The following is a 57,671-nucleotide window of genomic DNA, read 5'->3' as shown; positions in this document are numbered from 1 at the left end:
CCCAGATCGCGGCCGCGGTGGTCGGGGTCGATGCCGAAGCGTTCGATCCAGCCGCTCGGCTCCTCGATGCCGAACTCGCCCGCCTTGACCTCGCCGAGCATGAAACCGACCACTTTTCCTTCCACTTCAGCCACCTGGGAGGCGTCCGGGTCGCGCCGCAGGTAGTACATCACCCGCCGCTCCCAGACGTCGGGGCGGTACGTGCCTGTGATGCGCTCGTCGATCCGGACGATGCTGCCGATGTCCAGCTCGTCGACCGGGCGAATCCGGATCTGGGCGGCGGTGTCGGGCAACCGATTCTCCCTGCGAATGGGGGCAGACGGCCTGAACCACGTGCAGGGTAGCAGCTTCGCGGGCCCTTCTGCACGCCGGCGGGCCGGCCGGAATCCCTCGAAAAGCGGCCGAAACCGGTCTCCCGGTGCAATTCTGTCCTTGCCGAAACCTGTACCGAGCCCCAGACTGGTTGCTGGAGTTGGCCGCGCCGCGCCTCAACCCTCTGCCCCCCTTGCCGTCCGCCGAGGTCGAGGTCAGGTCGTCCGAATCGTGCGATCCCCCGTGGGTGACGCGCGATTGCTTCGACATCCTGCTTTCCGCGCTACCTCGGAGGCCTCATGCACGCTCGCTATGCCGCCGTGTTGCTTGCCGCTTCGCTCGCGTTCGCCGCGGTTTCCGCGCAGGCCGCGATCTTCGACACTCCGACCTTCACGCTCACCGACGTGGGCTCTGCCAAGTGGACGCTCACCGTCACCGCCGGACCAAGCGGAGCGCCGTCCGGGTTCAGCGTCTACTGGATGACGCAAGCCGACTACGACGATTACGGCGACGTGTGGCCAAGCTCGCTCTCGTACCCGACGCTGCACTGGGCGCAGTTCACGGGCACGCCGACGCTCAACACGTTCGATGACACCGTGACCAGCTTCATCCTCGGCCCCAATCAATCGGTCCAGATCGAGATCGGCGACCTGTTCGACGAGACCGGCGTCTCCACCAATACCCCCGACGAAATGGACGCCAATCAGAACTACGTCGGTTGCGTCTATGCCAACAGCGGGACCGGCGGAACGCGCAGCGACTATTCGCTCAATGCGGTCGGCTCGACCATCGACAAAGAGAGCTGCGTCAAGACCCAGGGCTACTGGAAGACGCATTCCTCGGCCTGGCCGGTTTCGAGCCTCATGCTCGGCACCGTGACTTACACCAAGACTCAGCTGCTCTCGATTCTCGGCCAGCCGGCTGGCGGCAACGGGCTGATTTCGCTCGCGCACCAGCTGATCGCGACCAAGCTCAACATCGCGATGGGCGCCGATCCGACGCCGGTGTCTTCGACGGTGGCGGCGGCCGACGCGCAGATCGGAGCGCTGGTGGTGCCGCCGGTCGGCAGCGGCTATCTCTCGCCGAGCTCGACGTCGCACAAGACGCAGATTCTCGACGACTACAACAACGGCAAGTATCACGTGCGCTGTGGCACCACGCCGGCCAACGAGTCGACCTGGGGCCGCCTGAAGAGTCTTTACCGGTAGGCTCGCGCAACAAGCCCGAAACGAAACGAGGCGGGGGCCATGGGCTCCCGCCTCGTTGGCTTGCGGGGCGATCGGAGGAGTAAATGCGGCCGCGGACCCGGATTGCGTCGCGGCGCCCGCTCGCCGCTAACGGAGTGTCGCGCCGTTTCCGCCCGAAGCCGCCGCGGCGAACCGCTGGCCCGCGAGCCGGTGCACGACCTCGAGATGCTCGCGCCCCGCCGGGCGCAGCAGCCAGCGCCAGTGCGCGGGCAGGCTCTCGGTCTCGCGCGAGTGCCACTCGATGCGCTTCACGTCGCCGAGCAGCGCCTCGGCGAAATCGGGATCCACGGCTTCGCCCGCTCGCCAGCCGGCATCGGCCTCGTTGTCGATCGGTGGCTGACTCGGCTGCAGCGGGCCGTGATGCCGCTCGAGTTGCCGAGCGAGCCACGTGACCATGCGCGGCCGGAGGTCGGCCAGCACGTTGAAGCAATCGTGCGCGCCGCGCGGGTAGTAGACCAGCTCGCGCTCGCAGGTCGCGGCCTCGAAGATGCGCCACGCCTCGCTCCCCGGCGTGATCATGTCGTGCCCGCCGCCCGACACCATCAGCGGGCAGTTGAGATCCGGCAGCGTGTTCGCAAGCGTGATCTTGTCGATCGAAGCACCCATCTCCTGCTCGGTGATGCCGTAGAGATTGGCCAGCTCCCGGCGGAGGCTCGACAGCGTCACGTTCCAGTAGATGTCGGCGGCATACGGGGGGCTCACCGCCGCCACCGCGCGAATCCGGCGATCGTGGCTGGCCATCTGGATCGCAATATAGCCGCCGAGGCTCTGGCCGAAGAGCGCCACGGCCTCCGGATTCAATTCGGGGCGAGTCTCGATCGCATTGAGGATCGCGACGCCGACCGGCCGCGGCTCGGCCACCATCGACATGCGATGGAAGGTCTCGCCGAGTCCGGGCCCGTCAAACGTGATGGTGGCGATGCCGCGCTCGAGCAGCGCGTCCGACCACCAGTGCAGCTCTTCCTTCACCGCGTTGGTGCCGTGGAACAGCACCACCACGGGCGCGGGGCCCTTGATGCGCGGCAGACGCAGGTAGCCCTTCATCACGCGGCGGCGGTAGACCACCTCGAACGGCGTCGCGGGCGGATCGTAGAACGGCGCGCCGGCGGCGTACGATCGAACGCACGCCTCGTGCAGTGCGCGCTTGCGGTTGATATCGATGAAGAGGACGTACTGCGCGAAATTGTAGGCGGCCGACGCGGCGAGAAAGCGACGCCCGGCCTCTCGCGGCCGGCCGAGCTGGAGGGCGTCGCGCCCCGCCTGATCGTGGGCGCGCGCCAGCGATTCCCACTCGTCGGCCCAGGCGCCCAGGCTGGTGATGCGGCCGAGCACGCGTTCCAGATCCTCGGAGGAGACGCCGGCGTTGGTGAACTGGAGCTTGGCCCAGCCCGGCATCTGCTGCGCGAAGCCCAGTCGAAGGCTCATGCGCACGAATCCGGGGCGAAGGAACTGGCTGCGGAGGAGATGCGGCGCGAGGAAGTCGAGCCTTCCACCGCGGACGTTCACGGTCTTGGTCTTCTCCACGCGGCCCCTCCGGCCTCGTGCCAGGCGCGGAAGCGTGCGCGCCCGGCGAGTTCGGGGATCCGGCGCCGTCCGGAGCGTTCCGGCATTCGCGGGGATCCACGCGCTACCCTATTGGAGTGCACGCGATGTGCCACGGATTCGAGGCGATCTGCCTGTCCCGGGACCCGCTCCAGACGCCGGCCGACACTGGCGTTCCGGGCCCGCCAACCTCACAAGTTCACGACCGCCGCGGCGCGGCGGCGATTCATTGGAAGAGAGCCCCGCTGGGTGGGAGCCCCCGGCCGGTGGGGAATGGCGCTCAGCCTTCGCCCCGCGCCACCAGCGCGCGATAGGCCTCGCGCAGGCGCTCACCGAGCGCGCGACTCGGCAGCGCGCGCTCGCCGCAGCGCGCGACCGGCACCACCTCCTGCACCGAATTGGTGAGAAACAGCTCGTCGGCGCGCTCGAGATCCGCGCGCTCGATCACCGCTTCGCGTGCCGTCAGCCCGAGCGACCCGGCGAGCTCGAGCACGCGGCGCCGCGCGATGCCGGGCAAAATGCCCAGCGCGAGCGGCGGCGTGCGAATCTCTCCGGCGATCACCACGAACACGTTGCTCACTGCGCCCTCGTAGACCTGCGCGCCGCCGAGCAGCAGCGTTTCGTCGGCGTCCTGAGTGCGCGCCTCCTCGCGCGCCAGGTCGTAGGCCAGCCGGCTGCAGGTCTTGTAGGCGCCGAGTGCGCCCGGGTGGAACTCACGCTTCGAGATCACCACGCTCGCCGCGCCATTCCTCGTCCCGGCCCACAGCCGGCCGGCGAGCGGCGTCGCTTCGACCCACGCGCCGGTGCGCGTCGGGCGCCCGCCGGAGATCCCGCGCGTCACGGTGAGCCGCGCGACCGCGTCGGACAGGCCCTCGGTCGCCAGCACCTGCGCCAGCGCGTGGCGCAGACGCGACGGCGCCGACGGCACGGGAAATCCCAGCAGTGCGGCGCCGAGCACCAGGCGCTCCATGTGGCGATTCCAGTCGAACGGCTGCCCGCCGTAGACACGCACCGTCTCGAACAATCCGCCGCCATCGCGCGCGCCGCGATCGAACAGCGACAGCGCCGCGTCGGAGCCGCGCACCAGCTGGCCGTTCACCCAAACCGTACGGTCGGGCGCTCGCGCTCCCGCGGGAAGCCACGGAGTCGCCGACTTCATGCGTGCTTCCGCGCCGCTCGCGGGACCGATCGGCGGGCGGCTCACGCGCGCACCTCTTCGTGCGCCAGCGCGACCGGCCCCAGCAGCGCCGCGAGCGAGAGGCGCATTCCTTCGGCCTTGTGCAGGGTCTCGAGATATTCGGCGTCGGGATCCGAGTCGGCGGTGATGCCGCCGCCGGCCGCGAAATCGATGCGATCGCGACTCAGCAGCGCGGTGCGGATCGCGATGTTCCAGTCCGCGTCGCCGTTCCAGTCGAGCCAGCCGATCGCGCCGGTATAGAGGTGGCGCCGCACCGGCTCCAAGGCTTCGATGATTTCCATCGCGCGGATCTTGGGAGCGCCGGTGATCGAGCCGCCCGGAAAGCAGGCATGGAGCAGATCGATCGCGTCGCGCCCGGCGGCCAGCTGGCCGGAGATCGTCGAGGTCAGATGATGAACCTGGGGAAAGCTCTCGAGCGCGCACAGCTCGTCGACGACGACGCTGCCGGTCCGGCAGGCGCGACCCAGATCGTTGCGCAGCACGTCCACGATCATCACGTTCTCGGCGCGATCCTTGGCGCTCGCAAGTAGCGACGACGCCAGCGCGGCATCACTCGCGGCGTCGGCGCCACGCGGGCGCGTGCCCTTGATCGGGCGCGTTTCGACGCGCCCGCGGCTCACGCGCAGGAAGCGTTCCGGGCTCGCCGACACCGCCGCGAAGTCGCCGAGGTCGAGATAGGCGGCGTGCGGCGCGGGCGATTGCCGGCGAAGCTCTGCGAACAGCGACGACGCGTGACCGAGCAGACCTCGCGATACGATCGTCCAGCGCTGCGAGAGATTGGCCTGGAAGATGTCGCCGCGACCAATGTGCTCCCGCACCCGCTCGACCGCCGAGCGATAGCGGTCGGGGGTGAAGGTCGAGCGCGCTTCGAGGAGTGCCCCGGACGTCGGCTGGAGTTCGGGGGCACGCTCCGGCGCGGCTTCGAGTCGTCTCGCGAACTCGTCGAGCCGGCGCTCGGCCCGGCGCGCGCCCTCCGCGCCGGCGGCGGGAAGCCCGCTCGAGAAAAGTCGCGCGACGCCCGCTTCCGGCTCCCACGCCCCCACCACGTCGTAAGCGGCGAGCCAGACATCGGGCCAGCCGAGATCGTTGAGCGCGCGCTCCGGCAGGCGTTCGAGCCGCCGGCCGAAGTCGTAGGACCAGGCCCCGACCAGGCCACCGGTGAACGGCGCGCGTCCGGCCGGGCGGCCGCCCGGCTCCGGCGCGAGATTCCGCCGCCACAGCGTGATGGCCTCGTCGTACCGATCGGGGCCGAACGTGGCGAACGGATCCGCGCCGAAGTACCAGCGCTCGCTCGGGTTGTCGCGGGAGGTCGAGCGGAACAGAAACGCATGCGGCCATCCGGCGAGCGCGCGCAACGCGACCAGCGGATCGCGAAGCTCGACCGTCCGAACGAGGCGAGTGGGGGCGGAGCGCATGCCGAATCTTGACACGCTCCGGGACCGGTGCCAACGTCACACCGTCGGCAGCCGCGCGCGGCTCGCGCGCGACCGCCCGAGACAAAGATAGTGGTCACCGGCACGGACGCCGGGACGCTCGCGGGCAGGGAGGCTCTCGCCTGAGCAGCTTTCTCATTCATTCCGGACAACTGGTGTGCATGGACGCGGCGTCGACCGTGATGCGCGGCGACCTGCTGGTTCGTGACGGTGCGATTGCGGCGCTGGGCAACTGCTCTGCCGCGCTGGCGGAACTGCCGGGCGGACGCGCCGACGAGCGCTTCGACGCGCGCTCGGGCTTCGTGCTCCCGGGGCTGGTGCAGGGGCACCTTCATCTCTGTCAGACCCTGTTCCGCGGCCTTGCCGAGCAGAGCGATCTACTGCCGTGGCTGCGCGAATCGATCTGGCCGCTCGAGCATGCGCACAACGAGTCGTCGATCGCGGCCTCGGCGCGCCTCGCGCTGGTCGAGCTGATCGCTGGCGGCGTCACCTGCGTGAACGACATGGGCACCGTGCGTCACACCGACGCGATCGGCGCGATCCTGGAAGAATGCGGGGTCCGCGCGTTGTTTGGAAAGGCGCTCATGGATCGCGGCGAGGGCGCGCCGCGCGGCATGCTCGAAGACCGGCGCGCGGCCCTGGAGGACGCGCTGGCGCTGATGAAGCGTTTCCATGGTGCAGGCGGCGGGCGGCTCCAGGTCACGCTGGCGCCACGCTTCGTGCTCTCGTGCAGCGACGAGCTGTGGCGCGACGTGGTGGCGGCCTCGCGCGAGCGCGGGCTCACCATCCACACGCATCTCGCCGAGAGCCCGCGCGAAGGTCGCGAGGTGGCGGCGGCGGTCGGGACCAGCGCGGCGCGCTACTTCGCCGCGCGCGAGGTGCTGAGCACTCGCTTCGTGGGCGCGCACGGCGTGTGGCTCGAAGACGACGAGCTGTCGGCGCTGAAGGGCACCGATGCCGCGCTGGTCCACTGTCCGGGATCGAATCTCAAGCTCGGCTCGGGCTTCGCCAACGTGCGGCGCTGGCGGGCGGCCGGCGTGCGTTGCGGCATCGGCTCGGACGGCGCGGCCTGCGACAACCGGCTCGACACCTTCCACGAGCTGTCGCTGGCGGGCGGCATCTCGCGCGCGCTCGAGCCGCAGAAGCCGCTCGCGGCTCGCGAGGTGCTGGCGCTCGCCACCTGTGACGGCGCGCGGGCGCTCGGCCTCGCCGATCGCGTCGGCTCGCTCGAGGTGGGCAAGCAAGCCGACGTGATCGTGGTGGAGGGCGAGGGGCCGCATCTCGCGCCCAACGCGAGTCGCGATCCCTATTCGACGCTGGTGTACGCCGCCCGGCCGAGCGACGTGCGGCTCACCATGGTGGCGGGGCGGGTGCTGTATCGCGACGGCGCGTGGTCGACGCTCGATGCCGGCCGGGCCGCGGCCGACGCGCGCGCGGAAACGCAGGGTCTGTTGAGGCGCATGGAGGCGGCCTGATGATCATCGCTCCCTGTACGGTGGTGACGGGCGGACCGGAACCGCAGGTGCACGACGACGTCGGAGTGCGCATCGTGGGATCCCACATCGCGCAGATCGCGAGCAGCGGAAGCCTCGCCCGCGCCTATCGCAAGGAAACCCTGTGGCCGGCGCGCGGTCGCGTGCTGATGCCGGGCTTCGTCAACACCCACGCGCATCTCGCGCGCCATCTCGCGCGCGGGCTGGGGCTCCGCTCGCTCGGCGCCTGGGATCGTTACGAGCGCGCGTTGTCGCCGGAGGACATCCGCTGGGCGGTGTCCGCGGCGCTGGTGGAAGGCGTGCGTCACGGCGTGACCACGGTGTGCGATCTCCATCGTTCGAGTGGCTGCGTGGAGCTGTCACTGTCGGAGATCGTGGCGGCCGCGAGCCAGGTGGGGGTCCGCGTCGCCACCGGCTACACCGCGAGCGAGCACGACTCGCCGCGCGAGCGCAAGGCGGCGCTGGAAGAATGCCGCGCCTTCGCGGCCGAGCTGCGTCGCAAGCGCTCGGGGCGGCTCAAGGCCTCGGTCGGCGTGCAGGCCACCACCCTGGGCGGCGTCGAGACTCTGGTGGCCGAGGCGTTCGAGGCGGCCGGCGATCAGGTGCCGGTGCACGTGGACCTGGCCCTCGATCTCACCCCGGCCGAGCGCTGGAACGCGCGCGGTCCGTGGCGCGGCGAATCGCTGCCGGCGCTGTGGGCGCACGTCGAGTCGGCGCCGCGCGGGCTGCTGGGCGCTGCACGCGAGCGTGGCGACGCGTTGAGCGCCGTGGGCGCGGGATCGGTCGCCGCCCTGGTGCGCGAGGCCGAGGTGGCCTGGGGCAGCGATTCATCGGTGAACGCGCCACCGCTGCCGGACGGCGCGCACGCGCTCGGCATGGGCGTGCGCAGCCAGATGCACTATCGCCGCATGTTCGTGAACGGCGCGAGCTGGGCGGCCGCGCATTTCGGCGAGGACCTGGGCCAGATCACGCCCGGCGCTCCGGCCGATCTGGTGCTGGTCGACTACCGGCCGGCGACCGAGTTCTCCACGAAGACCCTGCTCGACCATCTCTGGACCGGACTCCTGCGCGCGCCGATCTCGGGCGTGATGGTGTCGGGCGAAGTGGTGATGGACAACGGCGTGGTGCTGTCCGTGGACGAGCGCGAGGTCGCCGAGAACGCCCGCGCCGCCGCCCGGCGCGTGTGGGAGAAGCTCGGCTAGCCCTTGCGGTCGAAGCCGTACTCGCGCTCGACCCTGGCCACGCGCACCTTCTGGCCGCGCGGCGGCACCCCGGCCAGCCGGCGAGCAGCCTGCTAGACTTTCCGCTCCATGCTGAGAATCCTCCCCGCGCGAATCCCCGATGACCTGCCGGAGGTGAAGGCCTTGTTCCTCGAGTACGTGCGGAGCCTGGACGTGGACCTCTCGGTCCAGGGATTCGATCGGGAGGTCGAGTGGCTTCCCGGTGACTACGCGCCGCCACGCGGCGCGCTCTTGCACATGCGGCTCGACACCCTGCCGACGATGACCGCGGCGTTCGCGCTCTATCGCCGGCTCGGCTTCCGGGAGATCCCGCCCTATCGTCACAATCCGATCGAAGGGACGCGCTTCCTGGAGTGCCGGTTCGCGAGCGCCGCCCGAGCGTTACCGGGCGATATCACGCCGATGGAGAAGCCATGAAGCTGCCGCTCTACCAGGTCGACGCCTTCAGCGATCAGGCGTTCCGCGGCAATCCGGCGGCGGTGGTGCCGCTCGAGCGCTGGCTCGACGATCGCACCATGCAGGCGATCGCCAACGAAAACAATCTCGCCGAGACCGCGTTCTTCGTGCGCGAGCCCGAGGGCTATCGCATCCGCTGGTTCACGCCGAAGGTCGAGGTGAATCTGTGCGGTCACGCGACGCTGGCCTCGGCCCACGTGCTGTTCGAGAAGCTCGAGCCCGGCCTCCGCGAAGTGGCCTTCGCTTCGCGCAGCGGCGCCCTGCGCGTGGTGCGCGACGGTCCGCGGCTGGCGCTCGACTTCCCCTCGCAGCCCGGGACGCGCTGCGAGCCGCCCGCCGGCCTCGCCCGCGCGCTCGGCGCCACGCCGCGCGAGACGCTGAAGGCGGTCGACCTGATGGCGGTGTTCGACACCGAAGACGACGTGCGGGCGCTGTGCCCCGACCTCGCCGCGCTGGGGGCGATCGATGCGCGGGGGGTGATCGTCACGGCGCCGGGCTCCGACGTGGACTTCGTCTCGCGCTTCTTCGCGCCGCGCGTGGGCGTGCCCGAGGACCCGGTCACGGGTTCCGCGCACTGCATGCTGATCCCGTTCTGGGCCGGACACCTGGAGCGGGCGCGCCTCCGGGCGCGGCAGATTTCCGCGCGCGGAGGCGAACTGTGGTGCGAGCTGCACGGCGATCGCGTCAAGATCGCCGGCCACGCCGCGCTCTACCTCGAAGGCACCATCACGATTCCCTGAGCGGCCGCTTCGTGGCTCGGGCGGCCGTCGCCGGCGCCGCCGCGTGCGGCGCGCTCACCTTCACTTCGGCCTTCTGTCGCTCCAGCATCATCACGCGCACGTCGGGATCCATCAGCACCCGATCGGGCGCGAAGTCGCATGACAGGGTCACCGGTTTCTCCTCGCCGGCCGCCAGCGTCAACGTGGTGCGGGCGTCGCGATAGGCCTCGTGCCTGCCGGCCCCGTGCGGGAAGCGGTCGCCGGCGGCGGCCGCCACCTCGATCGGCATGACCCCGGTGCCGACGTTCCTGACGCGCGCGGTCACCTTCCAGCGATCGCCATCGCGCGCGACGGCGGCGTCGCTGATCAGGTATTGCGGCACCACCACCGAGTAGAACCACTGCTTCACGTAGGCGTCGAACGCGGTGGTGTCGGGCGCGTGCCGGCGCATGACCGCGAGGTAGTCCTGCAGCACCGGATGATCGCGGCTGTTGCGATAGGTCTCGATGTAGTCCCGCTGTGCGCTCAGTCCGTTCTCGCGGCCCATGAGCTGGAACAGCATCCACAGCGCCCAACCGCCCTTGTCGTAGATGATGCGGCTGTCGCCGGGTAGCTCGCCGTTCACCTTGACCAGCGGCCGCTCGGAATTGCTGCGCCGGGTGCGGCCGTAGCGCGTCTCGATGTTCTTGCAGAAGGCGATGCGCTGCTCGAGTCCCTTCACCTGCTCGGTGAGCAGGATGGTGCAGAAGTGCGCCATGCCCTCCGACAGCACGTCCCCGCCCGGGCCCTCGCCGATCATCGCGATGTTCGGCCACCACTGGTGCGCCGATTCGTGCGCGGTGATCCAGAACGCGGCGTTGGCTTCGGGCTTGCTCTGCGTCAGGAAGCCGATGTTCTCGGAGAACGTGATGTTGCCGGGTGAGCCCTGGGCGTAGCTGGCGAGTCCCGCGAACTCGCTGAGTCGCAGCTCGCGCCACGGGAACGGCGCAAACCATTCGCCGTACCAGCGCCGCGCGCCCTGCAGCGCCTCGAGCATCTCGTCCACGTTATAGGTGTGTCGCGGGTCGTAATCGACCACCACGCCGTCGCCGCGCTTCTCCTTCCAGTGGCCCGCGACCAGGTTGAAGATGCGCACCGGGTGGTCGGTCCGCCACTCGGTGACGCGATGACCCGCGTGTGTCGAATCGCTCACGCACTCGCCGGTCGCGTTGACCTGCCAGCCGGCCGGCACCGTGACGCGCATGCGCGTGTTGTACCAGTCCTCGGCCATCGCCATGCCGGCGCGGGTGACGCCCACGTAGAAGTTGTCGGCGTATTCTTTGGGGTCGGCCTTGTTCTTGTCTTCCTCGACGCCGATCGACGGCTCGTAGCCGAGGTACGGCGCGAGATTGGCGCTGCTGAAGCCGGTGAGCACGACGCTCGACGGCATCACGAACTCCATCAGGCCCGCGCCGTTCTTGCTGATTCCATTCGGTTCTTCGGCCTCGAACGACCAGCCGATGCGAACGCTGTCGCCGGGCGCCAGCGGCTGCTCGGGCCAGAACACGCACAGTCCGGCACGATCCTCGGGCTTCGCCGGCTTGCCGTTCAGAGTCCATTCGGTCTTCTTCCAGTCGAGGCCGCGCGAGAGCGGAATCGCCTGGAGCGGTGCGCCGGTGCGATTGATCAGCTGGTAGCTTCCCCGGCTCTTCACCCAGCGCTTCTCGGGCTCGAGCGCCACGTCGAGATCGGCGAATCCGATCGAGGGCAGCGGCGCGTCGCGCCAGGTCAGCACGTTCTTCTTCCAGTAGTCGCGCGCCAGCTTCTTGGCCGCGGCGCCTTCCCAGCCGTTGGTGACCATCAACGCCAGCGCCACGCCGGCGGCGAGCGGGACCACCAGCCACGGTGACAGCGCCAGTGCCTCGCGCCCGAGGAGCGCGGGCTGCAGCCGCTGCACGTTGCGGGTCGCGTCCCGTTCGCGACGCGGGAAGAATTTCACGGTGAGCGCGATGAAGAACGCGGTGAGGCCGAGCACCAGGATGCGATTGAGCAGCAGCGCGGTGCCGTCGAGCTGCAGGAAGCTGATGTCGCTCCAGCGGGTCGCGCTCCACAGATCCCAGTTGGCGACCCAGTTCATCTTGCCGCGGAACTGGAACCAGCCGGTGAGCGCCATGGCGGCCAGCCCGATCGAATAGGTGGCGGTGCGGCTCGAGGTCGCCGAGTAGACGGTGCCCACGAACGCCGTCCAGAACGCGAAGGTCGGCAGCAGCAGCAGGCCCCAGACCAGCGCGAACGGGCGAATGTCGAAGGCGACCTTGCCCTCGATCGCCAGCACGATCGCACAGCCGATCAGCGCGGCGATCACGATCGCGGTGCCGAGCAGCGCGTTGGCGATCGATTTTCCGGTGAGCATCGCGCCGGTGCGGAGCGGCGTGGAATAGGCGATCGAGCCGAGACCCGTGCTGCTCTCCCGCTGCAGCGATTCGGTGGTGTAGAACAGGATCACCATGCTGATCAGCAGCGTCAGCGTGTTCATGTTGCCGACCGCCAGGTAGCCGGGCGTCTGGAGCAACGGTGTGTCGAAGGCGCCGACCGACACCAGGCCGCCGAAGATCTGGACGAGGATGAGCGGCACGAACAGGTAAAGGCCGGGATGGCGGCCGAGCAGCTTGAGCTCGGTGCGCGCGACCTCGAGCGTGCTGGCCACGAACGCCGGCGCGCCCGACTGCATGCGGAGCGCCGACAGGAACGCGGGCTCGGCGCTCGCCGTGGCCTCGACAGTGGCGACCGACACCGCCTTCGCGCGCCGGCTCAGTGCCGCGCCGCGCACCGCACCGGCGATCTTGCGCTGCACCAGGAACACGCTGCCAAGGCCGACCGCGAGCGCCACGAGTCGCTGGGCGACCATCATCAGGTCGAGGCGGACCGGCGCCCGGTTGTAGTAGGCCACGCCGCGGTCGACGTTGAGATAGGTCTCCTTGAGCCAGCGATAGCCGGTGAGATCCGCGAACTGGAGGATCTTGTTCACCGCCGGCGAAAGCCACGCCGGCGACCAGTCCCACAGGAAGCCGAGGCCCAGCACCAGCACCGCGATCGGGAGCGCGAAGACCAGCACCGGCTGCCGCGTGAGTCCGCCGACCGCAAAGCAGGTGCCGGTGAACAGGATCAGTGCCGGGAGGCCGAAGACGATCGCCGGCCGCAGGTAGGCGGCGAGATTCAAGGGCCCGATGTATTCCGCGTTCGCGCCGTGCGGCACCGCGTGATTGAAGAAGATCTGCAGCAGGATCTGAGCGGCCAGGATTCCGCCGAAGCTCACCACCACCGCCAGGTACTTGCCCCACGTGTACTCGGCGGGCGTGAGCTGCGTGGCGTGCAGGAGCTCTCCAACCTTCAGCTCGTCGTCGCGGATCAGGGTCATCCCGGCGCCCACCGAGATGAAGAACACGTAGATCGCGGCGTAGAACAGGATCACGAGTTGCGCGTTCGCGAACTCGGAATTGATCCAGGCCTTGGTGCCACCGACCCGCGCGTCGCCCGAGCCAATGCTGGCGTGTCCGCCGGCGAGGGACGAGAGGAAAAACGCCAGGATCACGATTTGCACCCAGAACAGGGGCCGCCGCAGGTTGTGACGCAGGTCCTGCGCGGCGACTTCCAGCCAGCGCGGAGCGCTCACGAGCGGACCTCGACGCGCGCCGTTTCGACGCGCGTCGGAGACGCTGCGCCCGAGCCATTGCGGCCGGCGAGCGGATTCAGACTCCCCTCGCCGCGCATCAGCACCAGGTAGGCGTCCTCGAGCGTCGGCGCCACGGCCTCGAAGCCGGCCGGCGCCTCGCCGTGCGGCGCGTGCACGCGCACCCGGTGACGGCCCTCGACCAGCACCGCCTGCGTCACGGCGTGTGTGCGGCGCAGCTCGGGCAGTTCGGCCGGCGGCACCGTGCCCTCGAAGATCGATCCCTGGATCGCCTCGCGCGCCGAGCGTGGCGTGGTCATCGCCACCAGGCGCCCGGCGCGGATCACCGCGAATTGCGGGCAGAGCACCGCGACGTCCTCGACGATGTGGGTGGAGAGCACCACAGTGCGGTCTTCGGCCAGCTCGGCGAGCAGGTGGTAGAAGCGCAGCCGCTCCTCGGGATCGAGCCCGGCGGTCGGTTCGTCCACGATCACCAGCCGCGGATTGCCGGCGATCGCCTGCGCGATGCCGAGGCGCTGGCGCATGCCGCCCGAGTACGAACGCACGGCGCGCCGGGCCGCGAACGAGAGATTGACCCGCTCGAGCAGCTCGCCCGCCAGCTTCTTCAATCCACCGGGCGAGCTCACGCCCTTGAGCTTCAAGAGGTGGAGCAACATTTGTTCGCCGGAGAGGTGCGGATAGAAGCCGAATTCCTGGGGCAGATAGCCGAGCCGGGCGCGCAGCCATTGCGGGTCGGCGATGACGTCGTGATCGTCGAGCCGGACCGAACCCGAGGTGGGTTCGAGCAGTCCGGCCAGGATGCGCATGAACGTGGTCTTGCCGGCGCCGTTGGGACCGAGCAGTCCAAACATGCCGAGAGGAATGTCGAGATCGACGCCCTGCAGAGCGGCGACCGGGCCGGGATAGACCTTCACGAGACCGCGAATCTCGAGCATCGGACACCTCGGAAATGAGAAAGGAGCGCCCCGGCGGGGCGCGCGACAGGTGGAGCTTACGCCCGGGCGCTTGGACGTGTTGCAGAATCCGTCAAGATCCTCCGCGATTTGCAGGGAAGGCCTTCAAACTGCCCCCGCGCGTGCAGCGGGCGCCACGAGCAGTGAACCGGTGCGGACACCCGGGCCACAAACGGCCGGGAAATTCCGCCCAGTGAGTTCCCTAAGTCGCTGCGGCGGCGAGATCGCGGGCGCCGATGGCGGCCCCCGGCACGCACACTGCTCCTGTCTCCCGGCGTAGCACGACAGCATGCGCGACGGCCGCGCTCCCAGCCGACGCCTCAAACGGGGCCAACGCCCCTGACGGAGGAGACCATGAAGCGCACCCTGATGATCGTCCTGTTCGCCGCGGCGATGGCGACCCTGGCGAGCCTCGCGCTCGCCGACTCGACGCCCGGCATCGACGCCCGCAAGGCCAATCAGCATGCTCGCATCCGCGAAGGCGTGCACAGCGGACAGCTCACCCGCGGCGAAGCGGCCAATCTGCGCGCCGGACAGCGCCACGTGAATCGCGTGGAACGCCGTGCGAAGGCGGACGGCGTGGTGACGCCGCGCGAACGCGCGCGCATCACCGCCGCTCAGAATCATCAGAGCAGCAAGATCTATCGGAAGAAGCACAACGCCCGTACGCGCGTGATGTAGATCCAGCCGGGCCGGCTCGCCGATCGGTTCGAGCCGGCCTCGAGTTTCAAACGTCCGACGCGCCGCCCCGCAAAGGTGCCAGGGCAAGGGGACGGGTCGGCTGCGGCGGCGATGCCCCCGGCGGAGCAATCCGTCGGGGGCGCTTTGTTGCAATTTTGTGGCATTCGCGCTTCCCGGCGAATCCCTTGCGGCAATTGATGTAGGTTGTTTGGTATGCGCCGCGATCAGGACGATCGCGCACGGGAAGGAAACCCCGCCTGACCCGAAGGTCGCGTGGAGATTCGATGGATCGAGGGCCGTGCTCCCCCGAGCGTTGCCGACCCCGGCGTCTCGAGTCTGCCGCTCTGCTGATCTGGCTGGCGTTCGCGCCCGCGAGCGCGCGGGCCGGAACGCTGCCCGATGATCCGACACCGCATCTGTCCATCCAGGGCGCGCGCGTGCTCGAGGGCGACTCGGGATACAGCTACCTCATCTTCCACGTCCAACTCGCGCCGTCCTCCGACTCCCTGGTCACCGCGGAGTTCGCGACCGAGGACGGCACCGCCACGGTGGCCGACAGCGACTACGTCCAATCGAGTGGTCTCCTGAGCCTCGCGCCCGGCGACACCGTGAGCGATCTGATCGTCGAGGTGAAGGGCGACACGATCTTCGAGGGCAACGAGTGGATGCGTGTCCGGCTGTCACACGCGATCGGGGCCGTGGTCGACGACAGCGTGGCGTACGGATTCATCGACAACGACGAGCGCACCACGTTCCAGCACATCGACGCCGGGTTCACGCGATATGCCGACGGCACGCTGCCCGACGCATGGGGCGACTTCAATGGCGACGGCTACCCCGACCTGCCCCTGTTTGAGAACGGCCCGGACGGAGTCTTTCACGAGATTCCCGGCTTCCGGGACCTGCTCGCCGCCGGCAACTATCACGGCGCCGCATGGTGCGATTTCGATCGTGACGGCGACCTCGATCTGGTGCTGGTGGGTTATTCCGGCGTCGACGGAGGCGAACCAACGCCGACGCGGCTGCTTCGCAACGACGGCCCGGCCGGCTTCGTCGACATCGCGCCGTCTCAAGGCATGAACATCGTCGCCTCGGGCGAGACGGCGGTGTGGGGCGACTTCGACGGCGACGGCTGGCCGGACCTGTTCATTCCCTACTACTCGTTCATCTACCCGTTCCAGAGCTTCCTCTATCACAACAACGGCGACGGCACGTTCACCGACGTCACCCTGGAGTCTGGCGTCGCGCTGGCCAACATTCCCGCCGAGCTGCGGCCCGAGGGCGCGGTGGCGGTGGACTGGAACAACGACGGCTACCTCGACCTCTACACGGCGAGTCACCTGTTCCAGAACGACGGCACCGGGCATTTCACCGACGTTCGCGAGGCCGTCGGCCTGCCGATTCTCTTCGACGAAGGTTGCAGCTTCCAGGACATCGATCAGGACGGCGATCTCGACCTGTTCGTCCGGGCCGAAGACGGGCCGCATCTGTTCCGGAACGACAACGGCCATTTCACGGAAGTCACCGCCAGCTCCGGGATTTCCGCCGACGCCCTGGCGTGGGGCGACAACTGGGCCGACGTGGACGGAGACGGTGATCTGGACCTCTACCTGATCCGCGACTGGAAGGACGCCTGCCTGATGCTCAATCAGGGCGACGGCACCTTCGTTCGCGATTCGTTGTTCGATCAGGTGCACGTGATTCCGGACATGGCGGCGTGGGCCGACTTCGATCGCGATGGCGACGTGGATCTGGTGGTGGGCGACGGCTGGAATCGCGAGCTGTATCGGAACCAATTGCAATCGAGGCCGGGCATCGACGGCGCGATCCTGCAGGTGAACGTGCTCGACGAAGGGGGAGCTCAGACGGAGTACGGCGCGACCGTGCGCCTGAAGCCGCTGGATGGACCGCCCGGATTCCAGCAGGTGAGGGTGGTGGACGGCGGCTCGGGCTATCTCTCGCAAGACGAGTATCCGGTCCGCTTCGGCGGCCTCTCGTCCGGAAGCTATGCGCTCGAGGTCGTGTTCCCGAGCCCGCCGGGCTCGCGGCTGGTGGTGGACTCGCTGGTGAATCCTCTGCTCGGCCGGATCGAGCCCCGCAACCTGATTCGGCCGGTGATCACCGTCCGGAAGAATGGAACCGTCGAGCTCGGCGACCTCGGAGTGGCGAGCGTGGCGAGCGCGCCCCCGGCGACTCCCGAGCGCGCCATCCAGATGGGGGCGCCCTATCCATCGCCGGCGCGCAAGTCGGTGACGATTCCGATCCACATGACGCGCGCCGCGCGTGTCTCGCTCTCGATCCACGATCTCACCGGACGGCTGGTTCGAAGGCTCGGCACGCTGGATTTTCAACCCGGCGCCCACAGCGTGCGCTGGGATCTGGCCGACGACCGCGGCGTGCCGGCGCCGCCGGGGCTCTACTTCTGCCAGTTCCAGGTGGAAGGGCGTCGCGGCGACGTGCGGCGCGTGCTGGTGCTGCGCTGAGAGGCGCGCGTCGCGCCCCGGCTACTGGTCGTCGTCCGCGGCGACGCGGCGGACCAGATCCACGGCATGCGAATAGGCGACCGAGACCAGATAGTTGCCTCCGCCCGGGCCGAGGCGCCAACCCCAGTTGATCTTGAGATACGCCGCCGGATCGGGAAGCCCGGGCCGGTAGAGAACCGAGACTCCCGCGTCGCCGATGAAGTCGTCCTTGTCCGGCCAGTCGCCGCCCTCACGCGGCGGCCCACCGTAGGGATCGGTGCCCCACACCGAGCCGGTGGCGACGAACGCCGCGAGCTGGATCGGCGTCATCGCGGGATGCGGAAGGTGCAGCACCTCGAGGATGTCGGGCATCTCGTACAGATCGAGCCGCGCCAGCGCGACGCCGGTGCCCCCGTAGGTGTCGCCGTGGATCGAGCGGAGCGAGGTCGTGCCGCCGAGGAAGAACGCTTCCTGCGGCACGGCCTCGCCGGTCGCATGGCCGTAGGCCGCCTGCGGGATGAGCGCGAACCAGCGGCCGAGCCCGATGTCGCCGCCCAGCGCGACGCGCGCGCGGCGGTATTCAAGACTGCTGCCGATCGAATGGCTCGATGACCAGTAGCCGCCCTCGGCGGTGAAGTTGGTGAGCGGGACGCGCATCGCCAGCGAGTAACCCAGCTCGTGGACGCGCGCGCGCGTCGCCGGCAGGTTGTCGGGCACCGTGAGCGGATCGTCGGTGAGGCTCCAGCTCGCCGTCACCGGAAGCGGCGACTCGAGCTGGTCACGAAACGTCACGGCGCCGCGCCACGCTGGATGCGCCACCGCGACCGCGGCCTCCAGGCCGTCACGGCGCAGGTAGCGCTGGGTGTCGTTGCCGGTCAGCAAGCCCTGCAGCTCGCTGAAGTAGGGATCGACGCGATCACGATTCATGAGCGCGGTGAGCCGACCGGCTTCGATCGAGAACTTCCAGCGGCGCGTTCCTTCACGCAGCCATTTGTCCCAGCGTCCCGAGCCGAGCCAGGTGTCGGGGCCGACGGCGTAGGCGACCTTGCCGGTGAATTCACCGATCCAGCCGCGCCGGCCGAAGCTCGCACCCGCGCCGTAGCGGGGTCCGTCCACGCGATTGAAGCCCACCCACGGCCACGCCCCGAAGCTGAGCCGGTGCGACTGATAGTGCCTGCCCGGATGCGCGAAGGCGAACGCCTGCGCGCTGTCGAGTCCGGTGGTGTCGACCGGCGGCGCGCTGCCGGCGAAATACAGATCGGTCGAGTCGCGCAGCGACTGCAGGTAGCGCGCGAGCGAGCTGTCGGCCGTCGCGCCGAGCGAATCGCGGCTCGCCTGGGCGAGGGCCGGAGCGCTCACCAGCACCAGCGCGAGGAGCGTCATCGCGAGCCCGGGCATGCACGGGAAGACGCCGCCCCGCCGGCTCATTTCTTCGCCGCCACGAACAGCGAGTCGGCGAGCCCGGTATTGATCGCGTACTGGTCGAAACGCATCGCGACGTCGAACGCGCGGCCGATCTGCGGCAGCGGCACGGTCAGCTCGATCCGGATCAGCACGCGCCCCAGCACCCAGAAGGGGCCCGACTGCACGCGCTCGATCACCATGCGGCGGATGCCCTTGAGCAGGAGCGGCACCGGCGAACGTTCGAAGTTCACTTCCTGACGGACGATCACGAAGTCGTTGGTGTCCACCCACACCAGCCCGCTCGGGGTCAGCGGGTCCACCGAAGATCGCGGCTGAAACGCGATCCGGTAGATGAGGTGGTTTCCCACCAGGTCGCGGGCCACGATCCGGTAGTTGAAGTCGCGCCGATTTTCGGGCCGGAACGCGAAGTTGACGATCTCCTCGCTCATATCCGAGCGGAAGTTGACGTCGACCGGCTGGTCGTCGTCCTTCTTCTTGTCGGGTTTCTTCTGCCATTCCCGCAGGGTCAGGCTGCGCACCTTGTCAGGTCGCTTCTTGTAAACGCGGGTCACGGTCTCGGCGAGCAGGTCGGGAGGCTTCGAGCCGTTCAGGCTGGTCGAGAGCACCCGAACGCTGAACAGGAAGGTCTGATCCCGCATCAGGGAGTCCCGGCGCGCCTCGCCGCGCGCCACCCGGTCCAGGATCTCGTTCAAGGTGACGCGGGGGGCCCGGATGAGCACCTCGGGCACCGCCGTGTGCATGGTGTCCTCGACCGCCAGGGTGGGAGAGGACGGCCCGGCGGCAGGGGGCGAAGTGGAAGGCGTAGCCGCCAGTAGCACGGAGAGCATCACAAGAGGCGCGAGTGACGGCGGCAGAGGCATGCGGGCTCCGAAAGAGTGCGGGACGCTAGCATCGGGTGCGGCGGGCCCGCAACAGTTCGTGACATTTGGACCACCCGGACGCGTACCGTCCGGGACGGCCGATGGACCGCGAGCGCACGGAATCGAGCGATATTCGCCGCGGCTTGGAGTATCATTTAGGCAGAAGAGGCAAGAAGGTTACCCGGCACGGGGAATGCCTCATACGGTCGTAGTCACGCAGTTCGATCGGCCGCCCCATCTCGTGGAGCACGCCATGCGCCTCATCCGATCCCTCTCTCCGCTCGCGCTCGTCGCCGCGCTCGCGGGGACCTCGTCGGCGGGATCGCTCACCGCACCGACCACCGCCCTCGAAGCCAGCATGTTCACGATCACGCCTTCGGTCGCCACCATCGTTCAGGTTCCGCTTCCGCAGGTGCGGCCGGCCTACGAATACCGTCCCTACGGCTACGGCGGGTATCACGCCTACGGTCGCATGGTGTTCGTTCCGACCAGCGGATACATCCACTACTCGCCCCGTCCTTACACGCCGCGCCCGTATCCCTCGACCAGCACGCACGGGCCCGCGACTCCGGTGCCGATGTCGATCCTCGGCGGCTTCTACCAGCCCGACGCGGGCGGCAACAACAGCTTCGATGTCGCGCTGCGCGGCGGCCCGCAATTCGATCCGCACGTGCAGATCGGCGGCATGGCCGAGTGGTCGCATCGCTCGCAGAACCAGACCACGCTCGCGGGCAATCCGTTCACTCAGGCCGGCACCACCATCACGCCGCAGCGCGTGCTGGCGAGCGCCAACTCGGATCTGGTTCCGATCCTGGCGTTCCTGCAGCTGAGCGGCGGCAGCAACATGGTCCTGGTTCCCTACGCGGGAATCGCCGGCGGGTACGAGATGTTGTTCCTGAACTCCAACGACTACGCCAACAACACTTCCTACAACGCGACCTTCGGAGGCTGGGGCTGGCAGGCGTGGGGAGGTCTCGGACTTGCGCTCTCGAAGCAGCTGCGCATCACCGGCGAGGCGTTCATGAATCAGAGCTCGCCCTCGCGCAATCTGACCGCGCTCGACGGCACCAACTATCGAGAAGTGGTGAACGCCAACGGCACCGGCGTGCGCGGCGGTCTCCAATGGGGCTTCTAGCCGCTCGCTGAAACGATCGATGGCCACGGCGCCCCCGGCACGACGACCGGGGGCGCCGATTCGTTTCCGCGCGCGGGGAGATCCCCCGCCCCGGGTCGCGAGCGCAGCGAGCCGGGCGGCCGCGTCACCGCACCACGATCCGCCCCAGGCCCACGAGGTTCATGAGCTCGGCGGGCGCATCGGGACGCGGGCGCACGAAGGTCGGGCTCTGTTCCCCGCTCGAATCCACGGCCGCGAGGCGAAACGCCGGCACGTAGCTTCCCGGCGCGAGCGAGAGCGGCACCAGCACCGAGTGGATTTCGCGAACCAGCGAATCCAGCGGCCAGTCGGCGGGCGGCAGGATTCCGTAGCCCAGCGGCCAGGGACGGGAGTCGGAGACGATTCGACCGTCACGTGTCCAAACGAGCTTGGCCACGTAGCGGCGATTGGCGGGCGCGACGCGCTGCCAGTAGAGGGCGACCCGAAGCAGGCCGCCCCGCGCCACCGCGGAATCGAGCCGCTCGGCGCCGACGAAGCGCAGCTGGTCGTCGGCCACGAGGTCGAGTCGTTCGCCCGAGAATCTCGCGCCGACGCGGTAGAGCTCGAGCGAGTCCGCGGTATCCGCGAGCATCAGTACCGTTCCCGACGCCGCTTCGACCGGGCGCAATCCGTTGTCGGTGAGGAACGCACGCAGTCGGCGGCCGGCGTCGAAGTCCATCGAGGGGATCTCGGCCGAGAAGTCCACGAGCAACGCGCGAACCCCGACCGGAGGCGGGTAGGCACGCGTCGAAGCAGTGTAGTGTCCGGTCACCACGTGCCGCGCGGCATGCACGTCGGGGCGCAGCGCCAGCCCCGGCAGGAACTCGTTGCCGGCGACCAGTGCTCCGGCTCGCGGCAACCGCGCCACCATCGCGTCACGAATGGGTTTCATCGCGCGTTCCTCGCCGTCCGGCCAGATCGCTTCGTTGCGCGGCTGGCTCTGCAGGAGCCGGTGGCCGATGACGGGTCCGAACATCCACTGGCAGGCGAGGGCGATCAGCAGCGCCGCAACCCCCGGCCAGGCTCGCCCCCGAGCGCGGCGGGTGAGCGCGCCGAGCCCGATCACCGAGGCGACGCTGATCCACGGCAAGATCAGCGCGGTGTACTGAAACGCGATCGCGTGCTGATGGATGCGCTCGGAGAGCAGATGCTCGGCGAGGATCGGCAACGACGGCAGGAGCCAGAGCGGCGCGAGCAGCGCGAGGCCGCTCGCCGGCAGGAAGAGATGCAGCCAGAACTCGCGCTTGGCGAGGGTGTCGGCGGGACTCCCGGGCGTGCTCCAGAACGCCGCGAGCGCCGCGAGCGGATGCGTGATCAGTTGCAGGAGCTGCGCGCCGGGAGTCGCCCCCCAGCGCGCGTAGAGCAGCCCGTACTCCGACTGCCCGGCCTGCAGCCACGGCCGCAGCACGCCGAAGCTGAGAGCGAGGCTCGCGATCGCGAGCAGCGCGAGCGCCGCCGCGAGCTTCGGCTGGCGATGGCGTGGCGCCACGGCCACGATCGCCGCGAGGCCCAGCATCGCCAGCGCCACGTCCTCGCGTGCGAGCAGCGCCAGCGCGGCGGCGAACAGCCCCCGGCGCGGCGAGCCACCCCGCAGCTCGCAGGCGCACCAAATGAGGAGCGGCGTGGCGAGCGTCTCGGGGTGGAACTCGAACAGGTTGAGATAGCCGAGCGCCGGATGGAGCAGATAGAGCGCGACCGCGATCAACGGCGGCGCCACGCCCGGCAGCTCGCGGCGCGCCAACGCCCAAAGCGGCAGCGCGCCGAGTGCCAGCGCCACGGTCTGAAGGGTGAGCAGCGTCAGCGCATGGGGCGCGATCAGGAACAGGGGCGCGAGAGGAATGAGGATCAGGGAGCTGTGATCGCCGAGCCAGTTCATGCCGCGGATCGAGCTGAAGGCCGTGCCATGCAGCAGCCCGTTCACGGCCTGCGTGAAGATGGCGAGATCGAAGTCGCGGTACAGGTAGTAGCGAAACTTCACCACCGACAGCGTTTCGTAGAGCGCAACGTGCGCCGCCATCAGCGCCAGCACGATCGCGAAGCCGCGCCGTTCGCTCAATGCCCGCGGTCCTCGAACACGCGCACCGTGCCGAGATTGACGATCTCTCCGCCTTCGTAGGGGTGCCGCATGCTGTACTGGGAACCGACCGGGTGCGCGAGCGAATCCTCGGCCTGCGGCAGGAGCGCGACGCGATAGACGCCGGGCGTGAGAATCGTCGACATCTCGAGCCGATAGGTCTCCTCGACCAGCGAATCCGCCGGCCAGTCGGCGAGCGGCAGCAGGCCGTAGGCGATCGGGCGATTGCGGCCGTAGGCGGCACGCGTGAAATCGCCCTCGTGATAGACGCGCACCTGCATCAGGTACTGGCGGGTGGCGGGTCCCACCCGGCGCCAGCGCGTGCGAATCGGCAGCAGCGCGCCGCGCGCCACCGAGTCGGGCAGCGGGTCGGCGTCGTAGAAGGCGAGCTGGCCGTCGGTGATGAAGGCGGCCGAAGTGTCGGGCCGCGGCGGCAGGTAGCGCAGCAACGGCACGCTGTCGCGCGCCCCGCGCAGGAACAGCAGCAGCGAGCCCGCCGCATCCACCGGATGCAGATCGTTCTCGGACAGCAGCCGCCCCATTCTCTGGCCCGAGTCGAAACGCAGGTTGGGGATCTGTCCCGCCATGTCGGCGAGCACCGCGCGCACGTCGCGGGGGATGGGATAGGGCCGGTCGGAGTAGGTGTAGCGGCCGGTCAGGATGTGGTGGATCGAATAGATCTGGTCGCGACGCGCGAGCCGCGCCAGGAACTCGAATCCGGCCACCACGCCGCCCTCGCGCGGCACCCGGGCGAGCATGCGTTCCCGATAGGGGTCGAGCGTGCGCTCGTATTCCGGCGCGACGATCGCTTCGTTGCGCGGCACGCGCTGCAGCAGGTGCATCCCGAACAGCGGCCCGAACAGGACGTTGCAGGCGACCGAAGCGATCAGCGCCAGCGGCGCGATCCACGGCGGAGGCGTCCGCGCCCCCGCGCCGCGCCGCCAGTCGACGAGGCGCCGCATGCCGGCCACGGTGGCGCTCATCAGAAACGGCGTCACCAGCGCCGTGTACTGGAACACGATGGTGTGCTGCGGCCGGCGCTCCGACCAGAAGTGCTCCAGCACCACCGGCAGCGCAGGCAGGAGCTGGAGCGGCGCGAGCAGCGGCAGCCCCAGCAGCGGCAGCAGCAGGTGGAGCGGATACTCGCGCTTGGCGAGCGTGTCGCCCGGATTGTCGGGCGTGCCGGTGAGCGCGGCCAGCGCCTGCAGTGGATGCGTGAGCAGATGGAGGATCGCGCTGGCCGGCGTCGATCCCCACGCCGCGTACATGCGCCCGTACTCCGCCTCGCCCGAATTGAAGGTGGGCTTGAGCCACGCGAACGTGACGGCGATCGAGAGCAGCGCGAGACCCGCGAGCCCGGCGGCGAACGCGACCCGGCGCGCCCGTCCCGGCAGGGCGGCGAGCACCGCGATCCCCATCACCGGCAACGCCACGTCTTCCCGGCAGCTCAACGCCAACGCGGCCCACAGGAGCGCCGCGCGCAGTCGCCCGGCGTCGAACGCGTCGAGCAGTGCGAGGAGGGCGCCGGTCGCCAGCGTCTCGGGATGGAATTCGAACAGATTGGTGTAGCCGACCGCCGGATACATCAGATAGAGGAGCGCGACGGTCACCGGCAGCGTGCCGCCCGGCAGCGTCCGCCGCGCCAGCCGGTAGAGCGGCCACGCGCCGAGTGCGAGCGCCAGGGTCTGCACCGCGAGCAGGGTGAAGGGATGGGGCGCCACCGCCCACAGCGGCGCGAGCAGAAACAGCACCAGCGAGGAATGGTCGCCGAGCCACGACATGCCACGAATCGAGCTGAAGGTGGTGCCGTGCAGGATGCGATCGGTGGCCTGAACGAAGATCGCGAGATCGAAATCCTTGTAGAGGTAGTCGCGGTACTTGATCGCGCACACGATCAAATAGACCAGGGCGTACAGGGCGATCGCGACCACCACCACGCGCGGCCCAAGCCGATCGAGCCGCGCGTCGAGCCGCGCCGGCAGGGAGGGGGCGGAGCTCGGCGCCGCGCGCGGCCGGCCCGGCTTCGCGGCGCGACTCTTCGATTCCGCTGGACGGCCACCGCGTCGCGGGGAGGATGAAGAGGCCACCATGGAACGCGGAGCGTAGCACGCGACTCCGCCGCGCCGAGCGCCGGGCGATCCTGCGCGGGTTCTTGAAGCCCACCCGATCGTCCACTAGTCTCGCGCGGCCATGCCTCGAAAGTCCCCGCGTTCGCGCCAGAAACCGTCGCGCAGATCCAGCGTTCCCGGGCGCGGCCGGCCGCGCGCGACGCCGGGACGGCGCCAGGCGCGCGCCAGCGCCAAGCGCGCGGCGCCCTCCGCGTCGCGCCGCGCGCATGGTTCGCGCGCGGGTCGCCGTTTCGTCCCGCCCGATCCCGCGCGCGTCACGTCGATCCTCGAGGAGCTGCACTCGCTCTACCCGGACGCCGGGACCGAGCTGCGATTCAACACCCCGCTCCAGCTCCTGATCGCGACCATTCTCTCCGCGCAGTGCACCGACGAGCGGGTGAACATGGTGACGCCGGGGTTGTTCGCGAAGTATCCCGACGCCGAGGCGCTGGCGAGAGCCCCCCAGGCCGAGCTCGAGGAAGTCATCCGCTCGACGGGCTTCTATCGCAACAAGGCGAAGGCGATCCGCGCGTGCTGCGCGGACATCGTGTCGAAGCACGGCGGCGAGGTGCCGAGGACGCTCGAGGAACTGACCGCGCTGCACGGCGTCGGCCGCAAGACTGCGAACGTGGTGCTCGGCAACGCCTTCGGCATTCCCGGGCTGGTGGTGGACACGCATGTCGCGCGGCTCTCTCACCGGCTCGGGCTCACGCGCGAGAAGGACCCGGTGAAGATCGAGTTCGCGCTCATGCCGGTCATTCCCAGGGAGCGCTGGACGCTGTTCTCGCACTGGCTGATCCTGCACGGCCGCCGTGTCTGCAACGCGCGCAAGCCGCGCTGCTCGAGCTGTCCGATCGCGGCCTACTGCCCGCGGATCGGCGTCACCGTCTCGCAGTAGCGCGATGCGCGGAACCGGCGCCCGCTGTCGCGCCCTCTCGGTCGGACTGGCGCTGGTCGTGCTCGGCGCGTCGCGCCCCGCGAGGGCGGCGGAGTTTCCGCGCACCGGCTTCGAAGGCGTCGCCACCGCCGACGGCGCGCTCGGCACGATCTTCAATCCGGCGCTGGTCGGGCTGCGCCATCCCGGCGAGCTGTTGCTCGACTACACGCGCGACGAGTTCGGAAACGACGTCACCTGCGACGCGCTCGGCGCGATTCATGGATTCGGCCTTCGCTATACGCGCCACGTCAACGTGGAGCAGCGCTTCGGCTTCTCGCTGGCCGGCGGCTCGCCGTTGTTCCGACTTGGTTGGTCGCCGGAGTGGGCGGGCCCCGATCTCGCCGCGCCCGAGTACGCGGACAGCCGCGTCGGCGCGCTGTCGCGCCCGGCGCCGTGGCTGTCGCTCGGCGCCACCGTGGACCATCTGTTCCAGCCTCACGCCGGCGGCGTGGTGCTGAATCGCGAGTACACCGTGGGCGCGGCGATTCGACCGCTCGCGCTCGAGGGCGCGGCGGCGCACACCGTCGGCACGCGCCTCACGCTCTTCGCCGATCGCGTCATCCCCGAAGCTGCGCCGAAGGACGATCGGCAATGGCGCTGGGGGGGCGACCTCGAGCTGCTTTCAGGCGTCGTGATCACCGCCGGCGGCGTGGGGAGCCATCGCTACGAAGTCGGCCTCACGCTGCGGCTCCCCGGCGCGAGCGGCGCGGCGGCGTTCTCCCCCGGCCCCTCGAGCAGCCCGCCGACCATCGCCGGCGTCGCGCCCCGCTCCGAGCGGGCCGACTGGACCACCTATTCGCTGTCGTTCCACTCCGGCGAAGAGCCGACGCGGCTCATTCCCCCGACCGCGAAGCGCGTCGCGCACCTGACGGTGACCGGCTCGCTGGGCGACGAGGATCTCACCGAGATCTCGCTGCTCGGCGGCCTGAACGGCCAGACCTCGATCGATCCGGTTCGCCGCCAGCTCGACCGCGCGCTGGAGGATCCGCTGACGCGTGGCGTGCTGCTCGACCTCGGCGGGGCGCGCAACTCGGCGGCGATCGAAGAGCTTCGCCCGCGCCTCAGCCGGCTGCGCGCGGCCGGCAAGCCGGTGGTCGCCTACCTGGAAGAGGGCGGCGGCCGCGGCGATCTGCTGCTGGCTTCGGCGTGCGATCGGGTGTTCGCGAGCGAAAGCGCGCTGTTCTGGCAGCTCGGACTGCGCATCGAGGAGCGCTACTACCGAGGCCTGCTCGCGCGCTGGGGGGTGCGCGTGGATCGCTCGTCGATCGGCCAGTACAAGTCGGCTTATCGCAACTACAGCGTGGACTCGATGCCCGCGCCCGATCGCGAGGCGATCGAGCACCTGCTCGACCAGGTGCAGGAGTCGTTCGTCGCCACGGTGAGCGACGCGCGCCACATCGATCGCGCGCGGCTCGAAGCCCTGCTCGACGGCCGCCAGTGGAGCTCGGCCGAGCTGCAGAAGGCCGGCGTGATCGATTCCGTCGGCTATCGCGAGCAGGCGCTCGCCGAGCTCCAGCGGCTGGCGAAGCTCGGGCGCGCGGCGCGCGCCGTAGCGCTCGACCAGCATCCGCCGGCACGCCGTGAGTGGCGCGTCCCGCGCGGCATCGCGATCGTCTACGCGACCGGCGCGATCGAGTCGGGCGACAGCGGCAACGATCTGCTCGAAGGCGGGACGCTCGGCTCGAGCACGCTGGCCCGCCAGCTCCACACCGCGTTCCGCGCGCCCGACGTCGGCGCGGTGGTGCTGCGCATCGACAGCCCGGGCGGCGAGATGCTGGCCTCGAATCTCATCTACCACGCACTCCAGCATCTCAAGCGCGAGACCCGGAAGCCGCTGGTGGTCTCGATGGGACTGCTCGGAGCGAGCGGCGGCTACTACATCGCGCTTCCCGCCGATCGGATCTTCGCCGACCGCGCCACGCGCACCGGCTCGATTGGCGTGGTGTTCACGCATCCGTCGCTCGAGGGCTTCTACGCGAAGCAGGGCGTCAGGCAGCAGGCGATCGAGCGCGGCGCCTTCATGCGCGGCGGCTCGTTCAATCAGGACTGGGACGCCGAGCTCCAGGCCAGCGCCGACTCGTCGATCCGTCGCTCGTACGACGAGTTCATCGACAAGGTGGCGGCGGCGCGCAAGCTGCCGCGCGAACGGGTGCTGGAAGTGGCGCAGGGCCGGGTGTGGCTCGGGGATGACGCGCTCGAGCGCGGGCTGATCGACGAGATCGGCGGCCTCGATCAGGCGATCGCCCACGCGCGCAAGCTGGCCGGGATTCCTGAGGGGCAGAAGATCGAGCCGCTCGAGCTGCGCCGGCCGCGACCGAGTCTGCTGCAGCGCGCGCTGGGCACCGCGGCGCGCGAGGCCATCGGGCGCGGCGCTCAGATCCACGATCCGGAAGGGATCCGGCTCGAGGCCGATGACGACCTCGCCTTCTGATCGGCGCGCCCGGCACCGCCGTGGCGCCGAGCAGAAGGAGGCGGTCGCGCGCTCCGTCAAGCGCCGCGAAGGCCGGCCGCCTCCGCTTCCGACCGCGCCGCGGCTCGATTCGGCCGGCGGCGCTCGCGCCTCGCGGGCGCTGGCGATCGGTCTCGGCGCGCTGGTGGCGGCGCGCGCCGGGCTCACGTTCGCGCCCGGCATGTGGGCGTGGGGATTCAACGCCGCGCGCTTCCTGCCGATCGCGGGGTGGACGATGGCGGCGCTCGCCGCACTCGCGCTGGCGCCGCCGCTCGCGCGCCGGCTCGAGCCACGACTCGCAGCGCTCGGCGATTCACTGGCGCGCCGGGCGTTTCCGGAGGCGGTGGTGCTGGTGGCGCTCACCGCCGCGCTGGTCGCGCTGCTTCCCGATCGCGTCTGGCTGGTGGGCGATTTCCTGCTGCGCCTCGGCTGCGCCCGCGGCCAGATCCCTGTCGACCTCGTGTTCCCCCAGGCACTGCCGCTCGACGTGTTTCTCCACCACCATTTCCCCGTGATCCTCCAGTCCATGGACGTCGCCGACACCAACACCTGGGAGCGCGTGCTGGGGGCGGCGGAGGCCGGAGCGCTGGCGGCGCTGGCGATCGTGTTCGGGCGCGAGCTGGGCCTGTCGGGAGCCGCGCTGGTCGCCGCGTTCGCGAGCGTGTGCGCGACCGGCCTGCTCGGCATGTTCACCGGCTACGGCAAGGGCTTCGTCGAGCTGACGGTGCTGACGGTCGGGGCCGGCGTCGCGGCGCTGCGCTTCGCGCGCACCGGACGCGGCGCCTGGTGGATGGCGATCGCGATCATCGCGGCGCTCGCCGTCCATCGCTCGGCGATCACGCTGCTCCTCCTGCCGCCGGTGGCCGGCGTGCTGTGGTGGCGGGCGCACGGCGCGCGAGCCGCGGCGGCGAGTCTTCCGCGACTCGCCGCGCTGGCCGCGCCGTTCCTCGCCGCGGGACTGTTCTCGTCGCAACTGATCGCGTCGATGAAGGTGACCGACGCCGCGCATCTCGCGCCGACCGGGCGCTCGCCCGGGGCCATCGCCGGCGCCGCGTTCGCCCCCATGCATCTGCTCGAGATCCTGAACCTGATCGGGCAGGAGACGCCGCTCCTGCTGCTCGCGCCGATCGTCGCGCTGGCGCCGGGCAGCGCGCTGGCGGCGCGTCGCCGCGAGTGGGTGGTGCTGCTGGCGCTGGTGGTTCCCGCGCTGCTGATTCTGCTGTTCGTTCATCCGCGCCAGGGATTGTTCCGCGACTACGACGTGTTCGCGCCCTCGCTGGTGTCGCTGGCGCTGGCCAGCGCGCTGCTGTTCGGGGACACGCTGCGCGCGACTCCGGCGCGCGCCTGGCTGGTGCCGGCGCTGGCGCTGGTGACCGCCGGTGCGGCGCTCGAACATCTGCTGCTCCAGAACCAGATCACGGCGGGCTTCCACCGGATCGAGGCGTATCTCGAGGGTCCGCCGCGGCGGAGCGACACGGAGCGCGCGCTCCTGTGGTCGTTTGTCGCCGAGCGCCAGCTGGCGCTCGACCGGCGAGACCAGGCGGTGGCGTCGTTCGCGAAGGCGGCCGATTTCGCGCCCAGTCCGAGAATCCTGCTCGAGTGGGCGCTGGCCGAGGAGGATCGCCACGACTGGGCCGCGGCCCGCGAGGTGTATCGCAAGCTGGTGGCACGTTCGCCCGAAGCCACCGTGGGCTGGCTCGGCATCGCCAACAACTCGGTCAATCTCGCCGATCGCGCCGAAGCGTGGCGGGCGGCGATGATCGCGCGGCAGCTCGAGCCTTCGCGACCCGAGGCGATCGGCATCCTAAACATGCTGGCGCGCGGGGACTCGCTGCATGTCGTCCCCTGATCGCGACGCCGGCTCGACCGGAATGTCGGCTGCGGGCGGCGACGGCGCCCGCGCGCTGTGGCTCACGCTGGCGCTGATCCTCGCCGCGCGCGCCGCGTTCACCTTTCTGCCGGGCACCTGGGGCTGGAGCCTGGCGGCGCAGCGCGATCTCGCGCCGATCTGGAGCTGGCCGCTGTGGCTGCTGGGCGCGCTCCCGTTGTTGCCGCCGGTCGCGCGCGCGCTCGCGGCGCCGGCGGCGCGGCTCGGCGATGCGGCGACGCGCTCGCCCGCCGCCGCGTTCGTCGCCCCGGCCCTGGCGGCCGCGATCCTGGTGCTGGTGTTTCCCGATCGCGTGCGATTCGTGGGCGACGCGCTGCTGCGCCAGCGCACGCTCGAAGTGCAAGGGTTGATTCCCGCGGCCTGGTATCCACAGGCGCTCCCGCTCGACCTCGCCCTGCATCATCAACTTGCGAGCGCGATGATCCATGCGCTGGGCGTGAGCGCCGCGCTGCCCGGGCGGCTGATCGGGGCGTGCGACGCGGGGCTGCTGGCGCTGTGCGCGGTGGCGTTCGCGCGGGTGCTCGAGCTGCGCGGGGCGGCGGCGCTGGCCTGCGGCGCGATCGTGTTCTGGGGCGGCGCGCTCACGCTGTTCACCGGCTACAACAAGGCCTTCGCCGAGATGGCGGTGCTGACCGCGGCGTGTGGGGTCCACGCGCTGCGCGCGGCGCGCACCGGCCGCGGCCTCGCGCGACTCGGGCTCACGCTGGCGGTGGCGCTGCTCTTCCACCGCTCGGCGCTGGCGCTGCTGCCGGTCGCGATCGTCGCGTGGATGCAGGTGGCGCGCGGCGATCCCGCGGGTGCTCGGGCGAAGCCCGCGGCCCTGGCGCGGGCGGCGCTCGCGCCGGTGGTCGTGCTGGCCTTCATGCTGCCGCGCATCGTCCGGATCGTCACGCACATCGATCCGATGCACTTCGCGCCGCAGGCGCTCCGCGGCGGGTCGTTCCTGGCGCGGGAGCTCGGCGGCGCTCGACCGGCGGATCTCGTGAACCTCTTGATCTTCCTCGTCCCGCTTGCGCCGCTCGTGCCGACCCTCGCATGGCCGGCGGCCCACCACGTGCGCCGGCGCGACGCCGTGGTGCTGCTGTCGCTCGCGCTGCCGTTCCTGCTGGTGATGCCGTGGATCCATCCCGGGCAGGGCCTGTTCCGGGACTGGGACGATTTCGCGGCGACCGGCGTGGCGCTGGCGCTGGTCGCGGCGTGGCTCGCGGGCGAGACCCTGCGCGCCTCGCCGCGCGCGGCCGCCCTCGCGCCGGCGCTGGTGCTGGCGTGCGCGATGCCCACGGTCCAGTGGCTCGCACATCACGGCGATCTCGCGCGCGGGCTCGAGCGCGTGCGGCGCTTCGTCACCGAGCCGCCGCGGCGGATCGCCTTCGAGCGCGCCGTGACCTGGCAGTTCATCGGGCAGAGCGAGGCCGACCGCCGGCGCTTCGTGCCGTCCGCGGACGCCTATGCGCAGGCGGCCGAATTGTTGCCGAGCCCGAACGTGACGCGGCAATGGGGCGTCGCGGAGCTGCGCGCCGGGCGCTACGCGCGCGCGCGCCGCGTCTACGAAGGGATCGTCGCGCGCGATTCGACCGACGCGTTCGGCTGGACCGGGCTTGCGCTCGCCGCGCGGCGACTGGAGGATGACGCGGGCGCTCAGGACGCGATCGAGCACGCGGTGCGTCTCGATCCCGATGGCCGCGCCCTGCGGGCGATGCTCCAGGTACTGGCGGTCTCGGACTCGGGCGCGACCTCTCGATGAGCACGGAAATCGAATGAGCGCGCGGCCGGGCGATCCGCGCAGGTCCGCCGCGCGAATGCGCGGCGCGTCGAAGCCGGCGCGTGCCGCGGCGACGGCCGAGCGCGCGGCCGCGCTACCGGCGATGCCCGAGGGTGTCGCGACGCGCGCCTGTTGGGCGGCGCTGGCGGCGCTGGTTCTCATGGCCGCGCTGCGCGCGGGGCTCGGCGCGACGCACGGCATGGCGGCGTGGGGCCTCAACACGCTCCGCTTCCTGCCGCCCGCGCCCGGCTGGCCGCTGTGGGCGCTGGCCTCGGCCGCGCTGATTCCGGCGCTGGCTCGGCCGCTCGCCGCGCCGCTCGCGCGCCTCGGCGACACGCTGGTGGACGCGCCGTGGCGCGCGACGCTGATCGCGGCCCCGATCGGCGCGGGCGTGGTGCTCGCGCTTCCCGATCGGGTGCGATTCGTCGGCGACTTCCTGCTGCGGCAGGGAACGGTCGAGGAGGCGGGAAAGCCCGGGCTGCTCTTCCCGCAGGCGCTGCCGCTCGACGTCTTCCTGCACGTCACGCTGCCCACGCAACTCATCGACGGTCTCGGCTTCGACGCCAACAGCGCCGCGCGCGCCGTCGGCGCGGTCGAAGCGGCGGTGCTCGCGGCGCTGTCGATCCGCTTCGCGCGCACGCTTGGAGTGCGCGGCGCCACGGTGGTGGCGGTGGCCGCGATCGCCTGGTGGAGCGGCGCGCTCTCGATGTTCACCGGCTACAGCAAGGCGTTCGCCGAGCTGAGCGTCCTGTCTCTTGCCCTCGTCTGGCTCGCGATCCGGGCGCTGCGCACCGGTGCGCCGCCGCTCGCGTTCGGCATTCTGTTCGGCCTGAGCCTGACGCTCCATCGCTCGGCGATCGGCTTTGCACCCCTGGGCATCGCGACCTGGGCGTTGTGGGGAAGGGAGCACGGAGCCTCCGGCGCATGGAAGCGCCCGGCGACGTGGATCGCGCTCGCGATTCCGATCGCGATGTTCGGCCTGATGGTCCCGAAGCTGGTCGCGACGTTCCTGAGATGGGACGCGATCCATCTCACCCCCGCCGAGGTGAAGCTCGAGGGCGGGCCGCTGCGCGCCGCGTTCTACGGCAATCGCCCGGCCGATCTCGCCAGTCTGCTGCTGATGCTGGCGCCGCTGCTGCCCGCGGCCTTGGCGGCGCTGGCGATCAGCGCGCGCGCCCTGCCGCGCAAGCGCGAGGCGCTGCTGCTCGCGGCGCTGGTGGTGCCGCTGGTCGGCGTCATCCCGTTCCTCCATCCGGCGCAGGGCATGTTCCGCGACTGGGACGATTTCGCCTGCGCGGGTGCCGCGACCGCTGCGGCCTGCGCGTGGATGGCGGGCGAGTCGCTACGCGGCGCCCCGCGGTTTTCGTGGCTGGCGCTCGGCCTGGCACTGGCGGCGGCGGTGCCGAGCTTCCAGTGGCTGGTGCTGCAGAGCGATCTCGATCGGGGATTGAAGCGCGTCGAGGCGATCGTTGCCGAGCCGCCGCCGCGCACCGACACCGAGCGCGGCAACACCTGGGACTTTCTCGGCATCCGCAACTTCAGGCTGCAGCGCTGGGAGGCGTCGGCGACGGCCTTCGCGCATGCCGCCGAAACCGCGCCGAGCCCGCGCATCCTGCATCAGTGGGCGGTCGCCGAAACCGAGGAGGGCCACTACCCGGCGGCGCAGAAGATCTACCGGCGCATGCTCGAGAAGTCGCCCGACGACCTGAACGCCTGGAGCGGGCTCGCCGCGGTCTCGTCGCAGCTCGGGGACACCACCACCACGCGCGAGGCGGCGCTGCAGATGCTGCGCCTGCAGCCCGGCGAGCCGAACGCGACCCTCTTGCTACGCGGGCTGGGTTACGGGGCGCCGGGCGGGAGCGCGCCGCACCGCTAGAACCACCAATTGAGCCCGAGGCTGCCGAGTGGATAGTTGAACGCGGTGTTCTCGCCCAGGGCGCCGTACACATAGTCGGCCTGCAGCGCGAGGCTCCAGCGCTTCCACAGGCGATACTCGTAGCCGGCGCCGCCCACGAACGCGAAGCCGTCATCCGAGTACTGGATGTTGGCGTTGCTGTCCTCGACCGGGAAGTGCTTGTCGTGGGCGCTGGCCACGCCCCATCCGCCACGCAGATACCAGCCGCCCGCGGTCGGGAACCAGGTCCCCATCGCGGTGGTGGCGCTCAGCTTCCACTGGTCGCCGTTGATCTTCTTGCTCCAGTCGATCCGCTCGAAACCGACGGCGACCTTGTGGCTGATCGCGTAGGCGAAGCGGAACTGGACCAGAGGCGCGGACTCGCGGCTCTGGTCGCTGAATCCGTCGGGCGGAAGCGCGACGAATGCATCCTTGCCGGCTCCAATGAAATTCGCCGAGCCGTAGCCGTAACTGAAACCCATCATCCACGAACGGCGGGTCGGGATCCGGCTCTGGCTGGATCTGGGAGCCTTCGCGTTCGGCTTCGGGGCCGGCGTGGCGGTCGGCGCGGTGGCCGGAGGCGCGCCGGTTCCGGTGGCGGGCGGAGGCGCTGCGGGCGCGGGCGGCGTGGAAGGCGCGGGTGGCTGGCCCTGGGCGCGGGCGGATCCTCCGAGGACAATCATCGCCAACGCCAGCATTCCCAGCGAACGCCAGAACCGCATCGAGACTCCTTCAGGATTTCCGGTCGGGTGATCGGTCGCGTGTCGAGGCCGCGTGCCTGGCTGAATCCGGCCCGAGCGGGCCGGCGGCCGGGCGGGTACCTTAGCCGCTTCCGGGCGGTTTGTGCCAGTGATTCCGGGGGCCCGCTTCAGCTTCCCGGCACCCTCTCGCGCAGCTGGGCGGCCCAGGCGCTGGAGGAGTCGCTCGCCAGGTAGAGGGCGGCCCATTTCCGCGCCTCCTCGGCGCGTCCGACCTGCGCCAGCAGCACCGCTCGGTCGTAGACGGCGTCGAGCCGCACCGGCGCCTGGTCGCGCACCGCGGCGAGCTGCGCGATGGCGCGCAGCTCGAGGCGCCGGCGCTCGATCGGATCGGCTTCGAGCGCCGCGAGCCGCGCCAGAGTCACGCCCAGCCCCAACCGCGCCTCGTCGTGGTGCGGCGCCAGATCCACCGCGGCCAGGTAGCGCTGCTCGGCGTGATGCGGGCTCTGGCGCACCAGATCGAGATGGCCGATCGCGGCGTGGAGCCGCGGGTCATCGGGGTGCCGGCGCAGCGCTGCCACCAGCAGTGACTCGGCGCGCTCGGCGCGGCGCAGCTGATCGGGATGCACGCGGCCACTCGGCGTCGAGGAAACGCCCAGCTCGGAATCGAAGCGCAGCTCGAGCAACCCGACGTCCATCGCCGGTGGCATCAGCGCCCACGCCGCGCGCGCGTCGTCGTCGTCGGGCACGCCGCCAAGGATGCGCGGCGGCACCAGGATCGAGGCCAGCGCCATCGCTGCGAGCCCGAGCATCAGGCCGAGAAAGCCGACGATCGCCCACCAGCGCCAGCGAAAATGGCGCTCGAACTGGGCGGCGGGCGCGGGGAACGGCGGCGGCGTCCGGGTCATGGCGAGCCGGCAGTGTAGCGTGAAGGGGACACCCGGGCATTGCCGCCCCCCTTGCCGCCTGCTATTTTGGCGGGCAATCGCGCACTGTCGCGACCGTTACGGCTCCACGCGATCATTCACGAGGAGTGTTTCGCGCCCTATGGCCGTTGCCCGCTTCCTCCAGATTTCCGATCTCCACCTCGGCCGCAGCTTCGGATGGCTGCCCGCCGAGAAGCGCGCCGAGCGCCGCGCCGATCAGCGCCGCGCCCTGGAGCGCGCGGTGCGCGAGGCGATCGAGCGCGGGATCCACGCCATCCTGATTCCCGGCGACCTGTTCGACGCCGACGGAGTGGATGCCGAGACCATGGCGTTCACGGTCAAGGTGTTCGAGGTCCCGGGCTGCCCGCCGGTGTTCATCACGCCCGGCAACCACGATCCCTGGTCGGAGAGCTCGCACCTGTGGAGCGCGCGCATGCTCAAGGCGCGCGGCTGGAGCTGGCCCGAGACCGTCCACATCTTCACCACCGCCAACTGGAGCGCGGCCACGGTGCCGAATCTCAGCAGCGTCCACGTCTACGGCCGCTGCTTCACCTCGAGCGCCGTCTCCACGTCGCGCCCCCTCGAAGAGGGCTCGGTGATCCTGCCGGACTCGGCCGACGCCCAGGGTCTCGAAATCGCGATGTTCCACGGCTCGAACGAGGAGAAATGCCCGCCGGGCCAGAAGGTCACCGCCCCCTTCAGCGAGAAGGAGATCGCGCACTCGCCGTTCGCCTACCACGCCGTCGGCCACTACCACGTGCCGTCGCGCATCGAGCAGAAGGGCGGCGACATGTCCTCGACCACGGGGCGCGGCGTGAGCGGCCGCGCCTCGGCCGGAGTGCGGCTCGCCTATGCCGGCTCGCCGATCGCCCTCGACCTCTCCGAGACCGGCGAACACGGCGCGCTCGAGGTGCGGGTCGAGTACGGCGGGCGCCAACCGATGATCGAGGTCGAGCCGATCGCGCTCGATCGCCGGCGCACCTTCGACCTCAACGCCGACATCAGCGGCTGCTCCAGCGCCGAGCAGGTGGACCGCCGCGTGCAGAAAGCGCTCGACGAAGCCGGCGTGAGCGAGCTGGATCTGGCGCAGGTGCGGCTCCAGGGCCGGCTCGCGCACGGGCTGCGCTACGCGGGCGCCAGCGCCGAGATGCAGCGCCGCGCGTTCTTCCTGCGCGTGGACCTCAAGCGCGTGCGCCCCGACTACGATCTCGATCGCTATCGGCGCGAAGAGCCCTCGACCACCGAGGCGCGTTTCGCGAGGGCCCTGCTCGACCGCATTGACGCCGAGAAGGATCCCGAAGAGAAGGCGGTGCTCGAGAGCGCGCTCTACTACGGCCTCGACGCCTTCAAGCTGCGCGAGGTGATGCCGGCCTACGAGGACCTCGGCGCGTGAAGCTCCTGCGCCTCAAGGCCGACGGTTTCGGAGCGCTCCGAGGCGAGTTCTCGTTCGATCCCGGGCGGCTGACGCTGATCGTCGACGACAACGAGCGCGGCAAGTCGACCCTGATCGCGGCGATCACGGCGGCGCTGTACGGGCTCGACGACGACAAGCGCGCCCATCGCGTGATGACGCCGCTCGATCGCTGGCGGCCCTGGGACGGCGGCAGCTACCGGGTCGAACTCGACATCGAGGAGGACGGCACGCGCTACACCATCAAGCGCGACTTCGCGCGCGGCGGCGTCGAAGTCTGGAACGACAAGGGACAGGAAGTGACCGCCGAGTTCCGCGCCGGCAAGGACCTCTATCCGGTCGGGCAGAAGCTGCTCGGCCTCGACCTCTTCGAGTTCGAGAAGTGTGCGCTGGTGCGCCAGAACGATCTCGAAGGCGTGGTGCCCGGCGAAGAGAAGGCGCGCCGCATGTCCACGCTCCATGCGCGGCTCGAGAACGCGGCCGACACGCGTGTCGGCGACACCAACGCCACCGAGGCGCTGCAGGTGCTGGCCACGGCCGCCGCCAACTACACCAGCCGCGAGCTGGACTCGACGCTCACCGTCGAGAACGCGGTCAAGCGGCTCGAGATGATGACCGGTCTGCTCGAGAGCGAGCTGAAGCAGCTCGAGCACGACTATTCGCAGATTCAGGCGCCGCTCGAGCGACTGAGCAAGCTCAGCGACGCCGAGAAGGACGCGCGCGCCGTGCTCGACACGCTCGACTCCGAGCGGCGCGAGGCGCTGGCCGGCGAGATCCGCCGCCAGCTCGAGGAGAATCGCCGCCACCAGGCCGAGCTGGAACAGCTCGAGGACGAGGTCAAGAGCCTGTCGGTGGCCGCCGAAATACCGGCCAACGCCGAGGCCGACCTGCGCGAAACCGTCGCCAAGCACGAAGAGGCGCTGAAGAGTCTCGAATCGCTCGAAACGCGCCGCAAGGAAGAGCAGGCCCGCGAGCGTGGAGCGCTCGCGGCCGAGGCCGAATCGCTCTCGATCTACTCGGCGTGCGAGCCCGATGACGCCGACCGCGCCGTGGCGCTGGCCGGGGAGATGCGCCGGGTGGGCGAGGAGGACCAGAAGCTGCGCACCGAGGTGTTCGGGCTGCGCGACGCGCTGGCCGGCCGCGGCGTCGAGCCCGAGCGCATCCAGCAGCTCGGTGGGCGCTTCCAGCGCCTCTCGCCCGACCAGCAGCGCTTGCTGCGCAGCCAGTCCGAACTGGCGCTGGCCTTCCAGACCGAGGTCGCCGACCTCGAGCGCACCCGAACCGAGAGCACCGACATGCTGCGGCGCATCGATTCGCTGCGGACCTCGCGGCGGCTGCCGGGCCTCGTGTTGCTGGCGAGCGGGGTCAGCCTCGGCATCGCTGGCGGTGTGTTCATGGCGTTCAAGATGGGCGGGCCGCTCGGCGTGGTGCTGCTCGGGGGCGCCGCGGTGCTGCTGCTGGTCGGCGGCGGATTGCTGGGCAACGCCGCGGGCGCGCGCAGCGACGATCGCGAGCTGGCGCTGCGGCAGCTCAGCGACGCGCAGCGGCGGCTCAACCAGCTGCGCAGCCAGCGGGCAGAGACCGAGGTCGGATTGAGCGAGCTGTCGCGCAGCATGGGCTACCGCGATCCGGTCGAGCTGATGCGCGACTGGGGCGAATACGCGCAGCTCCAGGAAGAGAGCGGGCCGGTCACGCGCGCGCAGCAGCAGCTCGGCTCGCTCGATACACGGAAACGCAGCGCGGTGGACGAAGCGCGCGGCCTGCTGGCGCGCGCCGGCGGCGGCGAGCCCACCGCCGAACGGCTCGAGGCGCTGGCCGCCGGCGTCCGAAAGCTCGCGAGCATCCGCCAGAGGATGGCCGACACGGAGAAGAGCTGGTCGTGGATCGACGACGAGAAGCGCGTCGCCGAAGCGTCGGCCACCGGATTGAAGGAGCGGGCGGTCAAGATCCTGGCCGCGGCGGGTTTGACCTACGACGCGGCGCAGCCGTGGGGACCGCAGGTGCAGCAGCTCGCCGAACGGGCGAAGAGCAAGTCGCGGCTCGCCACGCTCGAGAACGAGCTGATCCCGCAGGCGAAGCGGCGCGTGCTGCCCGACAAGTCACGCGCCGACCTCGAGAACCAGCTCGAGATGCTGCAATCCAAGGGCGCCAGCGCGGGTGCGTCCGGCGCGCGCGCTCAGGCGGAGATCGATCAGGAGAGCCGCACGCAGCGCGAGGCGCTCGAGAAGGTGCAACAGCAGCGGAACGATCTGCGCCTCGAGATCGATCGGACCTGGAGCCGCTACCACACCGAGCAGCCCGAGAAAGCCGAGCGTCTCGAGCGCGCCGAGATGGCGCTGGCCCGCGCGCGCCGCTTTCGCCGCGCGGTGGACATCGCGCGCGAGACCATCTCGACCGTGGCGCAGGAGACCCACAAGCGCTGGGCCGACCACCTCAACACCCGGGTCGCCGAGCTGCTCGCCGGCGTGGGCGCGGTGGTCGAACAGGTGCGATTCGGCGACGACCTCGACTTCTCGGTGACCGTGACCGGGCAGCAGATGGCGCGCGGCCGCGCCGTACAGACGCTGTCGGCCGGCGCGCGCGACCAGCTCTATCTGGCGGTGCGCCTCGCAGTGAGCGAGTACCTGTCGCGCGGCAAGGCGCCGCTGCCGATGCTGATCGACGACGCATTCGCGAGCAGCGACGACACGCGTGCCAAGCTCGGCATGAAGCTTCTGATCGAGCACTTCGCGCAGCAGCACCAGGTGCTGGTGGTGACCTGCCACCGCGGCCGGCACCAGACGCTGGCCGAGGCCGATCGCGCGCTCTATGCCGAACGCGTCCAGTGGCTCGATCTGGCGGCCGCGCGGCCGGCCGCCGCGAAGAGTTAGACTCCGCCGCCATGCCCCCGACCTCCGCGCGGCGAATCGCATCCGTGTTGTCGAGCGGTGTCGTGGCATTGGGGCTGCTGCGGCTCGGCGTCGCGTCGCGCGCCTCGGCGCAGGCGCCGCTTCCAAGCCTGCTCGGCTTCCGCAGTGCCGACGTGCCGGCCGAGCGCGCGCGCGAGGCCACGCTGGACGCCGGTATCCGGCCCGACTCGCTGCGCCGCCACCTGCGGATCTTGACCGAGACGCCGCATGTCGCCGGCACGCCCGCCGATCTCGCCGACGCCGAGTACGTGCGCAACCGGCTGATCGCCTACGGCTGGGATGCGCATCTCGAGGCGGTGCCGGTCTACCTCAACTATCCGGCCGAGCCGGTGCTCGAGCTGACCGAGCCCACCGCCACGCCGCTCGCCACGCGCGAGCGCGGCCTGCAGTGGGACAAGGACGCCTACGATCGCGACGCGTTCCCGGCGTTTCACGGCTATGGCGCGGCCGGCGAGGTCACCGCGCAGGTGGTGTACGCCAACTACGGCGACGTGGATGACTTCAAGAAGCTCGCCGAGGTCGGCATCGACGTGCGCGGAAGGATCGTGCTGGCGAGGTACGGAAGGAACTTCCGCGGGCTCAAGGTGCGCAACGCCGAGCGCGCCGGAGCCGCCGGGGTGATCATCTACAGCGATCCGGCCGACGACGGCTTCGCCAGGGACGACGTCTATCCGCGCGGCCAGGGCCGCCCGGAGGACGCGATCCAGCGCGGCAGCGTCCAGTACCTGTCGGAGGGCCCGGGAGATCCGACCACGCCGGGCTGGGGCTCGACCGACAAGGGCAAGCGGCTCAAGCCCTCCGAGGTCAAGGGCATTCCGAAGATTCCGTCGATCCCGCTGTCGTGGGGCGAAGCGAAGAAGATCCTGCTCGCGCTCGACGGGCCGCGCGTCCCCGACGCCTGGCAGGGCGGGCTCGAGCTGACCTATCACATGGGTCCCGGGCCGGCCAAGGTGCACATGAAGATCGGCCAGAACTATTCGGTGCGGCCGATCTGGAACGTGATCGCGACCCTCAAGGGACGCGAAGCGCCCGATCAATGGGTGATCGGCGGCAATCATCGCGACGCGTGGGTCCACGGGGCCAACGATCCCAACAGCGGCACCATCACCATGCTCGAGGTGGCGCGCGGGATCGGCGCGCTCACCCGCAACGGCTGGCGGCCGCGCCGCACGCTGGTGCTGTGCTCGTGGGATGGCGAGGAGTACGGCCTGCTCGGCTCGACGGAATGGTGCGAGACCAACGCCGCCGAGCTGAAGCAGAAGGCGGTCGCCTACGTCAACGTCGACGCCGCGGTCGGAGGGCACGATTTCGGCGTCAGCGGCGCGCACGCCCTGGGCGACGTGATCACCGAGGTCATCAACGACGTGAAGGACCCCGGCAAGGGCCCGAGCGTCGGGCAGGTGTGGGCGGATCGGCTGAAGAACGAGGGCCGTGCCGACTGGGCGCGCAGGAATCGCGAACGCCGCTGGCGCGGGGAGCCCGAGCAGATCTTCGTGCCGATGCCCGGCTCGCTCGGCAGCGGTTCCGACTACACTGCGTTCGAGGATCGTCTCGGCATCGCCTCGTGCAATCTCGGCTTCGGAGGCGTGGGCGGCGTCTACCACTCCCAGTACGACGACTTCGCGTTCATGGACCGGGTGGTGGATCCCGGCTACGCCTACCACGTCGCGATGGTGGAGATCTGGTCGCGGCTGGCGCTGCGGCTCGCCGAAGCCGAAGCGATTCCGCTGCGTTACTCGGAGACCGGAAATTTCGCGCTCGAGGAAATCCAGACGCTCGACGATCGGGCCGACGACGTGAACGCCGCGCTCGCCGATTCCTCGAAGCTCAAGGCCGATCTCACCGCGCTGCGCGCCGCGGCCACGCACTTGCGCGATGCCGGGCGCACGCTCGAGAGCGCGGTGGATCGCGCGCTCACCCGCGGCGTGTGGCCGGATGGGAGTGCGGCGAGCACCAACCGGCTCCTGATCGGCGCCGAGCGCAACTTCATCGGCGCGGGCTTGCCGGGTCGCACCTGGTTCCTGAACGAGATCTACGCGCCGGGGCTCAACACCGGCTACGCCGCGGTGCCGCTGCCGCGTCTCGGCCAGGCGGTGCTCGAGCACGACGCGCACGCGTGGCGCGACGGCGTCGAGCCGATCCGCGCGGCGCTCGAACGCACCGCCACCGCGCTGCAGGCGAAGTAGCGCGGCCGCGCGCGGCGCGCGCGTGATGCGCGCCGCGCCGCCCTAGCGGGTCGGCGCGTTGGGACGCTGACCGTCGCCGCGCGGGCGCACCAGCAGCCCGCTGAGGATCAGAGCGAGGCCGATCAGTCCCGGCACCAGTCCGATCGCCCAGGCGTTGTCGCCGGTGTGCATGACGATCAGCATCGCCGAGAGGCCGATGCCGGTGAACAGCGTGACGATCCCGCCGATCATCAGTCCCTGCGAGCGGCGGCGGGAGATATCGTCGAAACTGCGGAACATCGCGCTCGGGTCGTCCCAGTCGTCGGATCCGGCCGGAATCGGCGGAAGCTTGCCGGGATCCACGCCGCGCTGGATCGCGGCGATGCGCTCCTGCTGCGCCAGCTCGACCATGCGCTGCCTCGCCAGGGTGCGTACGATGCCCATGGTGATGCCGCCGATGATGGCGACGATCGGCACCGAGAAGATCATCAGGGGAACGATGAAGTCCGCGTCGAAGATGTTGCCGAGCCACATGGCCGGCCTCCTGGAATTGGGTGGGGTGTCGCTCGAGATGGCCTGCTTCAATCGCTTGGACGGCCGAGGGCCCCGGGCGGGTTTCACGCCTCGCGGGCGGAAGTTTCGGTGAAACCCGGCGACCCCGAGCCCCCGTCCAACCCGCTGGTGCACCAGACCGCGAGGCCGCAGCCACCGGACGAGGAGGGCCCATGGATCGAGCGCGCGCGCGCCGGCGACGCCGCGGCGTTTCGGCTGCTGGTGGAGCGGCACCGCGATCGGGTGCACGGGCTCGCGCGGCGCATGTTGCGCAGCGATCCCGATGCCGAAGAAGTGGCGCAGGACGCGTTCGTTCGCGCCTGGCGGGCGCTGCCGGGGTTTCGTGGCGATTCGAGCTTCGGCACCTGGCTGCACCGGATCGTGATGCGCCTTTCGCTCGACCGGCTGGAGGCGATGCGCCGGCGGCAGCGGCGGGAACCGGCCCTGGAGGATGCGCTCGAGCCGGCGGTCGAGGGGCCCGACCACGACGCTCGCCTGCGCGCGCGGAAACTGGATGCGTTGGTGGCGAACCTCAGCGACGCGCAACGCGCGGCGGTGACGCTGTATTACTATGAGGAGCGTTCGGTGGAAGACGTGGCCCGGGTGCTGAACCTGCCCGAGAACACCGTGAAGACGCACTTGAGCCGCGCGCGCGCCGTGTTGCGCGCGGCGTGGCTCACCGGGGACGAAGAGTGATCTGCGCGGAATTCGATCGCTGGCTGGACGAGGGCCAGCCGCGCGAGCGGCTCGAGGCGATGTCGGCGCACGCTACGAGCTGCGCGCGGTGCATGCGCGCGCTGGCGGCGGCGCTCGAGGTGGACGCGCTGCTGGCGTCCCCGGATCGGGTCGCGGGCCGCGCACCGGCCGATTTCACCGAGCGCGTGATGAATCGCGTGATCGTGACGCCGCAGATCTCCGCCGCGCCGATCTCGGCCCGGGCGCGGCTCGGCACCGGCCTTCGCTCGGGCCCGCTCTGGCTGCGCGCGGTGTCGGATCCGGCGGTGGTGCTGGCGCTGCTGGTCGCGGCGCTGGTCGCCTGGCGCGGCCCGGCGCTCGTCGTCGCGGCTCCGGCGGCGGCGCTGGCGCTGGCCGGTCGGGCGGCGGCGTTGTTCAGCGCGCCGAGACTTGTGCCGCCCGGCGTTCCGGACTGGGCGCGGCTCGGAGTGATGATCGCCGCGCTGCCGCCGCTGGCGTGGCTCGGCTGGCGCCTCTTCCGCGCCACCGAGGCGGTTGCCGCGCGCGTGGCGCGCCACCCATAGCCTGATCCCCGCCCCCCGCTGGCACCGCGAGCCTTCTGCTACCCTCGCTCGGTGCCCCCGAATCCGCCATCCGACCGGCGCCCCAACCGGCTCGCCGGCGAGAAGAGCCCCTATCTCCTCCAGCACGCCCATAACCCGGTGGACTGGCACCCGTGGGGCGAAGAAGCGTTCGCGCGCGCCCGCGTGGAAGACAAGCCGATCTTCCTCTCGATCGGCTATTCGACCTGTCACTGGTGCCACGTCATGGAGCGCGAGTCGTTCGAGAGCGACGCGGTGGCCGAGCCGCTCAACCGGTGGTTCGTGCCGATCAAGGTGGATCGCGAGGAGCGGCCCGACGTGGATCGGATCTACATGACCGCGATGCAGGCGTTGGGGCTGGGCGGCGGCTGGCCGCTCAACGTGTTCCTCACCCCCGAGCTCGAGCCTTTCTTCGGCGGCACCTACTTCCCGCCCGACGCCGCGTTCGGACGTCCGGGCCTGCTCCAGGTGCTCCCGCGCGTTCACGAAGCGTGGCTCGAGCGGCGCGGCGATCTCGAAGACACCGGGCGGCGCGTGCTCGCGGCGCTCGCCGATCTCGAGAAGCCCGAGCAGGCGGCGCGCGACGAGCTGGCGCTCCTCGATCTCGCCTGGAGCTGGTTCGAGCGCACCGCCGATCGCGACCACGGCGGCTTCGGCACCGCGCCCAAGTTTCCCTCGCCCTGCAATCTCGCGTTTCTGACGCGCTTCGCGGTCGCCAATCCAGATCGGCGCGAGGCGGCGCTGAGACTGGTCGCGGCGCAGCTCGACGCCATGCGCGCCGGCGGCATCCACGATCACCTCGGCGGCGGGTTCCATCGTTACAGCGTCGACGCCGCGTGGCGCGTGTCGCATTTCGAGAAGATGCTGTACGACCAGGCGCAGCTCGCGTGGGCGTATCTCGAAGGCTTCCAGATCACCGGCGATTCGACCTGCGCCGACACCGCGCGCCGCATCTTCACTTACGTGTTGCGCGATCTGTCATCGCCGGAGGGTGGCTTTTGTTCGGCCGAGGACGCCGACAGCGAGGGCGAAGAAGGGCGCTTCTATGTGTGGACGCCGACGCAGCTCGAGGAGGCGCTGGGCGCCGAGGATGCGAGCCTGTTCGCGCGCCGCTACGGCGTCACACCGCAGGGCAACTTCGAGCACGGCGCGAGCGTGCTCTACGAGGCGCGCACGGTCGCCGAGCTGGCGCGCGAGCGGAAGCTCGACGAGGCCGCACTCGAGGCGCGGCTCGACCGCGCCGCTGACACGCTGCTCGCGGCACGCTCTCGCCGGACGCGGCCGCATCTCGACGACAAAGTGCTGGCCGCGTGGAACGGGCTGATGATCTCGGCCTGCGCGCGCGGCGCGCGCGTGCTCAACGACGGAGCGCTGGCCGAGCGCGGCGCTCGGGCCGGCGAGTTCGTGTGGTCGTGGATGTGGAATGCGAACTCCCGAGAGCTCCAGCGCCGCTGGCGCGAGGGCGAGGCGGCGATGGCCGGGCAACTCGACGACTACGCCAACGTCGCGCTCGGCTTCGTCGATCTCTACGGCGCCACCTTCGAGCCGAAATGGCTGTCGCGCGCGGCCGAGATCACCGGCGCCATGATCGAGCGCTTCGAGGATCGCGAGGCGGGCGGGTTCTTCGAGAGCCCCCCGGGAGATGACAGCATTCGGTTACGTCTGAAGGACGGGCACGATGGCGCCGAGCTGGCCGGGAACTCGATCGCGGCGCAGGTGGTGCAAGCCCTCGGCGTACTGCTCGACCGCGCGGCGTGGCGCGAGGCGGCGAATCGGGCGTTCGCGTACTATTCGCGACGGCTTGGCGAAGCGCCGGCAATGATGCCGCAGATGCTGGTGTCGATGGATCTGGCGCGGGCGACGCCGCGGCAGGTCGTGATCGCGGGCGATCCGGCGGCACCGGATACCCGCGCCCTGATCGCGGAATTCGATCGGCGCTTCCTGCCCCACGATCTGCTGCTGGTCACCGGGGAAGGAGCGCGGCGGCGGCAGCTCGAGGAGCTGGTGCCGTTCGTGGAGCCGCTGGTCGCGAAGCAGGGACGGGCGACCGCGTACGTGTGCGTGGAGTACGCGTGCCGATTGCCCGTGCAGGACGCCGCGGAGTTTGCGGCGCAACTCGACGAGGTCGCGACGGTGGTGAGCAAGCGGAGCTTCTCATGAAATGGTCCGGTCGAGCGCGCGTCGCGCTTTGGTTCGCAGTCGCGCTGAGCGCGGCGTGCACGATCCCCGCCGCAAGTCTCGCCCAATTCGGCGGCGGCCCGGTGCCCGAGCCGGGACAGCTCGTGAAGGTCACGGTGGCGCCGGCGCGTGTGGCGCCCGACGATCGCGCCCGGGCGATCGTCACGCTGCACATCCTGAAAGGTTGGCACGTCAACGCCAACCCGCCCTCGAACGAGAACTCGATTCCCACCGAAGTATCGCTGATGCCGGCCGCCGGCGTGAGCGCCGGCGCGATCGAGTACCCGCCGCCCAGGATCGAGAAGCTTTCCTTCGATCCGCAGCCACAGCTGGTCTGGGACGGCGATATCGCGATCCCGATCCCGATCACCGCGGCCGCGAGCGCGACCGGTCACGTCGTGCTCAAGGGCAAGGTGAAGTTCCAGTCGTGCAACGACCAGGTCTGCCTGCCGCCGGCGAGCGTGGACTTCGATCTGCCGGTCGACGTCGCAGGAGGCGCGACGCCATCGGGCGGGGCGTCGAATCGCGGCGGGTCGACCGCGCCGGGCACCGCCGCAAGTCCCTCGCCGCCGGCCGCCTCCGACACCGGCGCCGCGACCGGCGCGGGCACCTCGTCTGGCTCGCCGGGATCGTTCACCACCGCGCCGCCGCCGAAGGGCGCCGCCCCGGTGCCCGACAATCCCGTGGCGCGCGCGATTGAGGGCGGCGGCATCACCGCACTGCTCGCGCTGTTCCTGTTCGGGCTCGCGCTCAATCTCACGCCGTGCGTCTACCCGATGCTCGGCGTCACGGTCTCGATCTTCGGCGCGCGCCGCGCCGCGCCGCCGCGGCAGGTGATCGGCTACGCCGCGCTCTATGTGCTCGGCATGGCGCTGATGTACACGACACTCGGCGTGGTGGCTGCGCTCACCGGCGGGTTGTTCGGCGGCTTCCTGCAGAGCCCGCTGGTGCTGGCCGCGGTGGGCGTGCTGCTGCTGGTCATGTCGCTCTCGATGTTCGGGCTCTACGAGTTCACCGTGCCGCCACAACTCATGAACAAGCTGGGCGGCGCCACCGCCACCAGCGCCGCGGGCGTGTTCCTGTCGGGACTCGTGGTCGGCGTGTTCGCGGCCCCGTGCGTGGGGCCGGCGGTGGTCGCGCTGCTCGCGGTGGTGGGCGCGAAGGGCGATCCCTGGCTCGGCTTCACCACCTTCTTCACGCTCTCGCTCGGGCTCGGCTTCCCCTACCTGCTGCTCGCGACCTTTTCGAATCTCCTCCAGCGCCTGCCGCGCTCGGGCGAATGGATGGTGTGGGTGAAGGCGATCTTCGGCGTGATTCTCGCCGGGGTGGGCGCCTTCTACCTGCTGCTGGCGTTCGCGCCGAAGCTCGGCGGCTGGGTGCTGCCGGCGGCGCTGGTGCTGGGCGGCCTCTACCTCGGTTTCATCGAGAAGACGAAAGGACGCGGACCCAATTTCCGCTGGGCCAAGCGCGCGATGGGAGGGGCGGCCATCGTCGTCGGCGCGTGGATCATCTTCAGCACGCCCACTCAGGGCGTCGCGTTCCGCCCCGCCGACGATCAGTCGCTGCAGGCGGCGATCGCCACCGGGCGGCCGGTGTTGCTCGAGTTCTCGGCCGACTGGTGCGTGCCCTGCCACGAGCTGGAGCGCTCGACCTTCAGCGATCGCGGGGTGATTGCCGCGAGCCGCGACTTCCACACCTTCAAGGTGGATCTCACGCGCTACGACTCGCCCGAGTCCGAGCGCTGGCGGCGCGTTTACGGGGTGCGCGGCGTGCCGACCGTGATCTTCCTGGGCACCGACGGGGGCGAGATCAAGTCGCTGCGCGTGGAGGGCTTCCTGGCGCCCGAGCCGTTCCTCGCGCGCATGAAGCTGGCGACCCAAAGCGGCGCGCGCGCGGAAAACGAGTAGCGCTCGCCCGGCGGGGTCGCGCGGCCGACGGCGCCGCTACTTCCCAAACGTCGTATTGAGCGCGAAGAACAGCGTGAACTTGGGCCAGCCGTCGCCGTCGTGCGCGACCGTCCACTGCGGCTCGACAAAAGCGTTGAAGGTCTTGGCGCTCGGCTTGACCACCTTGCCGAGACCAATGCCGAGCGGGATGTAGTAGCGGCTGCTCCGCGTGTCGAACGACCACACGCCCGTGCTGCGCAGATACAGACCCTTCTGCAGGTTGTGGATCAGCAGCGGCTGGAACGTGAGCGAGCTCACGTCCTCTCGATTGCCATCGCCGGCAAACGAGGTCTGCCACTGGAGCAGTGCGGCCAGCACCCCGCTGGCGGCCACGTGGACCGCGGTCCCGGCCACGCCGATCTGCCACTTGCCGGTGCCGAGCGCGTCTTCGCTGGCCGTCGGCATGGTGATCAGCGGGCCGGCACCCAACGTCGCGCCGCTCTTCTGCCCGAGCAGCAGGATGTCGAAGATGTTGAGGTCGCCGAGCCCGGTGGTCGTGCCGCCCTTGAAATCGGGGCGGGTGCTGACCGGCACCGTGAGCCGGATGATCTGCGGCATGGGCAGCGGTTTGCCCTTCGGCAGCACGGTGGCGCCGCGGATCAAGAAATCGTTCGAGGACTGATCGGTGCCGTAGAGCGTGGGGTACCAGTAGTCCTGAAGGTTGAGCGAAGGCGCGGGATTGAGCGGATTGTTGCTCTTGTTCATTTCGTCGGAGCTGACTTCGCTCGCGGCGAGCGCGCGCGAGGGCGCGCACGCGGAAACCACCAGCAGGGCGAGGAGGATTGCACGGGGCATGTGCATCACGTCACCTCCGGATCAGAGCGCGGAGCTACATCGGAAAATTCCAGCCCACCAGCAGCTTGAAGTCGGCGATGTCGCCGAGGCCGAGCTTGGCCTCGGAGAAGAAGCGGCTGCCGCGCTTGGTCGGAGCGGTGGCGCCGACGATCAGGCTGCCGCCGACGTCGGTTTCCGAGTCTCCGCCCACGTCGCTGCTGAAATTCGAAAAAGTGATGCCGACGCCCGCGCCGACGTACGGGCGCCACGGAGAGTCTCGCAGGGTGAACATGTAGTGGAGATCGGCGTTCAAATCGAAGGTGGTCACGTGATCGCCGAACCCGATGTCGAGATTGGGAACGAAGCCGATGTTGGGCGCGACGTCGCTGAAGTCCAGCTGCGCGCCGATCAGGAACTGATCGGGCCCGGTGCTGAATCCGACCCGCGGTCCCCAGGCATTGAGTGCGGTGCCGCCGGACGAGTTCGCCGCCAGCGCGGCCACCGGCGTGGCGCTCGCGACGAGCGCCAAGACCAAGATCTTTCTGAACATGCGTGGCTCCTCCGTGAGATCGGGTCGGGAGTGATGGACGCGGCAGAATAAGCGCACTGCCAGCGGCAAGGCAACGCTCCGCGCTCGTCCGATATTTTCCGCGCGCGGGTGCCGCCGGCGAAGGCCTGGGTTAGAGTGCCGCCGGCTCCTCCCCATTCCCCTCGCGAGGTGAATCCTCCATGAGAATCCGCCGTCTGTTTGTCCTTCTATCACTGCTCACCGCGCTGGCGCCCGCGGCCGCGCGCGCCACCATCACTCCCGAGGCCAAGACCGTGCTCGATCGCTACCTCCAGGTCACCGGCGGTCGAGACAAATGGCAGGCGACGCGCTCGACGCACGTGAAGGGCAAGCTGACGGCGTTCGGTCTGCAGGGAACGCTCGAAGCGTGGCGGAAGGCGCCCGACAAGCGTTCGAGCGCGATATCGATCGGCCCGATCACGATCAAGGACTGGCAGAGCGGCAACCAGGCGTGGCGACTCGACACCAGCGGCAAGATCCTGCCGCTCGATGGCGTCGCGCTCGAGCAGGCGCTCTCGAGCGGCTGGTTCGAGAACGAACGCTGGCTCGAACCCGATCAGGCCGGCGGCACGATCACGCGGCTCGCCGACGTCACCGATTCGCTGGGCTCGTTCGCGGTGCTCGAGGTGACGCCGCCCGGGGCCAAGCCGCGGCGCCTCGAGTTCGACAGGAAGACCGGCTACCTCGTCCGTCTGATCACCAAGAGCGATCAGATGACGGTGACCACCACCAACTCCGACTATCGGAGCGTGAACGGCATGATGGTCGCGTTCAAATCGGTGCAGGAGGTGGCCGGCGCGGCCGCCAACAACGCCACCGTGACCGTGGATTCGATCCTGGTCGAAGACATTCCCGACACCCAGTTCACCCCGCCCGCCGAGGCGCTCGCGCCCGTCACCTGGCTCAAGACTGTGGGCGTGGCGCGAATTCCATTCGAATATCACTCGCGGCATCTGTGGATCCACGCCTCGGTGAACGGTGGCCCGCCGGCCGATTTCCTGTTCGACACCGGCGCGAGCGTCACCGTGATCGACAGCGCCTACGCCGCGAAGATCGGCCTCAAATCCGTGGGAAACATGCACGCCGAGGGGGCGGGCTCGGGCGGCGGCGCGTCGTTCGCCACGCTCGACCGGCTGCGCCTCACCACCGCCGACGCCGACGGCGTCGAACTCCAGAACCTGAAGGTCGCGGTGCTCAACGTGAATTCGGTGCTGGCGCCGTTCTTCTGGCGCGACTGCGCGGGCGTCGTGGGCTTCGACGTCATCGTGCGGTTCGTGAACCAGGTGGACTACGACGGCCACAACCTGTTCCTCTACGATCCCAAGACCTTCACCTACGAGGGCAAGGGCACCGCGATCCCGATGACGCTGGCTGGCCACGCCCCGGTCGTCAACATCAAGCTCGATGGCCTGTACGAAGGCGCGGCGCGCGTGGACGTGGGCAGCGGCTCCATGCTCGATCTGCACACGCCGTTCGTCGCCAAGTACGAGCTGATCGCGAAGGCTCCGCGCGCGATCACCGTGATGGGCGGCGGCTTTGGCGGCACCTTCGAGAGCAAGCTGGCGCGCATGAAGTCGCTCGAAATCGGGCCGTATCGCGTCGACGAGCCGCTAATCGGGCTCTCGACCACCACCGAGGGCGCGCTCGCCAGCGAGGACTACGCCGGCAACATCGGCAACGAGCTGCTCGAGCGCTTCAAGGTCACGCTCGACTACGAGCGGCGGAAGATCTATCTCGAGCCGGCGGCGAAATACACCAAGCGTCCCGGCTTCAGCCTGTTCGGCGCTCAGCTCGCGCGCGAGGACGGAACGATCAAGGCCTTCCAGGTGCTGAAGGATTCACCCGCCGATCGCGCCGGACTGGCGGAAGATGACGAAGTCGTGTCGATCGACGGCGTGGCTGCGGCGCAACTCGATCCCGATCAGCTCGAGCAGAAGTTCGTGGATGGCGTGGCCGGCACCCGGGTGAAGCTGGTGGTGCTCCGCAACGGGAAGCAGAAGAACCTCAACGCCACGCTGAAAGAGATTCTGTAGTCGAGCGCGGCACTGCGGCGGACGTCACTGCTGCGGCGCCTCGTTCTTCATGCCGCCCTTGACCCATGCGACCCATGCGGTCTCGAGCTGGTCGGGGCGCGGAAACAGCGTCTTCGCCCGATTGAGCCCGGCGCTGGCGGGCTCGCCAGCCAGGATCGGCTCGAGCACCCAGCCGATGAAGCGATCGCCTTCGCGCATCGCGAGGAAGCGCGCGAACGACAGGGCTTCCGCGTCGTAGAACGGCGCATCGGCACCGGTGGCGCCGGCCGGCGCCGGCTTGCCGGCAGCGGGCGTCGACTTGCCGCCGCTCTTCGCCGCGTTCGCGGGCTGGCCCTTCGATTTCGCCGGCGGCCCGGGCTCGGGTCGCGACATGGCGAGCAGCCGATCGATGGGGATGTGCTGGTCGATGTGCGCGCTCACGAGCCCGAGGCGGCGGCCCTGCTCGACCGGCGAGGCGCACAGTCCCGCTACCGCGCTGTCGAACCAGTCGGGTGTGAGCCGCGCCTTGCCCGGCGGCGGCGAAGCCCTGGCGTTCACCCGCTCGAACGCCGCGAGGTACCAGCGGCCGGCTCGCTCCGAGAGCTCGGGCGCCGGCGGCGGCGCGCCGGCTCGCGGCGGCCAGTCGGTGAGCACGTAGTCGACGCCGGCTTCGCGCAGCGAGGCGGCGCTGACGCGGGACGGATCCGGAAGCGAGCCGAGCACGGCGATCGTGAGCTTGGGAGGCGAGTCGCCGATGTAGCGGCGGAACTGGTTGAACGCGTAGTCCATCTCGTGCCGCGTCAGCTGGAGCGAGGCGATGTCGGGCCCGTAGAGCTTGTAACGCGGCAGATCGACGACCTGGAGCGAGTCGACCGGTATCGGCGCGGCGGCGGCGGCGAAGCCCGCCCCGGCCGGCACGGAGACCAGCGCGGCCAGCGCGATCGGCAGGTAGCGATGGAACATCCCGATGATTCTAGCTCGCGAGTGTCTGCGCGAGCGAGGGATGCTCCAGGTGGTGCTCGGTCTTCGACTGGAACGCTTCGCCGAGGTTCAAGAGGGTCGCCTCGTCGAACGGCGCGCCCATGATCTGGAAGCTCACCGGCAGGCCGTCCTTGCCGAGCCCGGTCGGCATCGCGAGCGACGGCAGACCGCAGGTGTTGCCGACGCCGCCCACCGGATCGGGATAGTCGAGCGTCTCGTTCAGGTCGCCATCCACCGGCGGCGCCACCGACATGAAGTTGGGCGTCACGATCACGTCGTACTTGCCGAAGAAGTCGGCCATCTTCTCCAGCAACACCTCTCGCATCCGCCACGCCTTGGTGAGATCGGCGGCGGTCATCGGCTGGGCGATCTCCATTTGATACGGCGCGTAGGGATCCTTCAGCTGCTTCACCGAGCCGTCGCGGAAGAAGCTCTCGAACGCCGACAGCGCCTCGGCGGTGATGATCGCGCCGGCCACGTCGCCGGCCGGAAAGTCGGGCAGCGACGCCGGCTCGATGCGAACGCCGAGGCCCTTGAGCACGGCCACCGCGGCGTCGAATGCGTGCTTCACCTCGGGCTCGCCGTGCTTCGCGAAATCGAGCGGGATGAGCGCGGCGCGAATCGTGCGCGGGTCGCGCACCGGGCCATCGAGCGCGAGCGGCTCGTGACTCGCGGTCGCGTCGTCGGGATCGGGGCCGCCGATCGCCGAGAGAATCATGCGGCAGTCCACGGCCGAACGCGCGATCGGTCCGACCTTGTCGAAGGTGTACGAGCACACCATGCCGCCGGCGCGGCTCACGCGGCCGTAGGTGGGACGCAGTCCGGTGCATCCGCAGAACGCCGACGGGCAGAGGATCGAGCCCCAGGTCTCGGTGCCGAGCGCGAATGCCACCAGTCCGCCCCCGACCGCCGCGCCCGAGCCGGCCGACGAGCCGCCGGTCCAGCGCGACGGATCCCACGGATTGCGGCACGGGCCGCTGGCCGAAGCGTCGGCGAATCGGTAGCCGAGTCCGCCGGCGAACTCGACCATGGCGAGCTTGCCGAGCAGCACCGCGCCCGCCTCACGCAGGCGGCGGATCACGGTGGCGTCGGTGTTCGGAACGCGATTGCGGCACGGCACGGCGCCCCACGAGGTGCGGATGCCGGCGGTGTCGAACAGATCCTTGGCACCGTAGGGAATGCCGTGGAGCGGCCCGCGATACTTGCCGCCGTTGATCTCGGTCTCGGCGGCTCGCGCCTGCCTGCGCGCCAGGTCGGCGGTGACGGTCTCGAACGCGTTGAGTTTCGACGAGTACTTGCGGATGCGCTGGAGATACGACTCGGTCAGCTCGATCGGCGAGATCTGCTTCGCCTGGATCTTGGGAGCCAGCTCGTCCACGGTCTGGAACAGCACGTCTTCGCCGAGCATCAGCGTGCTCTCCTCGGCGAGTGCTTCGCGGGCAGTGGCCGGAAGGCGAATCCCTGCGGGCTGCCGGCGGGCAGCGAGTAGTCCCGAATCCGCTTGAGGCTGTCGGCGGTGTACTTCTTCTGCTTCTCGATCTCCTCGGCCAGCGCCGGATGCGCGCCCGGCCTGGTCGGCGTTAGGACCGAGTCGCTGGAGGCGGGCGTGGCGACCGCCGCGCGCTTCTTGCTCGATGCGGCACGCGCGCGCGGCGCGGTGCCCGACACCAGCAGCGCGGTCGAGCCGGCGGCCATCAATTTCATGAATGCGCGGCGCGTGCGCGGCCCATGCGGCGGCGGCGCGTCGGCGCGGGCGGGTTCTTCCTCGCGAGGCGTTCGCTTCATGACGGCACCTTTCGGGTGAGATCGCGGCCCTCGAACTGTTCGAGTCGGCGCCGCAGGGAGTCGGGCATCGAAATGCTCTGTTTCGTCGTGTAGTCGTAGCACACCTGAACCGAGCTGGCTTCAACCACCAGGCGCCGGCTGCTCTTCTCCTCGATCCGGTAGGCGAAACCGAACGACTTGGTGCCGATCCAGTCGCAGCGCACGCCGAGATCGAGCACCTCCTGCACCAGCGCTTCGGAGCGGAAGTCGATCGTGACGCTGGCGAGGATGAACGGGACGCGCCGGTAGTCGGTCGCCGATTCGAGCTTCCGCCAGTAGGCCTGCCGCGCGACCTCGAGATAGGTCACGTAGACGGCGTTGTTGATGTGGCCCATCGCGTCGGTGTCACGGAAGCGTGGAACCAGCTCGTGCCCGACCGAAAAGCCCGCGACACTCAAGCTCAGAACCCGTTCAACTGGTAGAGGAAGGCGGGCCGAGCGCGGAACCAGCTGTCGACGATCTCGTCGGCGCCGCCGCTCGCTTCGATCAAGCCGGCCTCGGCGGCGCGCCGCGGCGACAGCGTGCCGCCGGCGATCGGGCCGAGCGCGTCCATCGGCATGCGCAGTCGCGGCGGCCGGCGGCGACCGGCGCGCGGCGATTCGGGCGCGACCGTGAGGCGCCCCTCGCGCGCGCTCACGCGCCAGGCGCGGGCGTTGGCGGCGATCACCGAATCGTCGAGCTCCACCACGACCTCGCCGCGTGCGTGCGGCGAGACCGGCAGCATCTCGAGCCCGAGCTTCACGTCGGTGAAGCGCAACATCGCCCCGGCGGCGACGCCGGCGGTGTCGGCGAACACGCTGATTTCGAGGCCGGGACGAAGGTTCTGCGCGGTCTGGAGCGTGTGCAGCCAGGCGTGATCCGCGGGCAGCGCGCTGTGGATCTCGGCGACCTGGTCACGCAGCGAAGCGAGGTAGCCGACCAGTCCCTTGAACGCGGCCGGTGTCGCCGCCACGAACTCGAGCAGCGAGAGCTGGAGCTTGAAGGGGCCGTTCGAGTGATCGACGTCGTAGCAGAGGTAGCCCTCGATCTGCCCGCGCCGCCGCCCCTCGTACACCACCCAGTCGCTGGCGTATCCCCACAGGCGCTGGGTCCACCATTCGGGTTTTCGCACCAGCGCGAAGTGGCCCTGACCGGAGACCTTCTCGAATAGCGCCTGCACCGCGGGCCGGTCGGGAATCATCAGCCGGCGCACGAAACGCGCCTCGTCCGAGACCGGCAGGTTCGCCGGCGACGCGGCGACCTGGTGTACGTATTCGATCACGCCATAGCCCAGCTTGCGGTAGTACGAGCCGCGAAATGCGTAGAGCATGCTGAGCGCGTCACCGCGCTGGCGCATCTCGCGAATCGCGAACTTCATCAGCGTCTCGGCCACGCCGCGCCGGCGATGCTCGGGTGACACCGCCACCGAGCCGACGCCGACCACCGGCAGCTTCTGCCCGCGCACCAGCGCGGTGAGCGGATAGAGCACCATCGAGGCGACGATCTGGCCTTCCAGCTCGCCGACGCGAACGTCGCGGATCGTGAAGCGCGGGTGATCGGTGTAGAACTCGCGCCGTTTCTCGAGGCTCGCCACCCGGTAGGCGCGATAGCCGAGATCGGCGAGCGTCTCGACGTCGGTGCGCCGCGCGGTGCGATAGCGGAGCGCGGGCGGGCGCGGCGGCCGCGGGCTCACGCGGCGCTCCCGGCGAACGGCGCGCGCGTCACAGCCGCTTCTCCATCGCGATCTCGAACATGGCTTCGCCATGCGCGCCGCGCCGGACGCCCGGCCCGCGCAGATCGAGGCCGTTGCGCGTCGCGCTCAGCACGTTTTCGGGCTGCCAGACGCTGTTGAACTGGGTGCTGACCACGAAGCGATAGAGGCCCTGAGCCGGCGGGCGGCCATTGTCGAGGATCGGCGGCGTGTCGAAGCCGCCGCCGGCGATGTCGACCTGCACGCGGTCCAACTCCGAGCCGTCGGCGCGGCGCACCGAGAGCTGAATGCGCGTGCCATCCGGCAGATCGAGGTGGCCACGCGCGCGCATCGCGCCGTCGGAGGCTCGGTAGGGCTCGAAACGGGTGAGGAGCGGCTGGCCGCGGGCGATCGCGGAGGTATCGGGCGCGGTCTCGAACTCGAGGGTTTCGTGTTCCGCAGGCTTCGACTTGCCGCATCCGGCGGGCGCGAGCACGAGGAGGGTGGCGGCCATCCCGCGGGCAGCACCGATCAGGGCGCGCGAAGCGCCGACCGTGGCACGTCTCATGGAGCGGACAAACTAGCCGAACGCGCCGCCGGCGGGAAGAGCATCATTTTCCTGTGAGCCGCCGGGGCGCGGCGTTACCCTTCTTCCCGGCCCGCAGGGAAGCGCGATCGAAGGAGTCCCTCGCATGCGCCTCCGAATTCTCCCCGTCGCTTCGATCCTGATCGCGATCGCCGCGCTTCTCTCGCCGCGCGACACGGCCGCCGGCTGGCAACCCGACGGCGTTGACGTCTGCCCCGCGTGCGGGTGGAGCATCTACCGGGAGCCTGCACTGGCGGGGGACGGAGCCGGCGGCGCGTACGTCTCGACCTGGGACGGCGGTCGGGGACTCCAGATCCACCACCTTCTCGCGAACGGAGATCTCGATCCCGGGTGGCCCGGGTACGGCATCAACCCGACCGACCTCTTCGGTTTGAACTTTGCCGGGGCGCTCCGGGAGGACGGCGCGGGCGGCGTCTACGTCGCGTGGGTGCACAGCGACTGCGTCAGCAGCTGTACTCGCCTGGATGGAGGCCCCGTGCATCTCCAGCGATTCACTTCGATCCCGACGATCTTCCCCGGCTGGCACCCTGAAGGGATTCAGGTCACCGACATGGGCGTCAACACGCCGCCACTGCTCGAGCGGGACGGCCACGGCGGCATCGTCATCTGCATGCAGCAGGAAGCGTACACGGACACATCCGACGTTCTGCGCGTCGCGCGGATCGACGGCTCGGGGACGCGGATTTGGCCGTCGGCCTTGTCGGGCGGCCTGGTGGCGCCGCGCTCGCCGAAGTCCGAGGACGATCCATCGCTCGCGGCCGATGGATCCGGAGGCGCATTCGTCGCGTGGTCCGATCGGCGCGGGCCTGTCCCGCAGATCTACCTCCAGCACTTCGACGCGGCGGGCAACATCGCCGACTCTTCGGGCGTGGCGGTGACGTCCGCACCGCTCGCGCAGCGGCGACCCAGGTTGCTCTCGGATGGCGTGGGCGGCGTGTTCCTGGCGTGGGAAGACTCGAGCGCGACAAGCGGGCGTCACCTCCGCGCGCAACGATTCGACTCATCGCTACAGGCGCAGTGGGGGAGCGGCGTCGCGGTGACGCCCGGCGTCGCCGGGGACCAGATTTACGTCGCGCTGGCTTCCGATGAGGCGGGCGGACTCTTCCTCGACTGGATCGACCGGAGATCGGGAAGCTATCAAGTCTACGCGGTGCGACTCGATGCCGGCGGTGGCGCGGTGTCACCGTGGCCAGCCGGCGGAGAGCCAATCGCCGCAG

General features: G+C 70.2%; 43 protein-coding genes (1 of these 43 running past the window's edge). 22 read left to right on the top strand and 21 right to left on the bottom strand.

Annotation, left to right across the window (positions count from 1 at the left end; translation table 11 throughout):
- On the bottom strand, window positions 1-293 hold the 5' portion of the coding sequence (locus tag VMJ70_00980) for a GNAT family N-acetyltransferase (protein HTO89678.1). It extends 172 nt beyond the left edge of the window; the window shows 293 of its 465 coding nt (coding positions 1-293); the start codon lies at window positions 291-293; its stop codon lies off the left edge, out of view.
- A gap of 318 nt (window positions 294-611) precedes the next feature.
- Here VMJ70_00980 and VMJ70_00975 point away from each other — a divergent pair, with 318 nt between their 5' ends.
- Window positions 612-1,520, top strand: a complete 909-nt coding sequence (locus tag VMJ70_00975) for a hypothetical protein (GenBank protein HTO89677.1) — start codon at window positions 612-614, stop codon at window positions 1,518-1,520.
- 126 nt (window positions 1,521-1,646) lie between these two features.
- On the opposite strand, the gene VMJ70_00970 is transcribed toward VMJ70_00975, so the two are convergent.
- The 3 genes from VMJ70_00970 to pabB all read right to left on the bottom strand — a co-directional run bounded on the left by VMJ70_00970 (window position 1,647) and on the right by pabB (window position 5,714).
- The gene (locus tag VMJ70_00970) at window positions 1,647-3,083 is read right to left on the bottom strand and encodes an alpha/beta fold hydrolase (GenBank protein HTO89676.1); all 1,437 of its coding nucleotides are present in this window, start codon (window positions 3,081-3,083) and stop codon (window positions 1,647-1,649) included.
- Between the two features lie 298 nt (window positions 3,084-3,381).
- Window positions 3,382-4,260, bottom strand: coding sequence for an aminotransferase class IV (locus tag VMJ70_00965; GenBank protein ID HTO89675.1), 879 nt, complete (start codon window positions 4,258-4,260; stop codon window positions 3,382-3,384).
- A 41-nt stretch (window positions 4,261-4,301) separates the two neighbouring features.
- Window positions 4,302-5,714 (bottom strand): aminodeoxychorismate synthase component I, encoded by a 1,413-nt coding sequence (gene pabB / locus VMJ70_00960; protein HTO89674.1) that lies wholly within the window; start codon window positions 5,712-5,714, stop codon window positions 4,302-4,304.
- A gap of 179 nt (window positions 5,715-5,893) precedes the next feature.
- On the opposite strand from pabB, the gene VMJ70_00955 reads away from it, so the two are divergent.
- The 4 genes from VMJ70_00955 to VMJ70_00940 all read left to right on the top strand — a co-directional run bounded on the left by VMJ70_00955 (window position 5,894) and on the right by VMJ70_00940 (window position 9,662).
- Window positions 5,894-7,207 (top strand): amidohydrolase family protein, encoded by a 1,314-nt coding sequence (locus VMJ70_00955; protein HTO89673.1) that lies wholly within the window; start codon window positions 5,894-5,896, stop codon window positions 7,205-7,207.
- Complete coding sequence (locus VMJ70_00950) at window positions 7,207-8,427, top strand: amidohydrolase family protein (protein HTO89672.1); 1,221 nt, start codon at window positions 7,207-7,209, stop codon at window positions 8,425-8,427. Before VMJ70_00955 ends, VMJ70_00950 begins: the two co-directional genes overlap by 1 nt.
- A 108-nt stretch (window positions 8,428-8,535) precedes the next feature.
- Entirely contained in the window at window positions 8,536-8,883 is a 348-nt protein-coding gene (locus tag VMJ70_00945) for a hypothetical protein (GenBank protein ID HTO89671.1), read from the top strand.
- A complete protein-coding gene (locus VMJ70_00940) occupies window positions 8,880-9,662 on the top strand; it encodes a PhzF family phenazine biosynthesis protein (protein ID HTO89670.1) in 783 nt (260 codons plus the stop codon). The genes VMJ70_00945 and VMJ70_00940 overlap by 4 nt, the downstream gene beginning before the upstream one ends.
- Here the strand turns inward: VMJ70_00940 and VMJ70_00935 are convergent.
- Window positions 9,649-13,293 carry a hypothetical protein gene (locus VMJ70_00935; protein ID HTO89669.1) on the bottom strand — a complete coding sequence of 1,215 codons (3,645 nt, stop codon included), beginning with the start codon at window positions 13,291-13,293 and terminating at the stop codon, window positions 9,649-9,651. The two genes, VMJ70_00940 and VMJ70_00935, sit on opposite strands and share 14 nt — an antisense overlap.
- Entirely contained in the window at window positions 13,290-14,246 is a 957-nt protein-coding gene (locus VMJ70_00930) for an ABC transporter ATP-binding protein (GenBank protein ID HTO89668.1), read from the bottom strand. The genes VMJ70_00935 and VMJ70_00930 overlap by 4 nt, the downstream gene beginning before the upstream one ends.
- Before the next feature lie 372 nt (window positions 14,247-14,618).
- Between VMJ70_00930 and VMJ70_00925 the strand changes: the two genes are divergently transcribed.
- Together VMJ70_00925 and VMJ70_00920 are read left to right on the top strand one after the other, a co-directional pair.
- Window positions 14,619-14,945, top strand: a complete 327-nt coding sequence (locus tag VMJ70_00925; protein HTO89667.1) for a hypothetical protein — start codon at window positions 14,619-14,621, stop codon at window positions 14,943-14,945.
- Between the two features lie 284 nt (window positions 14,946-15,229).
- Window positions 15,230-17,428: an FG-GAP-like repeat-containing protein gene (locus VMJ70_00920; GenBank protein HTO89666.1), complete on the top strand. Its 2,199-nt coding sequence runs from the start codon at window positions 15,230-15,232 to the stop codon at window positions 17,426-17,428.
- Between the two features lie 21 nt (window positions 17,429-17,449).
- Here the strand turns inward: VMJ70_00920 and VMJ70_00915 are convergent, their stop codons facing one another.
- Together VMJ70_00915 and VMJ70_00910 are read right to left on the bottom strand one after the other, a co-directional pair.
- The gene (locus tag VMJ70_00915; protein HTO89665.1) at window positions 17,450-18,835 is read right to left on the bottom strand and encodes a hypothetical protein; all 1,386 of its coding nucleotides are present in this window, start codon (window positions 18,833-18,835) and stop codon (window positions 17,450-17,452) included.
- Window positions 18,832-19,572: a hypothetical protein gene (locus VMJ70_00910; protein ID HTO89664.1), complete on the bottom strand. Its 741-nt coding sequence runs from the start codon at window positions 19,570-19,572 to the stop codon at window positions 18,832-18,834. Before VMJ70_00910 ends, VMJ70_00915 begins: the two co-directional genes overlap by 4 nt.
- 373 nt (window positions 19,573-19,945) lie before the next feature.
- On the opposite strand from VMJ70_00910, the gene VMJ70_00905 reads away from it, so the two are divergent.
- Window positions 19,946-20,827, top strand: coding sequence for a hypothetical protein (locus VMJ70_00905; GenBank protein HTO89663.1), 882 nt, complete (start codon window positions 19,946-19,948; stop codon window positions 20,825-20,827).
- A gap of 124 nt (window positions 20,828-20,951) precedes the next feature.
- Here VMJ70_00905 and VMJ70_00900 read toward each other — a convergent pair whose 3' ends face one another.
- Window positions 20,952-22,901 (bottom strand): DUF2079 domain-containing protein, encoded by a 1,950-nt coding sequence (locus VMJ70_00900; protein HTO89662.1) that lies wholly within the window; start codon window positions 22,899-22,901, stop codon window positions 20,952-20,954.
- Window positions 22,898-24,856 (bottom strand): DUF2079 domain-containing protein, encoded by a 1,959-nt coding sequence (locus VMJ70_00895; GenBank protein ID HTO89661.1) that lies wholly within the window; start codon window positions 24,854-24,856, stop codon window positions 22,898-22,900. Before VMJ70_00895 ends, VMJ70_00900 begins: the two co-directional genes overlap by 4 nt.
- A gap of 253 nt (window positions 24,857-25,109) precedes the next feature.
- On the opposite strand from VMJ70_00895, the gene nth reads away from it, so the two are divergent.
- The 5 genes from nth to VMJ70_00870 are packed head-to-tail and all read left to right on the top strand — an operon-like array spanning window position 25,110 to window position 33,939.
- Window positions 25,110-25,925, top strand: coding sequence for an endonuclease III (gene nth, locus VMJ70_00890; protein HTO89660.1), 816 nt, complete (start codon window positions 25,110-25,112; stop codon window positions 25,923-25,925).
- A 4-nt stretch (window positions 25,926-25,929) separates the two neighbouring features.
- Window positions 25,930-28,395 carry a signal peptide peptidase SppA gene (sppA, locus tag VMJ70_00885; GenBank protein ID HTO89659.1) on the top strand — a complete coding sequence of 822 codons (2,466 nt, stop codon included), beginning with the start codon at window positions 25,930-25,932 and terminating at the stop codon, window positions 28,393-28,395.
- Entirely contained in the window at window positions 28,376-30,262 is a 1,887-nt protein-coding gene (locus tag VMJ70_00880) for a hypothetical protein (GenBank protein HTO89658.1), read from the top strand. The genes sppA and VMJ70_00880 overlap by 20 nt, the downstream gene beginning before the upstream one ends.
- Window positions 30,249-32,045, top strand: coding sequence for a hypothetical protein (locus VMJ70_00875; protein ID HTO89657.1), 1,797 nt, complete (start codon window positions 30,249-30,251; stop codon window positions 32,043-32,045). The genes VMJ70_00880 and VMJ70_00875 overlap by 14 nt, the downstream gene beginning before the upstream one ends.
- Before the next feature lie 13 nt (window positions 32,046-32,058).
- The gene (locus tag VMJ70_00870; protein HTO89656.1) at window positions 32,059-33,939 is read left to right on the top strand and encodes a tetratricopeptide repeat protein; all 1,881 of its coding nucleotides are present in this window, start codon (window positions 32,059-32,061) and stop codon (window positions 33,937-33,939) included.
- On the opposite strand, the gene VMJ70_00865 is transcribed toward VMJ70_00870, so the two are convergent.
- Together VMJ70_00865 and VMJ70_00860 are read right to left on the bottom strand one after the other, a co-directional pair.
- On the bottom strand, window positions 33,936-34,679 hold the full coding sequence (locus VMJ70_00865; protein ID HTO89655.1) for a hypothetical protein: 744 nt from the start codon (window positions 34,677-34,679) through the stop codon (window positions 33,936-33,938). The two genes, VMJ70_00870 and VMJ70_00865, sit on opposite strands and share 4 nt — an antisense overlap.
- 146 nt (window positions 34,680-34,825) lie before the next feature.
- On the bottom strand, window positions 34,826-35,563 hold the full coding sequence (locus VMJ70_00860; protein ID HTO89654.1) for a hypothetical protein: 738 nt from the start codon (window positions 35,561-35,563) through the stop codon (window positions 34,826-34,828).
- A 139-nt stretch (window positions 35,564-35,702) separates the two neighbouring features.
- On the opposite strand from VMJ70_00860, the gene VMJ70_00855 reads away from it, so the two are divergent.
- From VMJ70_00855 to VMJ70_00845, 3 genes are all read left to right on the top strand, one after another.
- On the top strand, window positions 35,703-36,974 hold the full coding sequence (locus VMJ70_00855; GenBank protein HTO89653.1) for a DNA repair exonuclease: 1,272 nt from the start codon (window positions 35,703-35,705) through the stop codon (window positions 36,972-36,974).
- On the top strand, window positions 36,971-39,862 hold the full coding sequence (locus VMJ70_00850; protein HTO89652.1) for an AAA family ATPase: 2,892 nt from the start codon (window positions 36,971-36,973) through the stop codon (window positions 39,860-39,862). Before VMJ70_00855 ends, VMJ70_00850 begins: the two co-directional genes overlap by 4 nt.
- 62 nt (window positions 39,863-39,924) lie before the next feature.
- Window positions 39,925-42,087, top strand: a complete 2,163-nt coding sequence (locus tag VMJ70_00845; protein HTO89651.1) for a M28 family metallopeptidase — start codon at window positions 39,925-39,927, stop codon at window positions 42,085-42,087.
- Between the two features lie 42 nt (window positions 42,088-42,129).
- On the opposite strand, the gene VMJ70_00840 is transcribed toward VMJ70_00845, so the two are convergent.
- On the bottom strand, window positions 42,130-42,600 hold the full coding sequence (locus VMJ70_00840) for a DUF6249 domain-containing protein (GenBank protein ID HTO89650.1): 471 nt from the start codon (window positions 42,598-42,600) through the stop codon (window positions 42,130-42,132).
- Window positions 42,601-42,708: 108 nt separating this feature from the next.
- Here VMJ70_00840 and VMJ70_00835 point away from each other — a divergent pair, with 108 nt between their 5' ends.
- Genes VMJ70_00835 through VMJ70_00820 form a run of 4 tightly spaced genes read left to right on the top strand, consistent with a single transcriptional unit; the run spans window position 42,709 to window position 47,980 of the window.
- Entirely contained in the window at window positions 42,709-43,314 is a 606-nt protein-coding gene (locus VMJ70_00835) for an RNA polymerase sigma factor (protein HTO89649.1), read from the top strand.
- The gene (locus VMJ70_00830; protein ID HTO89648.1) at window positions 43,311-43,877 is read left to right on the top strand and encodes a hypothetical protein; all 567 of its coding nucleotides are present in this window, start codon (window positions 43,311-43,313) and stop codon (window positions 43,875-43,877) included. The genes VMJ70_00835 and VMJ70_00830 overlap by 4 nt, the downstream gene beginning before the upstream one ends.
- Window positions 43,878-43,928: 51 nt before the next feature.
- Window positions 43,929-46,055 (top strand): thioredoxin domain-containing protein, encoded by a 2,127-nt coding sequence (locus VMJ70_00825; GenBank protein ID HTO89647.1) that lies wholly within the window; start codon window positions 43,929-43,931, stop codon window positions 46,053-46,055.
- Window positions 46,052-47,980: a cytochrome c biogenesis protein CcdA gene (locus VMJ70_00820; protein ID HTO89646.1), complete on the top strand. Its 1,929-nt coding sequence runs from the start codon at window positions 46,052-46,054 to the stop codon at window positions 47,978-47,980. Before VMJ70_00825 ends, VMJ70_00820 begins: the two co-directional genes overlap by 4 nt.
- 36 nt (window positions 47,981-48,016) lie before the next feature.
- Here the strand turns inward: VMJ70_00820 and VMJ70_00815 are convergent, their stop codons facing one another.
- Together VMJ70_00815 and VMJ70_00810 are read right to left on the bottom strand one after the other, a co-directional pair.
- Window positions 48,017-48,814 (bottom strand): hypothetical protein, encoded by a 798-nt coding sequence (locus tag VMJ70_00815; protein ID HTO89645.1) that lies wholly within the window; start codon window positions 48,812-48,814, stop codon window positions 48,017-48,019.
- A 34-nt stretch (window positions 48,815-48,848) separates the two neighbouring features.
- A complete protein-coding gene (locus tag VMJ70_00810) occupies window positions 48,849-49,343 on the bottom strand; it encodes a hypothetical protein (protein HTO89644.1) in 495 nt (164 codons plus the stop codon).
- A gap of 179 nt (window positions 49,344-49,522) precedes the next feature.
- Here VMJ70_00810 and VMJ70_00805 point away from each other — a divergent pair, with 179 nt between their 5' ends.
- Window positions 49,523-51,394 (top strand): aspartyl protease family protein, encoded by a 1,872-nt coding sequence (locus VMJ70_00805; protein ID HTO89643.1) that lies wholly within the window; start codon window positions 49,523-49,525, stop codon window positions 51,392-51,394.
- A gap of 24 nt (window positions 51,395-51,418) precedes the next feature.
- On the opposite strand, the gene VMJ70_00800 is transcribed toward VMJ70_00805, so the two are convergent.
- Genes VMJ70_00800 through VMJ70_00775 form a run of 6 tightly spaced genes read right to left on the bottom strand, consistent with a single transcriptional unit; the run spans window position 51,419 to window position 56,415 of the window.
- Window positions 51,419-52,336 carry a hypothetical protein gene (locus tag VMJ70_00800; GenBank protein ID HTO89642.1) on the bottom strand — a complete coding sequence of 306 codons (918 nt, stop codon included), beginning with the start codon at window positions 52,334-52,336 and terminating at the stop codon, window positions 51,419-51,421.
- Between the two features lie 10 nt (window positions 52,337-52,346).
- Window positions 52,347-53,762 (bottom strand): amidase, encoded by a 1,416-nt coding sequence (locus tag VMJ70_00795; protein HTO89641.1) that lies wholly within the window; start codon window positions 53,760-53,762, stop codon window positions 52,347-52,349.
- Window positions 53,762-54,139: a hypothetical protein gene (locus VMJ70_00790; protein HTO89640.1), complete on the bottom strand. Its 378-nt coding sequence runs from the start codon at window positions 54,137-54,139 to the stop codon at window positions 53,762-53,764. Before VMJ70_00790 ends, VMJ70_00795 begins: the two co-directional genes overlap by 1 nt.
- Window positions 54,136-54,576 (bottom strand): thioesterase family protein, encoded by a 441-nt coding sequence (locus VMJ70_00785; protein ID HTO89639.1) that lies wholly within the window; start codon window positions 54,574-54,576, stop codon window positions 54,136-54,138. Before VMJ70_00785 ends, VMJ70_00790 begins: the two co-directional genes overlap by 4 nt.
- A gap of 2 nt (window positions 54,577-54,578) precedes the next feature.
- Window positions 54,579-55,850, bottom strand: coding sequence for a GNAT family N-acetyltransferase (locus tag VMJ70_00780; protein ID HTO89638.1), 1,272 nt, complete (start codon window positions 55,848-55,850; stop codon window positions 54,579-54,581).
- A gap of 28 nt (window positions 55,851-55,878) precedes the next feature.
- Window positions 55,879-56,415, bottom strand: a complete 537-nt coding sequence (locus VMJ70_00775) for a hypothetical protein (protein ID HTO89637.1) — start codon at window positions 56,413-56,415, stop codon at window positions 55,879-55,881.
- 124 nt (window positions 56,416-56,539) lie between these two features.
- Between VMJ70_00775 and VMJ70_00770 the strand changes: the two genes are divergently transcribed.
- Window positions 56,540-57,671, top strand: a 1,132-nt coding sequence (locus tag VMJ70_00770) for a hypothetical protein (GenBank protein ID HTO89636.1), incomplete at its 3' end; no start/stop codon positions are given.

The organism is Candidatus Sulfotelmatobacter sp., assembly GCA_035498555.1.
Lineage (GTDB): Bacteria > Eisenbacteria > RBG-16-71-46 > RBG-16-71-46 > RBG-16-71-46 > DATKAB01.
Note: the sequence above shows the minus strand (reverse complement) of the source record. Positions and strands in the feature narration are given on the sequence as shown.

Coding starts and splice junctions, on each gene's coding strand:
- VMJ70_00790 (HTO89640.1), bottom strand. CDS start 54,139: ATGAAGCGAACGCCTCGCGAGGAAGAACCCGCCCGCGCCGACGCGCCG.
- VMJ70_00955 (HTO89673.1), top strand. CDS start 5,894: ATGGACGCGGCGTCGACCGTGATGCGCGGCGACCTGCTGGTTCGTGAC.
- VMJ70_00975 (HTO89677.1), top strand. CDS start 612: ATGCACGCTCGCTATGCCGCCGTGTTGCTTGCCGCTTCGCTCGCGTTC.
- sppA (HTO89659.1), top strand. CDS start 25,930: ATGCGCGGAACCGGCGCCCGCTGTCGCGCCCTCTCGGTCGGACTGGCG.
- VMJ70_00920 (HTO89666.1), top strand. CDS start 15,230: ATGGATCGAGGGCCGTGCTCCCCCGAGCGTTGCCGACCCCGGCGTCTC.
- VMJ70_00875 (HTO89657.1), top strand. CDS start 30,249: ATGTCGTCCCCTGATCGCGACGCCGGCTCGACCGGAATGTCGGCTGCG.
- pabB (HTO89674.1), bottom strand. CDS start 5,714: ATGCGCTCCGCCCCCACTCGCCTCGTTCGGACGGTCGAGCTTCGCGAT.
- VMJ70_00880 (HTO89658.1), top strand. CDS start 28,376: ATGACGACCTCGCCTTCTGATCGGCGCGCCCGGCACCGCCGTGGCGCC.
- VMJ70_00940 (HTO89670.1), top strand. CDS start 8,880: ATGAAGCTGCCGCTCTACCAGGTCGACGCCTTCAGCGATCAGGCGTTC.
- nth (HTO89660.1), top strand. CDS start 25,110: ATGCCTCGAAAGTCCCCGCGTTCGCGCCAGAAACCGTCGCGCAGATCC.
- VMJ70_00860 (HTO89654.1), bottom strand. CDS start 35,563: ATGACCCGGACGCCGCCGCCGTTCCCCGCGCCCGCCGCCCAGTTCGAG.
- VMJ70_00775 (HTO89637.1), bottom strand. CDS start 56,415: ATGAGACGTGCCACGGTCGGCGCTTCGCGCGCCCTGATCGGTGCTGCC.
- VMJ70_00945 (HTO89671.1), top strand. CDS start 8,536: ATGCTGAGAATCCTCCCCGCGCGAATCCCCGATGACCTGCCGGAGGTG.
- VMJ70_00795 (HTO89641.1), bottom strand. CDS start 53,762: ATGCTCGGCGAAGACGTGCTGTTCCAGACCGTGGACGAGCTGGCTCCC.
- VMJ70_00810 (HTO89644.1), bottom strand. CDS start 49,343: ATGTTCAGAAAGATCTTGGTCTTGGCGCTCGTCGCGAGCGCCACGCCG.
- VMJ70_00925 (HTO89667.1), top strand. CDS start 14,619: ATGAAGCGCACCCTGATGATCGTCCTGTTCGCCGCGGCGATGGCGACC.
- VMJ70_00965 (HTO89675.1), bottom strand. CDS start 4,260: ATGAAGTCGGCGACTCCGTGGCTTCCCGCGGGAGCGCGAGCGCCCGAC.
- VMJ70_00865 (HTO89655.1), bottom strand. CDS start 34,679: ATGCGGTTCTGGCGTTCGCTGGGAATGCTGGCGTTGGCGATGATTGTC.
- VMJ70_00820 (HTO89646.1), top strand. CDS start 46,052: ATGAAATGGTCCGGTCGAGCGCGCGTCGCGCTTTGGTTCGCAGTCGCG.
- VMJ70_00800 (HTO89642.1), bottom strand. CDS start 52,336: ATGTTCCATCGCTACCTGCCGATCGCGCTGGCCGCGCTGGTCTCCGTG.
- VMJ70_00905 (HTO89663.1), top strand. CDS start 19,946: ATGCGCCTCATCCGATCCCTCTCTCCGCTCGCGCTCGTCGCCGCGCTC.
- VMJ70_00840 (HTO89650.1), bottom strand. CDS start 42,600: ATGTGGCTCGGCAACATCTTCGACGCGGACTTCATCGTTCCCCTGATG.
- VMJ70_00930 (HTO89668.1), bottom strand. CDS start 14,246: ATGCTCGAGATTCGCGGTCTCGTGAAGGTCTATCCCGGCCCGGTCGCC.
- VMJ70_00805 (HTO89643.1), top strand. CDS start 49,523: ATGAGAATCCGCCGTCTGTTTGTCCTTCTATCACTGCTCACCGCGCTG.
- VMJ70_00910 (HTO89664.1), bottom strand. CDS start 19,572: ATGCACACGGCGGTGCCCGAGGTGCTCATCCGGGCCCCCCGCGTCACC.
- VMJ70_00855 (HTO89653.1), top strand. CDS start 35,703: ATGGCCGTTGCCCGCTTCCTCCAGATTTCCGATCTCCACCTCGGCCGC.
- VMJ70_00815 (HTO89645.1), bottom strand. CDS start 48,814: ATGCCCCGTGCAATCCTCCTCGCCCTGCTGGTGGTTTCCGCGTGCGCG.
- VMJ70_00870 (HTO89656.1), top strand. CDS start 32,059: ATGAGCGCGCGGCCGGGCGATCCGCGCAGGTCCGCCGCGCGAATGCGC.
- VMJ70_00950 (HTO89672.1), top strand. CDS start 7,207: ATGATCATCGCTCCCTGTACGGTGGTGACGGGCGGACCGGAACCGCAG.
- VMJ70_00915 (HTO89665.1), bottom strand. CDS start 18,835: ATGAGCCGGCGGGGCGGCGTCTTCCCGTGCATGCCCGGGCTCGCGATG.